Consider the following 57,124-nt stretch of genomic DNA (forward strand, 5'->3'; position numbering starts at 1 on the left):
GACCGAATCCAAGCTCTACACAGCGTCTGACGACCCGATGAAGGTCTACGAGGCGAAGAAGGGTCTGGGTTACTAATAAGACCCTCATCTTCGGAAGGAGCGGCATGTCATGCGTGCCGCTCCGTCACAGCTTCTTTCATGCAGGGCCTGCGCAATGTCCGAAACGGCACCACTTCTGGAAGCACGCGCCATCGGTAAATCCTTTCTCGGGATAACGGCGCTGGACGGAGTCGATTTTTCGCTCGGGCGCGGTGAAATTCACGCGCTTCTCGGCGAAAACGGCGCGGGGAAATCAACACTCATCAAGATACTGACCGGCGTTTACCACCGCGACAGCGGCTCCATCTTTCTGGAAGGTAGCGAGATATCGCCCACCAATGTCGGCGAAGCGCAGGCCCTCGGTATCGGCACCGTCTATCAGGAAGTAAACCTTCTCGAAAATCTGACCGTTGCCGAAAACCTCTTTCTCGGCCGCCAACCGCATCGCTTCGGGCTCATTGACAGAGCCTCGATGCAGAGACAATCGCAGGCGCTGCTGTCCCAATACGGGCTTTCGATCGACGTCAACGCCCTGCTTTCCAGCTATTCCGTGGCTATCCGCCAGATCATCGCCATTGCCCGCGCCGTCGATCTTTCCGGCAAGGTGCTGGTGCTGGACGAGCCGACCGCCAGCCTCGATGCCCATGAGGTCGAGATGCTGTTCGGTGTGCTGCGGAACTTGCGCGCGCGGGGTATCGGCATCGTCATCATCACCCACTTCCTAAACCAGGTCTACGATATCGCAGACCGTGTCACGGTTTTGCGCAACGGCCGCCTCGTTGGCACGCGCGACATCGGCAACCTGCCGAGGTCCGAACTCATCGCCATGATGCTGGGCCGCGAGCTTCAGCACATCACCCACGAGCATCAGGCCACTGACGACACGGTTGCCGAGGGCGAACCGCCGATCCGTTTCGAGGGGTACGGCAAACGCGGCAGCATCGCCCCCTTCGACCTCGGCATTCGTCCGGGAGAGATCGTCGGCGTCGCCGGTCTTTTGGGGTCGGGACGAACGGAAACGGCTTTCCTGCTGTTCGGCATCGACAAGCCCGATACCGGCAAGGCCACGATAGACGGAAAGACCATCGCTCTTTCTTCGCCTGAAGCCGCAATCACGGCCGGGTTCGGTTTCTGCCCGGAGGAGCGCAAGACTGACGGTATCATCGGCGACTTTTCCGTGACCGACAATATTGCTCTGGCTCTCCAGGCCCGCCAGGGGTGGGCGCGACCGCTTTCGCGCCGGCAGAAGGTGGAACTGGCCGAAAGCTTCATCAAATCGCTGGACATCCGCCCGGCCGATCCTGACCGGCCGATAAAATTCCTGTCCGGCGGCAACCAGCAGAAAGCCATTCTGGCGCGCTGGCTTGCAACCCATCCCCGGCTTCTTATCCTCGATGAGCCGACCCGTGGTATCGATATCGGCGCCCATGCGGAAATCCTCAAAATGATCGAAAAACTCTGCACCGAGGGCATGTCGCTCGTCGTCATCTCGTCCGAACTGGAAGAACTGACCGCCGTTGCCCACCGGGTCGTCGTTCTGTCCGACCGCCGGCATGTCAGCGAATTGAAGGGCGGCGAGGTGACGGCCGACAACATCATGCGGGCAATTGCGGATGCGGCCAGAACGGAGGCGGCATGATGGTGGCTGTGACAAGGCGCCTGAAAAGGCTTGCTCCCCAACTGATCGCCCTCATCGTCATTCTGGCAGCGATTACAATCGTTTCGCCGGGCTTCCTGCATGTTTCGTTCCAGAACGGCAGGCTTTACGGCAGTCTGATGGATATTCTCGTGCGTGCCGCACCCGTGGCGCTCCTGACCATTGGCATGACGCTGGTGATCGCTACCAAGGGCATCGATCTGTCGATCGGTGCTGTTATCGCCATTTGTGGCGCGGTGGCGGCAACACTCATCAGCAACGGCCATTCCATCCCAACCGTCATCGCCATCTCGCTTGCTGTCGGCATCGCCTGCGGCCTGTGGAACGGGGTGCTGGTCGCCCTTCTCGACATCCAGCCGATCATCGCCACGCTGATCCTGATGGTGGCGGGGCGCGGCATCGCCCAGCTCATCACCGAAGGTGTCATTCTCACCTTCAACGACGACAGCTTTTCGGCCATCGGCTCCGGCTCATTCGCAGGCATTCCCCTGCCCGTCATCATCTGGATGGCGGCGGCGCTGGTAATCGGCCTTCTGGTGCGCAAGAGCGCGCTCGGTTTTCTGATCGAGGCAACCGGCATCAATCGCCGCGCGGCGGCACTTGCCGGTGTGCGGGCACGGTTCCTCCTGTTTTTCGTCTACGCCGTTTCCGGTCTCTGCGCGGCCATCGCCGGCATGATCGTGACCGCCGACATTCGCGGCGCGGATGCCAACAATGCCGGGCTGTGGCTGGAACTGGACGCCATATTGGCGGTGGTGATCGGTGGTACATCGCTGAATGGCGGCCGCTTCTCCATCACCGCATCGCTGATCGGCGCGCTCATCATTCAGACCATCAATACCGGCATTCTGGTCTCCGGTTTCCCGCCGGAATTCAACCTCATCATCAAGGCTGGCATCATCATGGTGGTGCTCACGCTGCAATCGCCGGCAATCATGGCGGTTCTGGGCTTTGTCAAAACACCAAAGCCACACGCAAAACCGGCCACGCCTAACGGAATGACCAAGGAAGGTACCGCGCGATGATCCACAGCCGCAATCTTCCGTTCCTCACCACACTGACGATCTTCCTCATCGCCTATCTTCTGTGCGTGCTGCAATATCCGGCGATCCTGTCGACACGGGTGATCGGCAATCTATTGACCGACAATGCCTTTCTCGGCATCGCTGCCGTTGGCATGACTTTCGTGATCCTGTCGGGTGGCATCGATCTGTCCATCGGCTCCGTCATCGCCTTCACCAGCGTTTTCGTGGCTGTCATGGTCGGCACCTATAATATTCACCCGCTGCTGGCCTTCGCCATCGTGCTCGTGATCTCAACGCTGTTCGGCTGCCTGATGGGGGCGATGATACGCTTCCTGTCGATCCCGCCATTCGTGGTGACGTTGGCGGGTATGTTCCTGGCGCGTGGCGCGGCCTATCTGATCTCGACGCAATCCGTGCCGATCTCGCATCCCTTCATCGATGCGATACAGGGATTTTATTTCCGCTTTCCCGGCGGCGGCAGGCTGACAGCACTTGCTATTGTCATGCTTCTCGTCTTTGCCGCCGGCATGCTGATTGCCAGCCGCACCCGCTTCGGCGCGAATGTCTACGCACTTGGCGGTAACCCGCAATCGGCCGAACTGATGGGGGTGCCGATCGGTACAACGACAATCGGCATCTACGCACTTTCCGGGTTCCTGTCCGGCCTCGCCGGCATCGTCTACACGCTCTACACCTCATCGGGTTATTCGTTGGCGACGGTGGGCGTGGAGCTGGACGCTATTGCAGCTGTTGTCATTGGGGGAACGCTTCTGACGGGTGGAATGGGGCTGGTGGCGGGAACATTCGTCGGACTGCTGATCCAGGGGTTGATCCAGACCTACATCGTTTTTGACGGAACCCTGTCATCCTGGTGGACCAAAATCGTTATTGGCGTGCTGCTTTTTGTCTTCATCGTGTTGCAGCGCGCAATCATCTGGTATTCAAACAGGAGACTGGCCGGACCACATCCGGCATAACCAACACGGAGGCTTTATTGGGGCTGCTCGAAACGACGATAAGCGGGCGAAAACGCCGGAACAGCCACGCGCATGTGGTCTCCGAACTCGGCAGCGCCATCGTCTCGGGCAGGATTGCGGAAGGATCCCTGCTGCCTAACGATGCCGAACTGTCGCTCCGTTTCGGGGTCTCGCGCACTGTGTTGCGCGAGACGATGAAGACGCTGGCGGCCAAGCGGCTGGTCGAACCAAAGGCAAAGGTCGGCACCCGCGTTCTCGACCGTTCGAGCTGGAACTTCTTTGACCCGGATGTGCTGGGCTGGCGCTGCGAAGCCGGAATAGACCAGGAATTCGTGACACATCTGGCGGAAATCCGCCTCGCGCTCGAACCGGCGGCAGCGGCAGCTGCCGCGCTTCAGGCATCGAATGACGATATCGTTTCCCTTTATGTGATTGCCGCCAAGTTCGACAATCCGCAGCATACGCCGGAAACCATCGCCAAGGTCGATCTCGAATTCCACCTCGCCGTGGCGCACATGTCCGGCAATCCCTTCATGCGTTCGGCAAGCGGGCTGATCGAAGCCGCCCTTGCGATCTCATTCCAGCTTTCGTCCCCGGCCTCGTCGCCCGGAACCATCGCCGAGATCGCCACAAACCATCTGCGGATCGTGCACGCCATCGCCGCCCGTGATGCGGACGCCGCCGTGAAAGCCATGCGCCATGTAATCGAGGTCGGCAAGGACCGGACGCGAAAGGCAATCAAGACGCCTTGAAGGCGAAAAGCCTATCGACATCCCTTCTGTCACCCCGGGCCTGATGCCAGCATGACGGAGGCGGGGTTTGCTTTTCATCATAAATTCGGCCCCGCACGGATGCGGGCCCTTTTCCTTCCGGCAACTATCTTACCCCTGCGACGCTTCAATCTGCGGCACCACGCCACGGCGCGATGCCATGAGCGATGCGCCGAGGAGTGCTGCAATGCTGACGAAAACGAAGACCATGGTCGCACCCTGAAGGTCGATTAGCAGTCCGCCCAGAACAGCGCCGCTGGAAATGGCGATCTGGAAGGTGGTGAGCAGCAACGCGCCCGCACTTTCGGCCTCGTCTGAGGCGACGCGGGTGATGAAGCTCTGCACGCTGACAGGAAGCGCACCGAAGGCGAAACCCCAGGAGGCAATGGCAAAGCCAGCGACAACGGGAGATGCACCGGCAATCACCAGCACGGAAGCGGATGCGGCAATCAGGGTGGCAGCAAACGTCACGGCCCATGCCGTGTTCTTCTCGGCGAGGAAGCCGCCGAAGAGATTACCGAAAAAACCGCCCACGCCGTAAGCCAGAAGAACGAGCGAGATTGCTTCGACGCCAAGCTGCGGCACGTCTTCGAGGAAGGGGCGAACATAGGTGAAGCCGGCGAAGTGACCCGCGACGATGAATAGCGTCGTCAGAAGGCCGATCCTGACCTGCGGGCGCTGCAATAGCCGGAACATGGTGGACAGGCCGGGCGCACCGGCCGGCGGCAGCGAGGGAACGGTGAGCAACTGCACGACAAGTGCGATGACACCCAGCACGCCGGCGACGGCAAAGGCCGCACGCCAGCCAAGCGTCGCGCCGATCCACGCTCCGACAGGGGCTGCGCAAACGGTGGCAACCGAAACGCCGGTTAGGATGATGGCCATGGCGCGCGGCATCTTATCCAGCGGAACAAGCCTTAGCGCCAGCGCCGCCGACATGGCCCAAAAGCCGCCGAGGCCGATGCCGAGCAAAACGCGCGATGTAAACAGCATGAAAAGACCGTTGGCAAAAGCGGCCAATGTGCTGGAAATGATCAGCAACGTCGTGAGGCCAAGCAGGGTCCACCGGCGATCAATGCTGCGCGTGCCGATGACGACGCCGGGACCGGCAACCGCTGCGACCAGTGCCGTGACGGTGATGGATTGGCCGGCAATGCCGGAGCTGATGGAAAGATCGGTCGACAGTGGCGTCAGAAGGCTGACCGGCAGGAATTCCGCCGTTACCAGCCCGAAGACACCGAGCGAAAGCGAAACCACCGCCGCCCACTTCGCATCCGGCTCTTGTCTGTGTGGCGCATATTCAAGTTCGTTGATTGTTCGGTTATTCATGAAAATCTCCTGATGCGCATTCTGGGAACGAGCCCTGAAACGGAATGGCGAAACGATGAAGCCGGTGGGAGCCCGGTGCGTCGCCTCACAAATCGATGGTCGTAAGCTACGCGTGACAGCTCGGCGTTTCCATGCTAAAAAATCCGCATTCCTTAACCAAACGTCCGAATTTGTGAGTTGCCATGAATGATGCATTGACGGAAATGCTGCGTGGTCTGCGGCTTGACGGCGTGGAATATGGCCGCTGCCGCATGGCAACGCCCTGGGCGACGGCCTTTCCCGAGCAGGAGGCGGCGCGGTTTCATTTTATCGGCGTGGGCCAGGCAAAATTACGCAAACCTTCCGGAGAATGGCTGACGCTTACGTGCGGCGATGCAGTGCTTCTTCCCCGTGGCCACGCCCATGTGCTGGGCAGCGGCGAGGATGTGACACCCGCCCTCTTCGACCGGTTCGGTAAAAAGGAAGTATGTCAGGGCATTTTCGACATGGAATGTGCCGGTGCCGGCGGCGACACGGTAGCCTTTACCGCCTCGATGCGTTTCAACATGGATAATCTGCATCCGCTTTTGCAACTGATGCCGGATGTGATGCTGACCAGCGATCTCGCCAAAAGCGATCCGGCCATTCCGCATCTCCTGGAAGCCATGGCGCGCGAAGTGGAACTGAACCGTGTTGGTGCCGGTGGCATTCTGGCGCGGCTTGCCGATGTCTTGACGGCAACACTGATCCGCACATGGGTAGAATATGGTTGCGGCGATTCCAGCGGCTGGCTTGCCGCCGTGCGCAATCCCGAACTCGGACGGGTGCTTGCAGCGATCCACCTTACCCCCGAGAAAGACTGGAGCGTGGAAGAGCTTGCCTCCCTGATGGGTGCATCCCGCTCGAGTTTTGCAGAACGCTTCACCCGTGTGGTGGGTGAAAGCCCAGCCCGTTATGTCGTTCGCATACGCATGCATCAGGCGCGACTGTGGCTGCGCGAGGGTATGCGTGTCACGTTGGCGGCGGAAAAGCTCGGCTACGATTCCGAGGCATCCTTCAGCCGCGCCTTCAAACGCGTGATCGGCGCGCCGCCCAGCCAGTTCCGCAGGAAGGATACCTCTGGTCTGGAAGATGCGGCATAGAGCGCATCTTAGAGCACGTCCGGTTTAAACAGGAACTTTTGACGCGCTCTATCTCTTTGTTTTTACGCATTTTCTGGACGTAAAACCGCTACGCACTTTTACTGGAAATGCTCTAATGGAAATTGCGGGAAATGACCTTTATCCTCTCCATCTCATCTCCATCCTGGGTCGCAGGCGGTGGGCGTTTCCTGATGTTGCGATGATCGTCCGGCGGAATACCGTGGTGGAACTCGTCGCCGCGCCCATGCGGCAGAGGAAAGGGGTGGTTGCGCTCACCCACGCTTGCCAGCGCCTCTGACAGATCGGTCAGCCGGTGGGCGACCAGATGCACCACCTCGCCTTCCCGTTGGATCTTGCCGTAAATACCGACCATGCCGGCGGAAAGCACCACGCGCCGGTATTTTTCGAAGGTCTTGACCCACAGAACCGCATTGGCAATACCTGTCTCATCCTCCAGAGTCATGAAGATCACTCCCTTTGCCGAGCCTGGGCGCTGGCGCACCAGAACCAGCCCCGCCGTTTCCAGCCACGTGCCATCACGGACGCGCACCGCCTCCGCGCAGCTGACGATGCGCCGGCGGGAAAGATCGCGCCGCAGGAAGGACATGGGGTGTTCGCGCAGGGTCAGCCCCACATGGCCATAATCCTGCACCACCTCGCCGCCATCAGTCATGGGCCGCAGCGCGACGGAGGGTTCGGAAAGCTCATCCACCACAGCGTTTTCCCGACTGGCAGCGGCAGCAAAAAGCGGCAGCGGCTCATCCCGCAACGCCTTGATGGCCCACAGCGCCTCGCGTCTGGAAAGCGACAGCGACGGCAGAAAGGCATCGGCTTCGGCGAGACAGACTAGGGCAGCGGCGGGAACACCTGCCCTCCGCCAGAGATCGTCCACGGAAACTAAATCGCGATCCTGACGGCAGGCGACGATTTTTGCTGCATGATCGTTGGAAAGCCCCTTCACCATGCGCAGGCCAAGCCGCACGGCGTAGCGCTCTTTACCATTCGCATTCTTCTTGCCCGTGGGCTCCAGCGTGCAATCAAACCGGCTGTAGTTGACGCAAACCGGGCGCACCTCCACGCCATGGTCACGCGCATCACGCACAATCTGCGCCGGGGCGTAAAACCCCATGGGTTGCGAATTGAGAAGCGCCGTACAGAAAATATCGGGATGATGGCATTTCAGCCATGAGGAGGCATAGGCGATCAGCGCGAAGGAGGCCGCATGGCTTTCTGGAAAACCATAACTGCCGAACCCTTCCAGCTGCTTGAAGATGCGTTCGGCGAATTCTTGCTCATAACCACGATCCACCATGCCATCGATCATATCCTGGCGGAATTTGGAGATGGTGCCGACATTCTTGAAGGTCGCCATGGCGCGACGCAACTGATCCGCCTTACCAGGTGAAAAACCGGCGCATTCGATGGCGACGCGCATCGCCTGCTCCTGAAACAGCGGTACACCCAGCGTTTTGCCCAGCACGCCTCTCAGCTCCTCTTTGGGATAATGTTCTTCTTCTTTTTTGTCACGGCGACGAAGATAGGGGTGCACCATATCGCCCTGAATGGGACCGGGACGAACGATGGCGACCTGAATGACGAGATCGTAAAATATCTTTGGCTTCAACCGCGGCAGCATGGACATCTGCGCCCGGCTTTCAATCTGGAAGGTACCCAGCGTGTCGGCTTTCTGGATCATGGCATAGGTGGGGTTATCATCCTGTGGGACAGTGGCGAGATCGTATTTAACGCCCGTGCGCTCCTCCAACATGTTGAAACCGCGTCTCATGCAGGAGAGCATGCCGAGCGCCAGGCAATCCATCTTCATGAATTTGACGATATCTATGTCGTCTTTGTCCCATTCGATGATCTGCCGGTCGTCCATGGCGGCGGGTTCGATCGGCACCAACTCGTCCAGCCGGTCATGGGTCAGAACGAAGCCGCCCGGATGCTGGCTGTGATGGCGCGGCGTGCCGACAAGCTGGTTGGCCAGCTCGAAGGCGAGCTTCAGGCGGCGGTCCTCCATATTGAGGTTCAGTTCCTGCACCTGCTTTTCGCCCACCCCTTCGCTCCAGCGCCAGACCTGCGAGGACAGAAGTTTGGTCAAATCTTCCGGCAGGCCCAGAACCTTGCCGACATCGCGCAGCGCCCCGCGCCCGCGATAACGGGTGACGACCGAGCACAGCGCGGCCTTGTCGCGACCATAAGTGTTATAAACCCACTGGATGACCTCCTCGCGCCTTTGATGCTCAAAATCCACGTCGATATCAGGCGGCTCGCGCCGTTCTTCCGAAACGAAACGTTCGAACAGGAGATCAACCTTGAGAGGATCGATGGCGGTGATACCGAGCACATAACATACCACCGAATTGGCGGCTGAGCCGCGCCCCTGACAGAGAATATTTTCCCCCCGTGCAAATTGGACGATGGCATTTACCGTCAGAAAATAGGGTGCATATTCCAACCTGCCGATAAGCCCCAACTCATGATGCAGCGCCTTTTCGACCTTCTCCGGCAGACCATCCGGATAACGCCCCGGCGCCGCTTCCCAGACGAGCTTTTCCAACGCCTGTTGCGCCGTCAGCCCCGGCAGGCTGCGCTCTTCAGGATATTGATAGACCAGCTCCTTCAGCGAAAAGGTGCAACGCTTCGCGATTTCGAGGCTGCGGGCCAGTGCTTCCGGGTAGCGGGCAAACAGCCGGTGCATTTCCTGAGGCGGCTTCATATAGCGGTCGGCATGCCGCTCGCGCCGGAAACCCGCCTCGTCAATGGTGCAATTGTGCCGGATGCAGGTAACGACATCCTGCAGCATGCGACGCTCGGGCACATGAAACAGCACGTCATTGGTAACAACAGTCGGCACATCAGCGGCTGCAGCCATATTCGACAATTCGAAAAGCCGCATCTGGTCGTTGGGTCGTCTTCGCAGGCTCAGCGCCATATAGGCCCGGTCAGCAAAAGCGGCTTTCAACCGGCGCAGGCGAAGCGCGCAGAGATCGTCAGCCAGATCGGCGAGCAGCACCACGATAAGGCCTTCGCCATAAGCTACGAGATCGTCCCATGTGAGCCGACACTTACCCTTGCCACCCCTCTTCTTGCCGACGGAAAGCAGCCGACAAAGCCGGCCGTAAGCCGGGCGATCCATGGGATAGACAAGCACGGAAAGATCGTCATCCAGATCGAGCCGGCAGCCGATGACGAGCCGGATGCCATGATTATCGGCCGCTTCATAAGCGCGGGGAATGGCCGCAAGGCTATTGCGATCGACGATGCCGAGTGCCTCGATACCGAGATTTTTTGCCTGTTCGAACAGTTCATCACAGGAACTTGCACCGCGCAGGAAGGAGAAATGCGTGGTCACCTGAAGCTCGGCATAGCGCGGCGTGCTCATGCGAAGACCCCATGGATGAACCAGCCCTGCGAGCCCGTCTCGGTATGTTCGCCATCACCGGAGCGGAAAATCCAGAAGCGCTCGCCGCTTTCGTTTTCGACAGTGAAATAATCGCGCACGGCGGCCTTTTCGCGGTCGCGTTTCCACCATTCGCCAAACACCCGTTCCGGCCCATCAGCGCGCCGCACATTATGGCGCACGCCTTTCCAGATGAAATAACGCGGCGGATGATCCGGAAGCAGCGCCAGAGTTTCGATGGGTTCCGGCCTTGCAAAAAGCCTGACCGGGCGCGGCCAGTGGCAAGGCCAGCCGAGCGTATCCTCAGGTGCCAGCGCCGCAACGCTGGCAAGAGAACGTTCCGGCACGTCGCTTGCCACCGCCGCATAACGATAGACCCTGTGGCCGCGATTGAGGATGACATCGACCGTATCGGCGATTTCCGCACGCCCTTCCTCCAGAAGCGAGGACCGGGCCTGCGCGGCGACAAGCGGCTCGGCATGGGTGGCGGTCAGCACCATCATCTCAATGCCGAAACCGGGATCGATGGTATCGATACGGTCGGTCAGAAGCCGGACAAGCTGTTTGACATCACGCACCGGTCTGGAGGTGCCGGCCCGCACGGCCTGCAAGCCGCTATCCACCCGGTGCAGCACCAGATCGACGCGACGTGCGCCAAGGCCGCGCTTTTCCAGCGAGACGCAAAGCTCAGCAACCAGCTTTTGCACATAGCGGGCAATTGTCTCCGCCGCCGCGATCGGCTCGGGAAAGGCGAGGCGCACCTCCACCAGTTCGGCAATGCGCACCGGCTCGATAGGTTCGCCAGTCTCGCCGAAAGCCTGGGTAAGCCGCCTGACCACTTCCGGGCCGAAACGCAGGGTCAGCGGCGCCCGTGGAGCCTCGGCAAGTTCGCCTATGGTGCGAAAACCGAGCACCTTCAATCCGGAAACGATACGCTCCTCCAGCCTGAGCGCCGCCAGCGGCAGCCCGCTGATCGCCGCCCGCTGCCCTCCCGGCGATACGATGCTGATCTCCTTACGGCCAAACCGGGCAAGCGCATGGGCCGCCCCCCAGCTATCGGCAATGGCAGCGCGGGCGGCGAAGCCTGCGGCATGCAGGCGGTTCACCATGCCGCTCAACATCAGCGTCTCATTGCCGTGCAGATGGTCCGCACCTGCCGTATCCAGCACCAGCCCATCAGGCGGATCTGCGGCGACGATCGGGGCATAGATACGCAGGAAATGAAAAGCGAGTTGTTGCAGGGCGCGGGCATCCGCCGCCGCATCCAGATCTTCGACAACGAGACCCGGCACCAAAGCCTGCGCCTTGCTGACGGGTGTACCGGGCCGGATGCCCGCCGCCTTTGCTGCCTTGTTCAGCGCCAGCACCAGGCGGCGGCTGCCCTGACGGCCGATCATGACCAGCGGCTTTTCAACCGGCGGCGCGTTCTGCCCCGAAAGACGCCGGTAGCGATCCGTCGACCATGTCGGCAGGTAAAGCGAGACGACCCTTTGCATCACAGGCTTCCACTTCAAATGCAGCGCTTTCGCCGCCGCGACATCGCAAAAGTTCCAGAAACCAGCGTGGCCTGCCCACCCCCGGTACCGGCAGGGGCGAAGATGGCCGGACAGAGACACGCCAGCGGGTTACAGCGGCCGTCGGCTCGCCAAACAACGCCGCATCGGCCGGGCGCCGGAAGCGGCGAATGGCGATGCCAGTGACACCAGAGGTTTCCGCCGCCAGTTGCAACCGTCGCGAGGCATTCATCGGCAACTTCGCAAGCTCGCCCATCACGGCGCCAAAACCGTTGCAGCGCAAGCCTTCCTCGAAACAGTCGAGCACGCCTTTCTCATCGCGGCATTCGACGATGATGACGCGGTTCTGCGACAGGCCCGCCTGCGTCAATCCCGGCATGAACAGATCCCTGCGAGTAACACACCATAACACCTTGCCGGACAGCCTTGCTGCCACACCGGCCGCAAAAAGCGCCGCTGCCGCACCATCGGCGGCGCCATTGCCGCCGCCGCTCACCTCATGCAGGCAACCGAGCTTCAGCCCGCCTCCAGGCAAATGGTGATCGATGGCATCCACGCCGAAAGGCAAGGCCTCGTGCAGGCGGTGAGGACCGCCACCGATCCTTTCCAGCCTTTCACGCAGCTCTTCGACAACGAGCAACTGTTCCGCGCGCTTTTGCATGGCATGACAGGTTTCAATTCCGGTTTTTCAGTTTTATTGTTCCTGTTTTGTTCTTATTTCAGCAAAGAGTCAAGCAATGCTGTGCGGCTCTTCAACAGGTTTGCGCGGGAAGAGAGGGATTATGGCCTTGCGGCCATGTGTACCACCGTTAAAACGGATTATCCGGTCGGCCTCTCCCTTTTTGCGGATAATTGACGCGCCGGACATCAGGGTTTGGAGGAAACCGCCGATGATCGCCAGCATTCTGATTGCCGTGGTTGCGGCCATCCATGTTTACATCACCATTCTGGAAATGCTGCTGTGGGAAAAGCCGGCCGGCCGCAAGGCCTTCGGCCTCTCTGCGGATTTTGCGCGACAGACGAAGGCGCTTGCCGCCAATCAGGGGCTTTACAATGGTTTTCTGGCAGCCGGATTGATCTATGGGCTCACGCAGGGCGATGAAGGACTGAGTTTCAAGGTCTTCTTCCTCACCTGTGTCCTGATAGCCGGCATTTTCGGCGCCATTACCGCAAATATGAAAATCCTGTTCATTCAGGCTTTGCCGGCATTGTTTGCGCTCGGCTTCCTCTGGATCGGAGTATGAACCTATGACCGCATGGAACGACCTCCGCGCAAAAGACGCTCTCAACCGCATATTTATGGCGGCAGTGGCGAGTGCAGATCCCGCAAAGGTGCTGCAACATCATCTTCCTTCCCCGCCCAAGGGCAGGTGCGTGGTGGTAGGCGCGGGCAAGGCCTCGGCTGCCATGGCCGCAGCGCTTGATAAGGCCTGGGCGGATGTGAACCTCTCCGGTATCGTCGTAACTCGTTACGGTCATGCCGTTCCAGCCGGGTGCATCGAAATCATCGAGGCCTCCCATCCCGTGCCCGACGACATGAGTGCGGAAGCGGCAAGACGCATTCTTGCCGCCGTTGAAGGGCTGACCGCAGACGACATGGTGATCGCGCTAATTTCCGGCGGCGGTTCGGCGCTGATGGTCGCACCCGCCGAAGGCATGACGCTTGCGGACAAGATGGCCGTCAACCGCGCACTTCTTGCCAGCGGTGCGACGATTTCCGAGATGAATGCCGTGCGCAAGCACCTCTCCCGCATCAAGGGCGGACGACTGGCGCTGGCCGCCAAACCGGCCAGAGTGGTTTCGCTGTTGATTTCAGACGTACCGGGCGACGATCCCTCCGAAATCGCTTCCGGCCCCACGGTTGCCGATCCGAGCGATATCAACAATGTGCGGGAAATCGTCTCCCGTTATGCGCTCGATCTTCCCGAGAATGTGCGCAAAGTGCTGGAAAAGGGCGAGGAAACGCCGAAGGCAGGCGATATAGAAGAGGACATCAGGCTGATCGCGACACCCTCGCTCGCCCTACAGGCGGCGGCGGACGAGGCGGTGAAGCTTGGCCTTACGCCGCTCATCCTCGGGGATCTGCTGGAGGGCGAGTCAAAGGATGTCGGCGCGGTGATGGCGGGTATCGCCCTCTCCGCCAGCCGCAAGGGCCTGCCAGTCAAAGGCCCGGCCGTGCTGCTTTCCGGCGGAGAAACCACGGTGACGATCGGCAAAGGGCTGGCCGGCAAGGGTGGGCGCAACACGGAATTTCTGCTGAGCCTTGCGCTGACGCTGAAGGGTGCAGGCGGTATCTGGGCCATCGCCGGCGATAGCGACGGCATAGACGGCGTTGAGGATGCGGCAGGCGCACTGGTGACGCCCGATACGCTTGCGCGTATGCGCAACGCCGGTGCCGATCCGCGCCAGTCGCTGGTGGGACACGACAGCTACACCGCCTTCAAGGCGGTTGGCGACCTTGTCGTGACCGGTCCGACGCTGACGAATGTGAATGATATCAGGGCGATTTTGATCGGGTGAAAGCGGGAGAGCTCGAGCCTGTTATGGCCCTGCGGTGCGCATCGTTGAAGGTGGCTGTTTTGACTATACCGTCGGACAGGTATAATCTGGTGGCCTGTCTTTTGGAGCCTCAGCCATGCGTTTTGGAGTGCTCGTAATTGGTCTAGCCCTGGCCCTGATCCCCACCTTGGCGGATGCCCACAATTGCAAATGCCGAAATCGCGGTGTCATGTTCGAACTCGGCCAGACATCCTGCCTGAGGGTCGATGGCGGCTCCTATCTCGCGCGCTGCGAAATGAAACTCAACGTCTCGTCCTGGACGAAAATACAGGACGGTTGCCCCGTGACGGAAAGGGCGCTGCAGCAGATGACACACGTAAATTGATCACGTCTTCAGGTGTGTCGTGAGGGGAAAGCAGGCAGAGATACGCCGAGAGCTTGCCCCCTCATCCGGCCCTTCTCCCCCGCAGGGAGAAGAAATACGCCGCGACGCCATGTCGATCTTACAGCTTCACCCAGCCGCCATTCTTCTTGCCGGATTCGATGCAGGCGGTGACAAAAGCGACGCCTTTGACACCGTCATCGACGGTCGGATAGGTGACCGCCTTGTCTAGCTTCGAACCGGTGCGGCGGGCTTCGATGGCGTGGGCCGCTTCGGTATAGATGGTCGCGAAGGCTTCGAGATATCCTTCCGGATGGCCCGAGGGAATGCGCGTGACGCGTGCGGCCGCGGCACCGGCGCCAGCACCGCCGCGGGTGATGAGTTGTTTCGGCTCGCCAAGCTTCGTGAACCAGAGATAGTTCGGATCAGCCTGCGTCCACTCGATGCCTGCCTTGTCGCCGTAAACGCGGACCTTCAGCCCGTTTTCATGCCCGACAGCCACCTGGCTGCACCAAAGCAGGCCCTTGGCTGGTTGCTTGCCGTCCTTTGGCTTGAAGCGCAGCATCACATGCGCATTGTCGTCCAGACGGCGACCCTCCACGAAGGTATGTACATCCGCTGCCAGTTCATCGGCTTCCAGACCGGAAATGAAGCAGCCGAGATTATAGGCATGGGTGCCGATATCCCCTGTGGAGCCGCCGACACCGGATTGCGCCGGATCGGTGCGCCAGACGGCCTGTTTCGCACCGGTCTGCTCCAACGGCTCAGCCAGCCAATCCTGGGGATATTCCATCTGCACCAGACGGATGTTCCCGAGCGCACCGGTTTCCACCAGTTCACGCGCATGCCGCACCATAGGATAACCGGTGTAGTTATGGGTGAGGATGAACAGCGCGTCCGCCTTGTCCGCCACGTCCTTCAGCTTTTTGGCATCCTCCAGATTGGAGGTCAGCGGCTTGTCGCAGATGACATGGATGCCGCGTTCCAGAAACGCCTTCGCCGCAGGATAATGTACGTGGTTGGGCGTGACGATCGCTACCGCCTCGATACCATCCTCGCGAAGCGCTTCCTTCTCGGCCATTTCTTCGAATGACCCATAGCAACGCTCTGGAGCAAGCCCGAGTTCGCGGCCGGAGGCGAGGGATTTTTCCGGTGTCGAGGACAAGGCCCCGGCCACGAGATCGAAGCGGTTGTCGAGCCGCGCGGCCATGCGATGAACGCCGCCGATAAATGCACCCGAACCGCCACCCACCATGCCCAGGCGAATCCGCGTGTTCGCCTTGTCGGTTGTCTTTCCTTCAATAGCCATAATGTCTCCTCGGCATTTTCTAAGCGCATTCCCACACGGAAGACGGCTTCACACTTTTCCTGGAAATGCTTTTAAAGCCCAAGCATGCGCCGGTTGGCCGCATCATCGGTGCCGGCAGATGCGAAATCATCAAAGGCTTTTTCCGTGACGCGGATGATATGGTGCTTGACGAACTCGGCCCCTTCCCGGGCACCGTCTTCAGGATGTTTCAGCGCGCATTCCCATTCAACCACTGCCCATCCGTCGAAATCATTGGCAGCCATTTTCGAGAAGACCGCACCGAAATCCACCTGCCCGTCACCCAGCGAGCGGAAGCGGCCCGCACGGTTGACCCAACCCTGATAACCGCCATACACGCCTTGGCGGCCGGTCGGATTGAACTCAGCGTCCTTGACGTGGAACATCTTGATACGGTCTTTGTAGATGTCGATATTGTCAAGATAATCAAGGCATTGCAGCACATAATGCGACGGGTCGTAGAGCATGTTGGCGCGCTTGTGGTTCTTCACACGCTCCAGGAACATCTCGAAAGTCACGCCATCATGCAGATCTTCGCCGGGATGGATTTCGTAGCAGACATCCACGCCCTGCTCATCGGCGTAATCGAGGATCGGCGTCCAGCGTCTTGCCAGCTCGTCAAAGGCGGTTTCCACCAGACCGGCCGGGCGCTGCGGCCACGGATAGATGAAGGGCCAGGCAAGAGCACCCGAAAAGGTCGCATGTGCGTTGATGCCGAGATTTCTCGAAGCCTTCAGGGCAAGCTTCACCTGTTCCACCGCCCATTGCTGGCGAGCCTTCGGATTGCCGCGCACTTCAGGTGCTGCAAAACCATCGAAGGCCTCGTCATAGGCGGGGTGAACGGCAACCAGCTGGCCCTGCAAATGGGTGGAAAGCTCGGTTACCTCGACGCCGTTCTGGCGGGCGACACCCGCAAATTCATCGCAATAATCCTTGGATTCCGCAGCCTTTTTCAGATCGATCAACTGCCCGGCCCAGGTGGGAACCTGCACGCCGGCATAACCCTTTTCTGCCGCCCATTTGGTAATGCCGTCCCATGTATTGAAAGGCGCAGCATCACCGGCAAACTGACCGAGAAAAAGACCCGGTCCCTTGATCGTTTTCATAAAAATCTCCTCCTGTATCGATACAGTTCAGCGGTAAAACCGCTTTGGCTCCCAATTTGCCAAGCTAACCGCTCATAATTTTCAGACAAGCCCCAAATGCCGGGGAGCGAGAGAATTTCGTTATTCCACTAAAAAACGAAACACGTCTAAAGCGCCAGACCGCTTGCCCTGTCGAACACATGCACACGCTCGTGATGCACGGTGGCGGCAAAGGGGGTGTTGACCTTGACCAGTTGCTCGCCATCCACCACCGCCGTAACCTGATCGCCCGCCAGTTCGAAGACCACATGCGTCTGCGCGCCTGTCGGCTCGACCAACACCGTCCTGCCGGACAGCGAAATATCGCCGCCGACGGTCGAACCGATATGTTCCGGTCTCAACCCAATCGTCACCGACTGGCCGCGCTTGACATTTCTTGAGGCGGCAATGCGGATCGCCGTACCGTCCTTCAGCCGGGCGGCAGGTTGATCGCCCTCGCCGTCGACCACGCCTTCGATGAGGTTCATGGCCGGCGAGCCGATGAAGGCGGCAACGAAGAGATTAGCAGGTGTCTTGTAAAGTTCGAGCGGCGTGCCCTGCTGCTCGATACGGCCGTGATTGAGCACCACCACCCGGTCGGCCAGCGTCATTGCCTCGATCTGATCATGGGTGACGTAGATGGAGGTCGTACCTACTTTCTGATGCAGAGCCTTGATTTCGCTACGCATCTGCACGCGCAGCTTGGCATCCAGATTGGACAGCGGCTCATCGAACAGGAAGACGGCCGGGTTGCGCACCACGGCGCGGCCCATGGCGACGCGCTGGCGCTGGCCACCAGAAAGCTGCGAGGGCTTGCGGTCCAGAAGCTTGCCGAGATCGAGCATGCGTGCGGCTTCCGCCACGCGCTCATCGATGACGTTTTTCGGCTGCCCGGCAAGCTTCAGGTTGAAGCCCATGTTTTCGGCGACCGTCATATGCGGATAAAGCGCATAGGATTGGAATACCATGGCGATATTGCGCTCGCGCGGCGTCATGGAATTGACGACGGTGCCGCCAATGAGGATATCCCCATCGGTGATTTCCTCCAGCCCGGCGATCATGCGCAGCAGGGTAGATTTGCCGCAGCCCGAAGGCCCGACCAGCGCAATGAATTCGCCATCGGTTATATCGAGCGAGATGCCGTGAATGACATCGAGCGAGGCATAGGACTTGCGGATATCCCTAAGTTCGACGGAAGCCATGTTTTGCTCCTTTCAAGTCACGATTTGACGGCACCGGCCGTCAGGCCCGCGATGATGTGTTTCTGTGCGAGGAAGAAGACGATGACGGTCGGCAGGATCGTCAGCGTGATGAAGGCGAGCACGAGCTGCCATTCCGTGCCGAATTCGCCGCGATAGACCATGATGCCGAGTGGCCAGGGATATTTCGATTCCGAGTTCAGCATGATCAGCGGCAGAATGTAGCTGTTCCAGCTGCCGACGAAGGAAACGATCCCCACCGTCGCCACGATGGGTCGTGAGAGCGGCATCGAAATGTGCCAGAAGAAGCGCAGATAGCCGCAACCATCCACAAAAGCGGCCTGAAACAACTCTTCCGGCAGATTGCGGAAGTAATTGCGAAACAGAAGGATGCTCATGCCGAGCCCAAAAGCCACCTGCGGCAGAACCACGCCCCAATAGGTATCGAGCAGACCGAGATCGCGGATGCGGATGAACAGCGGCAGGATGGCGGTCGCCGCCGGGAACATCAGTCCCAGCAGGAAGTAATTCAGCAGGAAAGAAGAGCCGAAGAACTTCACATGCGCAAAGGTGAAGGCGGCCATGGCCGAGACGGTCAGCGTCAAAAAGACCGTCAACAGCGCAATCACCAGCGAATTGAATATCTGGAGCCAGTAGCGTTTGCCAAAGAGGATATCGCCGTAATTGGCCCATTGCCACTCGGCTGGCAGGCCGAACGGGTTGACGCGGAGATCCCCCAGCGTCTTGAAGCCGCCAAGCGCCGTCGTCAGAAGCGGGATGAGCACGATGGCCGCGATCAGGCTCAGCGATATATAAAGATAGAGCTTTGTTTGCAGCGGCATGCGGACGGAAGTGGATGGTTCAGTCATGGCGCATGAAAATCCTTTTGTAACCGAAGGCGAGCGTCACGCAGATAACGAAGAGAACGACACCCACCGCGCTGCCAAGCCCCACCTGCATGCGCATGACGCCGTAGGTGTAGAGAAAGGTGACCATGGTTTGCGTGGAGTTGGACGGACCGCCGCCGGTGAGCGGCATGATCATGTCGAACAGCTGTAGCGAGCCGATCACCGCAAAAAAGACGGACAGGCGCACCGTTGAGCCGAGCATTGGCAAGGTGACGTATCGAAACTTCTGCCAGCCGGAGGCGCCGTCGATTTCGGCAGCTTCCAGCACGTTCTTGTCGACGGATTGAAGGCCGGCGATGAACAACATCATGTGGAAACCGAAATACTTCCAGACGATGACGCCAAGCACGGCGTAGATCGCCACATCCTTGTCGGCCAGCACGTAAGGATTGGCGAACCCGAAGAAATTGGAGATGGCAGCGAAAAGGCCGTAATCGCCATCATAAACGAAGCGCCAGATCAGGCCGGCCGCGACATCCGCAAGGACATAGGGCAGGAAGAAAACTAGCCGAAAGGCAACGACGCCCGGAAGGCGGTGCGCCAGCATCATGGCAAGCCAGATCGCCAGCGGGATCTGGATCAGCACGGAAATCAGGATGATGAGGCCGTTATTGAGCAGAGCCTGCGAAAAGGCGGCATTGCCGAACAGGACCTGGAAATTCTTCAAGCCCACGAAATCGGTCGGCGTGCCGTAACCGTTCCAGCGGTAAAGGCTGTACCATGCCGCCTCGCCCATGGGCAGGATGACGAACAGGGTAAAGAGCAGCAATGCGGGCGGAAGGAAGACCAGCAGGGTCAGTGCTCGGTCATGCGCGACCGAGCTTTGCTTGCGCTTCGTCTTCGACGCGCCACGCGCCGGTATGGACGCAGAAGTCATGGAAATATCCGTCATCTCTATCCGCTTTCATTCAGGCAGATACTGCGGCGCCGCGTCCCGCGCGGCGCCGTCATGGAACCGAAATCAGCGAAGCTCGAAAGCATCCTGAATTTGCTTGGCACCCTCTTCGGCGCTCATCTGGCCGGAAACGATTTCGACGGAGACATCGTTGACCACGCGGCCAACGGCAGCGCCCAGTGTCTGGTCGAAGAAGTTCTGGTGCCAGGTAGAGCTTGCAAGCTGCTTGGCCGAATCCGCCAGCAGCGGGTTCTTGACCGCTCCATCCGCACCCGTCGCAACCGGCAGGATCATGCCCGCAGCCGCCATCTTCTCTTCACTTTCCTTGCTGGTCAGGAAGGCCGCGAAATCGATCGCTTCCATGGAAGCGTTTTTCGTGACTGCCCAACCATTCAGACCGCCCAGCGTGTCGGTGACTTTGCCAGCACCACCTTCGACGGCGGGAAAGGCGAAGCGACCGATATTGTCTGCCGCAAGGCCTTTGCCGTCACCGGCATTCTTGCGCTGGTTGGCTTCAGTATTGTCAAAGCCGAGGATCATCGCGGCCTTGCCATCACCGAAGACGCCGAGCGCCTGGGGCCAGGTGGAGCCGAGATAGCCGGGCTGGAAGGGTTCGAGCTTGCCGAACTCGGCCAGTTGCTCGCCCGCCTTGATGATGGAGGGATCCATGAAGCCTTCACCCTCGCCCTTGCGGGCGGCGTCGAACACGGTCTGCCCGCCATTGCGCATGACGAGATAGCTCCAGTAGAAATGGATCGGCCATTTTTCACCGCCACCACCGGCAATCGGAACGATACCGGCTGCCTTGATTTTCTTGACGGTGGCGCCGAGATCGTCCCAGGTCTTGATGTCTTCCGCCTTTACGCCCGCCTTGGCGAACAGCTCCTTGTTATAAAAGAAACTGACGAGGCTGACGCGGTAAGGCACGGCCCAGACCTTGCCGTCAAACGACAGACCATCGATTGCGGCCGCGCTATAGGCTTGGCGCAGCTTGCCACCATCGGCGTCGAAAACTTCCGTCAGGTCCTTCAGCGCACCGGTTTTGGACTGTTCTTCAAGAACACCGCCACCCCAGCTATAAAAGAAATCGGGAACGTCGTTGGACTGCAGCAGGGTAGGCAATTTTGCCTTGAACGCCTCGTTTTCCAGAAACTGCAGTTGCACGTCCACGTCAGGATGTTTGGCCTCATATTCCTTGGCAATCTCCTCCCAGACGGCCACGGATTTCGGGTCCAGCTCCACATGCATCCATTTAACGACCGTTGCGGCCGAGGCGCTTGCGGCGCCGAGCATGAGAGCAATGCTTGTCGTTGTGGCAAAGCCTATCAGCCTGCCGCCCAGGCTTGCGCCTGCGTGCCTAATCGTCATGATCGTGATCCTCCCTCGGGGATTTCCTCATTTATTCCCCAATGCGGATTAATTCACCTTAGCACTCGCTCATTGTCAAGGCGCCATGCCGATTTTTTGAGCGAACGACTTGACACACCCCTCCCTGACACCGTTATTTAATCCGCAATCCGACATAAATTGGTTTTCGAACCGGCATTGATCGCAGCAGGACCCCATGAAGACCGCAGACCCAGAACTGATGCGCGCGATCAACCGGCTAAGCGTGCTGGACAGCATCCGCCGCTACGGACCGATCTCCCGGGTGGAAATCAGCGAAAGAACGCAGCTTTCCACCACCACCGTATCGGCGATCACCGCATCGCTGCTCGATGACGGGCTTATCCTTACCCGCCATATCGGCGATATCCGCACGGAGGGCGCACGCGGCAGGCCGCGGGTGATGCTGGAGCTGAACCCGGATGCGGCCCGCGTGGTGGGCGCCAAGATTGCGGCAAGCCGCATGGTCTTCGTCGTCACCGATTTTTGCGGCAACGTGCTGTCCACTCTCGCCCTGCCGATCCGTGTAGACCGCCAACCGATCGGCGTCATTGCCGATCTGGTGGAAGACGGGGTGCGGCGTTGCGTGGTCGATGCCGGACTGTCGCTGGAAGATGTGGACATGGTCTGCCTTGGCCTGCCAGGCGTCATCGAACATCGCACCGGCAGGATCCGCAGCAGCCCTATCCTGCGGGAAGTAAACGTCGATTTTGCCGAGGAAATGACCTCACGACTGAATTCCCCCACCATCATCGAAAGCGACGCCCACGCCATCACGCTTGCCCATCACTGGTTCGGCCATGCGCGCGATCTGGAGGACATGGTGCTGATCTCGCTCGAGCAGACACTCGGGCTTGGCGTGATGCATCAGAACCAGCTGTTTCGTGGTGCAGGCGGCCTCAGCCACAATCTCGGCGACCTCGTGATCGGCCTTGCCAGTGAAGGAACCGTGCGGCTGGCGAGCCAGGCGGGCGAGAACGCCATTCTCGGTTCCCGCCCGGTGGACGGGCGTTTTGCAGAAGCTATCCGGCTTGGTCGCGGCATGCAGCATGCCCATGCACTGATTGCGGCGGAAGACAACGATCTTATTGCGGCAGCCTTGCGCGCCGGTGCAGCCCTTGGCCTGACGCTTGCCAATATCGTCACGCTGTTTGCGCCGCCACGGGTCATCATCACCGGCTCCAGTCTCGAGCTCGGCGAACCCTTCATTACCAGCATCCGCGACAGTTACAACGCCGCCGTGCCGCCATCGCTGGCAGGCGTCGCAGAGCTGGTTTTCGACGTTGCAAGCGACGAACTGTGGGCGCAGGGGGCGGCAGCTGTCGCACTTTACGAGCTTTACGAATCGCCATGGAACACCACAGGGCCGGCGCTCTAGCCGGCAAGGTTGAGAGTGGGCTTAGGCATTTCTGATTTACGGGAGGAAATCACATGAACAAGGTCGGCATCGGCATCATCGGCTGCGGCAACATCTCCAGCGCCTATCTCAAGGCGATGGCGTCGTTTCCCATTCTCGACATTCGCGGACTGGCGGATATGAACGAGGACGCAGCAAAAGCGCGGGCAGACGAGTTCGGCCTTCAGGCAAGAAGTATCGACGAACTTCTGTCTGACCCCTCCGTGGAAATCATCGTCAACCTGACGATTCCCAAGGCGCATGTGGAGGTGGGCCTGCGCGCACTTGAGGCGGGAAAACATGCCTATTCGGAAAAGCCGCTCGGCATCAATTTCGCGGAGGGTAAACGGCTTGCGGACGCGGCAAAGGCAAAGGGCCTGCGCATCGGTTCGGCACCGGACACTTTCCTCGGCGGCGGGCACCAGACCGCGCGCCGCCTGATAGACGAAGGCGTGCTCGGCCAGCCGGTTGGCGGAACGGCTACCTTCATGTGCCCCGGCCATGAGCGCTGGCATCCCAACCCCGCCTTTTATTACGAAGTCGGCGGCGGGCCGATGCTGGATATGGGACCCTATTACATCACCGATCTCGTCAACCTGTTCGGCCCGGTCGCCAAGGTGGCAGGTTTCGCCATCGCGCCGCGCAACGAACGCCTCATCACCAGCGAACCTAAGAATGGCGAGAAAATCCCAGTTCATGTCGCCACCCATGTTTCCGGCGTGCTGGCATTCAAGAACGGCGCGGTGGTGCAGGTGGGCATGAGCTTCGATGTGGCTGGCCACAAACATGTACCGCTGGAAATCTACGGAACGGAAGGCACATTGATCGTGCCCGACCCCAATCATTTCGGCGGTGAGGTGCAATTGCTGAAAAAGGGCGGCCAGTTCGAGCCGCAGGCACTGTCTTCGCCCTATGCTGACGGCAACTACCGCTCGATCGGCGTGGCCGACATGGCCCATGCGATACGCGAAAACCGCCCGCACCGCGCCAATGGCGATCTTGCCTTGCACGTGCTGGAGGTCATGGAGGCCTTCCAGACGGCATCGGACAGCGGCACCACCGTTTCCATCACCACCGAGGTGGAGCGCCCTGCTCCCCTTGAAACTTCGCTGGTCGACGGCCAGCTCGGCAAATAATCCCGAGGAGGAAATAAATGCGCGAAGCACTCATCGTCTGGGGCGGCTGGAGCGGCCACGAGCCGCAGGAATGCGCCACAATCGTCAAGGATATTCTGGAAGAGGATGGTTTCAAGGTATATGTCGAACACAGCACGGAGGCGTTCGCCGATCCGTCCGTGCATGATCTGAGCCTTGTCGTGCCGATCGTGACAATGTCGAAGATCGAGAAGGAAGAGATCAAGAATCTCACCGCTGCCGTCGAAAACGGCGTCGGCATTGCCGGCTTTCACGGTGGTGCAGGCGACAGTTTCCGCGACTGCGTCGAATACCAGTTCATGATCGGCGGCCAGTGGGTCGCCCATCCCGGCAATATCATCGACTATCACGTCAACATCACCCGCCCCGACGACCCGCTGATGGAGGGAATTTCCGATTTCCCCTACACATCGGAGCAATACTACATGCATGTCGATCCATCCAACGAGGTGCTGGCGACGACAAAATTCACCGGCGACCACGCCTGGTGGATCGACGGTGTAGTGATGCCGGTGGTCTGGAAACGCAAATACGGCAAGGGCCGCGTCTTCTATTCGGCGCTTGGCCATCAGGCCAAGGAGTTTTCCGTGCCGCAGATGAAGACCATGTTCCGCCGCGGCGCCAACTGGGCGGCACGTTAAAGCGTGCATTGAGAGGCGGCCAAACAAGGCCGCCTTTTCCCTATCATCAACCCCGGATAATTTCTTCTGCAGCCATCGCCACACCCAGAACGTGGTCGTCCGTGCCGTGCAGGCCTGATAGCAGCAGGCCAACGGGCATGCCCGCCTCGCCCGTGCCGCAGGGAATGGAAACGCCGCAGAGATCGAAGAAGTTGCCGATCTGGGTGTTGCGCAGGGTCTTGGCATTCATGGCAAAGAAGGTCTCATCATTCTCCACAAGCGGTGCGACCTTGGCCGCGACATGAGGCAATGTCGGCGATATCAGCAGCTCATTCTTGCCAGTCATGCCCGAAAAAGCCGCCGTCATGCGTTCGCGCGCCTCGATAATGGCGATGTAATCCGGCATGGAGATATTCGCGCCCAGTCTTGCTCGCGCAACCACGCGCGGGTCCATGCGAGCCGCATCAGCACCTTCCAGCCGCGCCTTGTGCAGGGCGAAGGCTTCCGCCGTTACCAGCGCACCCTTTTCCTTGATAAGATCGAATAATTGCGAAAAGACCGGAAATGCCTGCCGCCGTACAGAAGCGCCGGCCCGGGAAAGCCGTTCCACCGCCTGCTCAAAAGCGACCGCGACGCCCTCCTCGATGCCATCGAAAAACACTGTTTCCGGCACGACGAGCGACAAGCCGGACAGAGGTGCGCGCGCCGCATCAACAGCCGCCTTGCCACGCATGGCGGCATCTACCCACACGGCGTCCTGCACAGTGCGAGTGAGCGGGCCGAGCAGAATCGAGACTTTTAGCCAGCGGATAGACGCCGCGCATCGAGTAACGGCCGCGGCTCGCCTTGTACCCCACCACACCGTTGAAGGCGGCGGGAATGCGCACCGATCCGCCGGTATCCGTACCGATTGCCACCGGCACCAGGCCGGCCGCAACCGCGACACCCGCGCCGGAAGAAGAGCCGCCCGGCAGCCGGTGGACATCCTTGGAGGCGGGATTGCGCGGGGTTCCGTAATGCGGGTTGATGCCAAGGCCGGAAAACGCGAACTCGCTCATATTGGTACGGCCGATGCAGACCATCCCGGCGTCCTTCAGCGCGCTCACCACATCCGCGTCACGGGACGCAGGCGCATCATTCGAAAGCACCGTCGATCCAGCCGTGGTCACAGTGCCTTCGAGATCGAAAAGGTCCTTCCAGGCCACTGGAATGCCGTCGAGCACGCCGCAGGATCGACCCTCGCGAATGCGTTTCAAGGCGCCTTCCGCCTCCGCCATGGCCCGCTCCGCCGTCAAGCCGACAAAGATCGCCCGGTCTTCCGATTTCCCGATTGCATCAAGGGTCTCTTCCGCCAAGGCGCGCGGATCAAGATGGCCGCTCTGGATGAGAATGGAAAGCTGCGCGATGTTTTTGCCCTTGTGAGCCATGATATGTTCCCTGAAACCGGCATGTTACGCACAACATGCCGTTTATCGGCAGCTTGGCAAGGTCAATCGCGGTACCCTTGCAACCATAAAGCCCGGTTGATGAGCGCGAAAAGAGGCCCCTATGCATCGGCGTATTTGGCGTCGATGTCCCATCACAAGCCACCGAATATTTCAACCTGAGGTACATATTTTCGGCGCCTTATATAAGCGGCGACTATAAAAAGACGGATTAATTCTTAATCGCATCTAAACTTTGTTGAATTATTTAGCAGACACCATTGAAATACATGCCCTATAAAAATTCCATAAAACAATCATAACGCGACATCGCGGGGGAATATCGCGAATGGAAGAGACTGCCTATCGGGGGATAGATAGACAGACTGAAACCGGTGACACGCTTCGCTCAACGACGCAGCCGGTACCAGGCCGCTTTTCGAGGCGGCGTTCGCTCGCCAGCAAGATAACCCTGATATTTCTCGGCGGCGTGATCTTTTCCTACAGCATCGGGGCGCTCGTCGGCTGGTACATGTTCGTTGCCGCCGCCAGCGAGCAATGGCTCAACCAAGCCCGCGTCAATTCGCAGATTGCCAGCGCCACCCTGCGCAGCATCTATACCTATGTCAGCGTCACCGCCGACACGGACGGACAGGTGAACGGTATCTTGACCGACAAGCCGATTGGCGACGACGCATCCATTCTCGTTACCGGCTTCAACCCCAGCGACGTTCTCGCCCTCATCGGTGCGCAGACCAAGAATGCCGTCTGGCTTTTCCGCTACGATGAGGCCGATTCCGGATTCCGTCAAATCGCGGCGGCCTTCGACAACGCCACCGACGACGCCGAAAAACCGATTGCCACCGATCCCATCTTCTCCAGAGATGCGGTCGCCGCGCGTTTTGCCACCGGCTTTGCGACGATTGGCGATTCCAGCCATTATATCGGCCTGTTGCCGATCATCAGCACGGAAACGAAAAAGCCGATTGGCGCGGTCGCCGTCAGCATCGGCGGTTCGGACGCGCTTTATGGCGCGCAGCGCAAGCTCATCTACAATTCGCTCGTCGCCCTGATCGTTGTTCTGACCGTCACCGGCGTTCTCGTGACGCTGATTGCCAGGCATTTTCTGAAACCCGTTCCGGCGCTGGTGCAGGCGACACTCAGGATCGCCCGTGAGGAAACCGATGTCGTCACGCCGTTTCAGGATCGACGGGACGAGATCGGCGACATGGCCACCGCCATCGAAACCCTGCGGGAGGCCGTTCTGGAACGTGGACGGCTCAGGCAGATCCGCGACATGGCGCAGCAACTGGAACATATGGCCCATCACGATGCGCTGACGGGGCTTCCCAACCGCGTGCTCTTGATGAAGACGCTGGAGAACCGTCTCGAACATCTTTCCACGTCAGGCCAGCCGTTCAACGTCATGCTGCTCGATCTCGACCGCTTCAAGGCCGTCAACGATACGTTGGGACACGCGGCAGGCGACGCCCTGCTGGTGGCCGTGGCCTCGCGGATTTCCTCCGTGCTCGGTGAAAACGACATGGTGAGCAGGCTCGGCGGCGACGAATTTGCGATCATACAAGCGGTGACCGATAATTGTCGCGAGGATGCGGGCGCGCTGGCAAAGCGCGTGGTCCATGCGGTCTCGCGCAGCTTCAGCCTCGAAGGTAGCCATATAAGCGTCGATACCAGCATCGGCATCGCCTGCGCGCCCGATCACGGCAACTCCGCCACCCAGCTTCTGCAACATGCGGACCTTGGTCTCTACCGGGCGAAATCCATGGGATGCGGCTTTTTTGTCTTTTACGAGCCTGGCATGGACATGGCGGCGCAGCACAAGCACGCGCTCGAAATAGACATGAAATCCGCGCTCGAAAACCAGGAATTCGAGCTGTACTACCAGCCCGTGGTCAATCTGGAGAGCGGCCGCATTGTCGCCTACGAGGCCCTTGCCAGATGGCGGCACAGCAAGCTTGGCATCATCACGCCGGATCGCTTCATAACGCTTGCCGAAGAAAACAATTTCATCAAACCTCTGGGCGAATGGGTTTTGGCGCAGGCCTGCATGGACGCCATGACCTGGCCCAGGGATATCCGACTTGCCGTCAATCTTTCCGCCGTGCAGCTTTGCAATGACGATATTGTCCCGATCGTTGACAGCGCGCTGAAAGCCTCCGGCTTCCCGGCCGAGCGGCTCGAGCTTGAAGTGACGGAAACGGCAATGCTCGAGCGCGACAACAGCGCCAGGGCTTTAAAGCTGCTGAAGGAAATGGGCGTCCGCCTCGTGCTTGATGATTTCGGCACCGGTTATGCCGGGTTGAGCACGCTGACGCATGTTGCCTTCGACAAGATCAAGATCGACCGCGAATTCGTTTCCGGCCTGCCGGAAAATCCAATGTGCTCGGCCATCGTCAACACCATCATCGACATGGCAGAACAGATCGGCCTGAAAGTCACCGCCGAGGGCGTGGAAGACAAGAAACAGGTCGAGGCCCTCAAGCTTTCCGGATGCGACGAGGCACAGGGCTATTATTTTGCCGAGCCGGCGCCGCTTGCCCGGATACTCAAAAACCGTGCAGTCATCGCCCAAACCGGAAACGACGAATATAGCGACGGCGGGCGACCGATGCAGGAAACCTATTACCCGCCACAAAAAGCGATTTGAGAACGCGGCTGACAGCCAAAAGGACATAAAATGCGCATTTTAGTATTTTGCCTTTTCCTCACATGCTTTATCCCCACAACTCCGGTGCAGGCCGCCGGCGAAGGCGATACGCTTCGGCAGATTGCCAAGACCGCGAAAATCCGCATCGGTTATCGTGAGGCCGAACCGCCGTTTTCCTATCAGCTGCCGGACGGAGAAGTGACCGGCTTCTCGACTGATCTTTGCCGCGCGATCAGCGAGGACATCCGCACGCAGCTGAAGCTGGACAAACTCGACATAGAATATGTAAAGGCCACGCCCGCGACGCGGTTCATTCTCGTCCGTAGCGGAAAGATCGATATTGAATGCGCGGCGACGACCAACAACAGCGAACGCCGGAAAATGGTGGATTTCTCCTATCCGAATTTCATGACCGCGACGCAATTTCTCTCCCGTAAACAGGACAATCTGAAGAGCCTTGCCGATCTGGCCGGACGCTCCGTCACATCCGCCTCCGGCACGGTCAACATCGAGCAGCTGAATGCGGTGAACCGCGAAAAGAACCTCAATATCTCGGTGATGCCCACAAAAACCAATGAGGAAGCCTTCGAACTCGTCGTTGCCGGCAAGGCCTCTGCTTTCGTCATGGATGGCATATTGCTGGCGGCGCTGGCGGCAACATCGGAGAATCCAGACCTCTACGCGCTCTCGGACGAAACGCTGAGCGCACCCGAACCGTATGGCCTGGTGTTTCGGCGCAACGACCCGGCCTTCAAGGCGGCGGTCAACGAAAGCCTGCGGCAGATCTTCACCGGTCCCACCATTCACGGCCTTTACGAAAAATGGTTCACCAAACCCATTCCGCCCAATGGCATGAACCTGAACCTGCCGATGACCGCCTCCTTGAAACAAGCCTATGACCATCCGAGCGAATACCGGGACTGAGAGAGTAAAAAACCCACCTCTATTTTATGAAAATGTTTTGACAGATAATTTTGGCTGGAGATGCGCGATGCAGAGATCGACATTGTGGCTCATGCTTGGGGTTTTTAGTCTTTTACCCACCATTGCAGCCGCCGACGACACCCAACCGCCTACACTCGAAACCATTGCCAGAACCGGCACCATCCGACTCGGCTTTGCCGACAGAAATCTTCCCTTTTCCTATATGGGAATTGGTCCGGAGCCGATCGGTTACAGCATCGAACTTTGCCTGAAGGTGGCGGATTCCATCAAGAAGAAGTTGGGCCTGCCGGAATTGAAAATCGATTTCGTCAAGCGCACCCCCAGCAACCGCATCACGCTTCTCAATGACGGCACAATCGACATGGAATGCGTGGCGAGCACGAATACGGAGGAAAGACGCAAGGCAGTGTGGTTTTCCTACAGCCACTTCATCACCGGCACGCGTTATGTCGCCCTGAAATCAAGCAACATGACAAGCGTCAGCGATCTTGCCGGGCGAACCGTGGTGGTGACGACGGGAACGATCAATATCAGTCAGCTGAATGTGCTTAACCGCAAACTGGGACTGAACATCGCCGTCCTGCAAAATGACAGTACGGAAGGCAGTTTCGACATGGTGACGGAAGATCGAGCCTCGGCCTTCGTCATGGACGATATTCTTCTGAGGTCCTTCGTCGCTGAAACGGGCAAGCCAGAAGACTATTCCATCTCGAACGAATATCTCGCCCCACCACAACCCTATGGCCTGATGCTCCGACGGGGCGACACCGCCTTCAAGAACGCCGTCAACGAAGCCCTTGGGAAAATTTATGCAAGCGGCGAAATCAACGCGATCTACGACAAGTGGTTCAACGCGCCGATCCCGCCGAACGGCATAAACCTCAAGCGCCCGCTTCCCGACGATCTGGCCGAGGCATTTAGAATGCCGGTCGATACGACGGCCGAGTAAAGAAAAACGCCGCCCTGCAAGGGGCGGCGGTATTCGGACAAACCATCACGCGGCGCGCAGGTCGGCGCTCAACGGTATCTCGACATCGATCTCCAGTATGGAGACGTGCTCGTCACGATCCATCTTCACATGCACCCGATCGTTATCGATCTGCACATGCTTGGCGATGACGGCGAGAATTTCTTCCCGGAGGACGGCGACGAGATCGGTTCCCGACGACGCCCTTTCGTGGGCAAGCAGCACCTGCAGTCGCTCGCGCGCAAGCGGTGCCGACTTTTGTTTACGGAACAGGCCGAAAATGCTCATGCAGCCCTCCTAGCAAAGATCTTGGAGAAGATACCCCGCTTTTCGCCCGGAATGACCACCGGAATGTCCTCGCCTGACAGGCGGCGGGCAGCGTCGAAGTAAGCCATGGCAGGTGCACAACGGGCATCCGCGAGCGTAACCGGTGCACCGACGTTGGAAGCACGCAGCACATCCGTGCTTTCGGGAATGATACCGAGCAGCGGAATGGAGAGGATTTCCAGAACGTCGTCGACCTTCAGCATGTCGCCGCGCTCGGCACGGGCCGAATCGTAGCGCGTCAGAAGCAGGTGCTTTTCCATGCGCTCGCCGCGCTCGGCCTTCAGCGTCTTGGAATCGAGCAGGCCGATGATGCGGTCACTGTCACGCACCGAGGAGACTTCCGGATTGGTGACCACGACGGCCACATCCGCATGGCGCATGGCCAACGTCGCTCCGCGTTCGATACCGGCCGGGCTGTCGCAGATGACCCAGCCGAAATGTTTCTTCAACTCGGCGATGACCCATTCCACGCCTTCCGGCGTCAGATTGTCCTTGTCGCGTGTCTGTGAGGCGGGCAGCAGGAACAGCGTCTCGAGGCGCTTGTCGCGGATCAGCGCCTGCGTCAGCTTGGCATCGCCCTGGATGACGTTGACGAGATCGTAAACCACCCGGCGTTCAGCACCCATGACGAGATCGAGGTTACGCAGTCCGACGTCAAAATCGACAACCACGACCTTCTGCTTGTTCTGCGCCAATGCGGCGCCAAGCGCTGCGGTCGAGGTGGTCTTGCCAACCCCGCCCTTGCCGGAAGTAACAACGACTACCTTCCCCATACGGCTCTCCTGTTCCTGTGTTGTTTTCTCTATGTCGTCAGCCAAGTTTTTCGGCCTTTATCGTATCGTTTTCCAGCCACAGCTGAACGGGCTGGCCGCGCAGCTTGTCGTCAATGTCCTCGGCAACCTTGTAGACGCCGTCGATTGCCAGTAGCTCCGCTTCCAGCTTGCGGCAGAAGATGCGCGCCGAAACATTGCCAAGCGAACCGGCCATGGCGCGACCGCGCAACGCCCCGTAAATGTGCACCGACCCGCCCGCGATGATTTCCGCACCCGAGGCGACCGAACCGATGACGGTCACATCGCCTTCGGGGAACATGATCGACTGGCCGGAGCGCACCGGCTCGTTGATGACCAGCGACTGGACCACGGCCCGAACCTCGCCCGAAGCGCGCGGCTTTTCTTCCGGCAATTCGGCAGCGATGGCGACGGGCTCGACCTCGACATCTGAAGCGGGCTTTCCGCCCTTCAGCGACGGCGGCATGCCCGGCTCGATCATCGAGGGGCGAACACCTTCGATCCCCATGATGCCGACATTACGTTCCGTCAGCGCTGCCAGCAGAGCCTTCAGCCCTGCCTTGTCCAGCGACAGCTCAGACGCATCCAGAACCACCGGACGCGACAGGAAGAACCCGGCCGAACGTGCAGCAAGATCATCCAGCCGCTCCAGCCATTGATCGAGCGGAGCTTCAGGGGACAGAACGACCGCGAGGAAGGAGCGGCCTTTGATACGGATCGAACGCTGGTCTGTTAGCACTTTGGTCATCTTGGTAAACAAATCGTTGACAATTAGGTACCTCGAATATGGTTAACAAATGGTTAACAACACCCCTTAAACGACGGTTTCGTTAAGAGAATTCCGCTGCGAAAAATCTCATGCACAACATTCATAAGCTCCGTTTAGCTTTTGATTTTGCGAACTTTGACTGCTTTCGAAAACTCACAATAGCAGTTGATCCTTGCTGCAACCTGACGCCCGCATGACCGCATGCGGACGCCGCCTCCCCTGCCTGACCATGCCCCGAGTCGCAGTCCGTGCAAACTGTCCGATTCCGGCACGATGTTCGCCACTGGCGGATGGGTCGCCATTTGCTTGATGAGCGGAAAAACGATTCCGTTATGCCTGCCGATGCTATAGACACGGGGCCAACCCGACACATCCAACGGAAGAATGCGATGCACAGCAAAGTCCCGGCGACCGCCCAGATCTCCTCGCGCGAATATGGCGCCTTCCTGTTCGACATGGATGGAACGCTGCTGAATTCCATTGCGGTGGTGGAGCGGGTCTGGCGCGAATGGGCCGTAGACAACGGGATAGAGCCGGAGGCTTTCCTGCAGCGCATCCATGGCATGCGCGCATCCGAGGTTGTGCGTCGCGAGGCAGTTCCCGGCCTCGATATCCAGGAACAGGCGGATATGCTTTTGCAAAAGGAAATGGACGATGTTGACGGCATCCTCCAGATTCCGCAGGCAGCCGCATTTCTTGAGAAATTGCCGGCCGGAAAATGGGCTATCGTCACCTCCGCCGCCCGCGCCCTTGCCGAACTCCGGTTGGCTGCGGCAGGCCTCACCCCGCCTCCAGTGATGATCTGTGCCGAGGACGTTGTGAACGGCAAGCCTGACCCGGAGGGTTACAGAAAGGCTGCTGCGAAGCTCGGCGTCGCACCTGAAGACTGCGTCGTCTTCGAAGATGCGCCCGCCGGCATTCTGGCGGGGGAAAGCATGGGCGCAACTGTGGTGGTCATTAACGCCACTCATTCGCATCCCATCGAAACGCCGCACCTTTCGATCGGTGGGTACGGTGAGCTGGACGTCACTATCGGCGACGGCGGCGGCTTGAAGCTCACAAGTAACAAGGGCTGAAAAGCCAACCCAAACATGCGGTGTCATCCTCGGGTCTGTCCCGAGGATCAATCACGTTTCGTAAAATCCAATCCATTGCGCCGAGCCTGCCGCACCGGTCCCCAGTCTTTCGCCGTGTAGTTTTCCTCTAGTGGCCAATTGACAGCACCGCATAAATCCTACCTAATAAAATTGGTAAGACCATCTTACCGCTTGCGCGAAGGGGGGAGACTTTCGCGCTGGGAGGACATCATGTTTGTGGCTCTGGAGCCGCGCCGCCTCTACAGGCTGGTCGCGGAACAAATTCGCTTGCTTATCGAGAGCGGGGAACTGACGGACGGTCAGCGCCTGCCGGCGGAACGCGATCTGGCGGAACGTTTTGGCGTGTCCCGCCCGACGGTGCGGGAAGCACTGATCGTTCTGGAAGTGGAAGGCCATATCCATATCCGCATGGGTTCGGGCGTGTATGTGAACACGTCCCGCACGGCTAACAAGGCAAAGTCGCCCGTACAGGACGCGCACGGCCCATTCGAAATCCTGCAGGCGCGCTGCATCATTGAAAGCGCTATTGCCGAGGAGGCCGCGCGGCTTGCCACGTCTGAATGCATCGCCAGGCTGGACGACATCATCGAACGCATGGCCGGGGCGCTCGACAATTCGCCGCAGGCCCTCAACCTGGACCGCGCCTTCCACACCGCCATTGCCGACATCATCGGCAACTCGGCGCTGAACCGCTTTACCGGCCTGATCTATGACGAGCGCAGCCTTTCGCCCTATTTCGAAAAGCTCGCCAGCTATTTCGAGGGTCCTCACACATGGATTCTTGCGGTTCAGGAACACCGGGTGATCCGCGACGCGATCGCGGCGAACGATCCGGAAGGCGCACGCGAGGCGATGCGCCAGCATCTGACGCTGTCGCAAAAGAGATTTTCCGAGAGTTTCGGGGAGGAAACGATCGGAGAAGAGTGACCGCGCCGCAACCGGCGACGGGAAAAACAGAAATCTGGCTTTAATTCGGGAGGAGTTAAGAATGAAAATCAGATTGTCGACTTTGATGGGCGCAACCGCTGCCATTTTGCTTTCGGCTTTGGCGGCACAGGCGCAAACAACGCTGAAATGGGCGCATGTCTACGAGACCTCCGAACCGTTTCACACGGATTCGGTCTGGGCTGCGGAAGAAATCGCCAAGCGCACCGACGGCCGCTACAAGGTGGATGTATTCCCCGCCTCGCAGCTAGGCAAGGAAGCGGATATCAACCAGGGCCTGAAGATCGGCACGGTGGATATCATCATCTCCGGCTCCAGTTTTGCCGCACGTGACTTCAAGCCGATCGGCGTCACCTATTTTCCATATATCTTCCGCGACCCGAGCCATCTGATCGCCTATACCAAGAGTGATATCTTCAAGCGTCTTGCCAAGGGTTACGAGGACAAGACCGGCAACCACATCGCCGCCGTCAGCTATTACGGCACGCGCCACACCACGTCGAACAAGCCGATTGCCAACTGCGCCGACATGGCGGGGCTGAAGATGCGTGTTCCCGACGTTCCGGCCTATCTCGCCATGCCACGCGCCTGCGGCGCCAACACGACGCCGATCGCATTCGCAGAAGTCTATCTGGCGCTTCAGAACGGCACGGTCGATGCACAGGAAAACCCGCTGACCACCATTGAGGCAAAGAAGTTCTTCGAAGTGCAGAAGAACATCGTGCTGACCGGCCACATCGTCGACCACCTCAACACGGTGATCTCGAAGAACCTGTGGTCCAAGCTTTCCGATGAAGACAAGAAAATCTTCACGGACGTCATGCAGGAAGCCGCCGTGCGGACCACGAAGACCATAGAAGGACGCGAAAAAAGCCTCGTGGAAGAGTTCAAGAAGCGTGGCCTGAACGTCGCAGAGGTGGACAAGGCGGACTTTGAGAAGAACGTCATGGAGAAGGTGAAGTTCGAGGACTTCGGTTACGACAAGGCCGACTGGGAAGCCATTCGCGCCGTCAAGTGAGCCAAGATCCGGTGCGGCCTTCGTTGCCGCACCGCCCTTTCTCTCCAGACGGGATATCTCAATGTCGCAGGAAATTCATACTCAGGTCACGCCTGAAGAACTCGCCCACACGTTTGAGGAGGCGCCGCCCGAAGTCGACCTGAAGGTCTACGCCTTCGAGGACTGGGTTACGCTTGGCCTTTTCTGGCTGATGACAGGTTGCGTGTTCCTTCAATTCTTTACCCGTTACGTGCTTAACGACAGCTATGCCTGGACGGAAGAAATCGCCGTCAACTGCCTGATTGGCGTGGTGTTTCTAGGTTCGGTCATGTGCGTGCGCATGTCACGCCACATTCAGGTGGATGTGCTTTATCACTACGTTCCGCCGCAGGTTGCCCGCGTCATGTCGATCCTTGTCGACGTGCTGCGCATCGTGTTCTTCGCCTACACCTCGTGGCTGATGTGGCGGTATCTGGAAATCGTCGCGGACGAGGAAATGGTCACCGTCGCCCTGCCACGCAACATCGTTTTCTATACGGTTCTGGCCGCTTTCGTCCTGATGTTCTTCCGTTCGGTGCAGGTCTTCATCGCCAATATGCAGCGTGGCTATTCCGTTCTGGAACGGCCGGAAGAATTCCAGAGCGCGGGGGATTGAACATATGCTTATTCTTATCGGCTCGTTTCTTCTGTTGATGCTGATCGGCCTGCCGGTCGCCATTTCAATGGCCACGGCATCGCTTCTCTACATCGTCTCGTATAATGTCGCGCCAGATATCATCGCGGCGCAGCGTCTGATTGCGGGCGTGGAAAGCTTCCCGCTTCTCGCCGTTCCCTTCTTCATCCTTGCCGGCAATCTCATGAACACGGCGGGGGTGACGGGACGCATCTATTCCTTTGCCGTGGCGTTGGTCGGCTGGATGAAAGGTGGTCTGGCACAGGTCAACATCATCGGCTCGGTAATCTTTTCCGGCATGTCCGGCACGGCCCTCGCCGACGCCGCCGGCATCGGCACCATCGAAATCAAGGCCATGAAGGATCATGGTTATCCGGTCGAAGCGGCCGTCGGCGTCACCGCCGCCTCCGCAACGCTCGGGCCGATCTTTCCGCCATCGTTGCCCTTCGTCATCTATGGCATGATGGCAAACGTCTCGATCGGCGCACTGTTCATGGCCGGCATCGTTCCGGGCGTCGTTATGACGCTTTTGATGATGATCACCGTTGCCGTTTTCGCCTACGTCAAGGGTTGGGGTTCCGATACGCCGTTCAACCTCAGAACCATCTTCGGCGCTTCGCTTGAAGTGCTCGTCGTCATGATGGTACCGCTCGGCATCTATCTCCTGACGCTGTTTGGCCTGTCGCTCAACCTGTCGATCCTGATCGTGCTGGTGGTCTTGCTTGCCTGCGACTGGTATTTCGACTTCTCTGCCGTGATGGCCCTGATGACGCCGGTGATCCTGATCGGCGGCATGACGATGGGCTGGTTCACGCCGACGGAGGCGGCTGTCGCGGCCGTGTTGTGGTCTCTGTTCCTCGGGCTTGTCCGTTACCGGACGATGACGTTCAAGTCGCTGGCAAAATCGACCTTCGACACGATAGAGACCACGGCATCGGTTCTCTTCATCGTTGCGGCGGCATCAATCTTCGCATGGCTTCTGACGGTCAGCCAGGCAGCACAGCTGCTATCGGCGGCGATCCTGACGATCACCGACAGCAAGTGGATTTTCCTCCTGCTGGTCAACCTGCTGATGCTGTTCGTCGGCTGCTTCCTAGACACGATTGCGGCAATCACCATCCTCGTGCCGATCCTGCTGCCGCTGGTGCTGCAGTTCAATATCGATCCGGTGCATTTCGGCCTCATCATCACCCTCAACCTGATGATAGGGCTGCTGCACCCGCCGCTCGGCATGGTGTTGTTCGTGCTCTCACGCGTGGCGAAACTCTCCGTCGAGCGCACGACCGTCGCCATTCTGCCATGGCTGGTGCCGCTGTTCGTGGCGCTGCTGCTGATCACCTTCATCCCGGCAATCACCTTGTGGCTGCCGACCGAGATGGGCCTGATCCGCTAATCGACGCACTGCCCGCGCGGCTAGCCGCGCGGGTTTCATTCATCCAATACACATACGATGAGAGGCACGGTGATGCAGACACGCGTGGCACGTCTATACGGCCGTGAAGATATCCGCGTCGAAACGCAGGACATGCAGGCGCCCGACCCCGGTGAAGTGCTGCTGACCATGGCGGCGGGCGGCATTTGCGGTTCCGATCTACATTATTATCAGGACGGCGGCTTCGGGCCTGTGCGGGTGCGCGAGCCGATCATCTGCGGCCACGAGGCATCGGGGCGGGTGCAGGCGCTGGGCGAAGGCGTCAGCGGGCTCGCACTCGGCCAGCTCGTCGCCGTCAATCCCTCGCAGCCTTGCGGCCATTGCCATTTCTGCCTGAAGGGCCAACCGATCCATTGCCTCGATATGCGCTTCATGGGCAGCGCCATGCGCCTGCCGCACGAACAGGGCATGTTCCGCGATCGGCTCGTGGTTCCCGCAAAACAATGCGCGACATTTTCAGACACCACTTCGCCCGCCGAAGCCGCCTGCGCCGAACCGCTTGCGGTCTGCCTGCATGCCGTCGCACAAGCGGGTGATATGACCGGCGCCAAGGTGCTGGTAACGGGCGCCGGGCCGATCGGCCTCTTGACGATTGCCGCCGCCCGCCATGCCGGTGCCGGCATCATTCTCGCCACCGACCTGACCGATGTGGCGCTGGAGCGCGCGCCCGCCATGGGGGCGGACCGCACCATCAATGTCGCGAAAAACGCAGAAGCACTTTTACCCTATCAGGACAATAAGGGCTATTTTGACGTCGTTTTCGATTGCTCCGCCGCGGCACCTGCGCTTCGCGCCGCCTTCGCCTGTGTACGTGCGCGCGGTACTGTCGTGCAGGTGGGCGTCACCGGTGACATAACCATTCCGCTCAATGCGCTGGTGGGCAAGGAAATCCTCTGGCGCGGCTCGCAGCGTTTCCACGATGAATTCGCCATTGCCGCCCGCCTGATCTCCACGCGCGGGATCGATGTGAGGCCGATCATTTCCCACAGCTTCCCGCTTGAAGAGGCGAAATCCGCATTCGAGCAGGCCGGAGACCGCTCCGCCGCCTGCAAGGTGCAGCTGACATTTTCCGAAGAATGATGTTTGAGGATAAAAAATGAGACATACATGGCGCTGGTTCGGCCCGGTGGACAAGGTCTCGGTTCAGGATGCGGCTCAGGCAGGGGCGGAAGGCATCGTAAGCGCGCTGCACCACATCGCCACCGGCGATGTCTGGCCGGTGGACGAGATCGCCAAACGGCATGAGGCGATCAAGGCCGGTGGGCTGTATTGGGACGTGGTGGAGAGCGTGCCGGTCTCCGAGGAGATCAAAACCCAGACGGGCGACTGGAAAAACCATATCGCCAACTGGCAGGAGACGCTGCGCCGCCTCTCCGCCACGGGCATTCGCACTGTCTGCTACAATTTCATGCCGGTGCTGGACTGGACCCGCACCGATCTGCGCTGGGAAACGAAGCACGGCGCAAAAGCCATGCGTTTTGACCTTTCCGATTTCGCCGCCTTCGACATTCACATTCTCAAACGCCCTGACGCAAAGGCCGATTATCCGGAGTGGCTGATCGAGGAAGCGGCAAAACGTTTCGCCGACATGCCGGATACGAAGATCGCCGCACTCGGACGTAATATCGGCGCGGGCCTGCCGGGTTCGGCGGATGGTTACACGCTCAGCCAACTTCTCGAAAAGCTGCGCTCATATCACGGCATAAACCGCGAAAAACTGCAGCGGAACCTGATCGATTTTCTGTCAGAAGTGACGCCGGTCGCGGAAGAGATCGGCATCAACATCTGCGCCCACGGCGACGATCCCCCATGGCCGCTGCTCGGCCTGCCGCGTATTCTTTCAACGGAGTCCGACTACGCCCATATGCTCTCGCAAGTCGACAGCCGGGCCAATGGCGTTACGCTCTGCACCGGCTCGCTCGGCGCGCGGGCGGATAACGACCTGCCCTTCATCGCCAGCCGTTTTGCAGACCGCATCCATTTCGTGCATCTGCGCAACGTCACGCGCGACACGGACACCGTGCCCTGCTCCTTCTTCGAGGACGAGCATCTGGAAGGTGGAACGGATATGGTCGCCGTTATCGCAGCACTTCTGTCGGAAGAATCCCGCCGTCGTGCGGAGGGCCGTGCAGACCACACCATTCCGATGCGGCCCGACCATGGCCAGGAAATCCTTGATGACCTGACGCGAGGGGCGCAGCCGGGTTATCCCGCCATCGGCCGATTGAAGGGGCTGGCAGAGCTTCGCGGCATCGAGCGCACGCTGTCGCATGGCCGTTTCGGATTGGCGAAGCAGGCGAATTAAGCCGACACGATTGGCCGCCGGCAGCCTCTTAGCTTGCGGTCAATCGCGTCCTGAATTGAAGATACGAAAAGGCGGCAAGCCCACCGGCAATGGCGCCAATGGCTTTCACAACTGCATCTGTCATATGCGGATGCCGTGTGGGCGACAGAAATTGCAGCGCCTCGATGCCGAAAGCCGCCACGACACCCGCGACAATGATGGCAAGCCAGTAACGCGGATAGGCCAGCACGAAGGCAGCCGAACAGAAGGCAAAGGCGGCGGCGCGGTCGATGCCGACGGTCGTCAGCGTATGGGGCCGAAGCCCGATCGGGCAAACTGTAACGATCACGATCAGCAGCAGAACCGACCAGGCGATGTATTTCGGAAGTCTATTTGTCATCATGGCGTCACAATAGAGCGCTGCGCGCATAAACGGAAGATCGTCTTTTTCTTCCACCGCCCAATAAATCACACTTTTTGGACAGATACTGCACAAACCGGCTTTCGCTGAAGCCTTACTCGGGCTAAGGCAGAGAGCAACCGGACAAGGATCGCGGCTGATGGCCTTTCAGGCTGTCGCCCTTCGGTCCGGTTTTACGGTATCGGGTGGATTTTCCACACAGGATCAGATTTTCAGGGAAGAGCACAATGAGTTTCAAGCCGCACGGCAAACATCTGGTTGCAGGAGAATGGGTCGCCACGGAAGCGAAATTCCGCAGCGAGCCTGCACATGGCGAAGCTTTCGATTTTTCGGTCGGCACCGTCGATCTGGTGAATGCGGCCGCAGAAGCAGCCGAAGAGGCTTTCTGGAGCTACGGATACACGACCCGCGAAGAGCGCGCCGCATTCCTCGACACCATCGCCGATGAGATCGAGGCCCGCGCCGACGACATCACTGAAATCGGCACGTCCGAGACCGGCCTGCCCGCAGGACGCCTGCAGGGTGAACGCGGCCGCACCACCGGACAGCTTCGCCTTTTCGCATCGCATATCCGCAAGGGCGACTATCTCGACCGCCGCCACGACGAAGCGCTTCCGGACCGCCAGCCGCTGCCGCGCCCGGATATCCGTCTGATGCAGCGTCCGATCGGCCCCGTTGCGGTCTTCGGTGCTTCCAACTTCCCGCTCGCCTTCTCGACCGCCGGTGGTGATACCGCCGCCGCTCTCGCAGCCGGCTGCCCGGTTGTGGTCAAGGGCCATTCCGCCCATCCCGGCACCGGTGAAATTATTGCCGAGGCCGTTCTCGCCGCCGTCAAGAAGCACAATCTGCATCCCGGCGTCTTCTCGCTGATCCAGGGCGGCCGCCGCGATGTCGGTTCCGCGCTCGTCCAGCATCCGCGCATCAAGGCAGTCGGTTTCACCGGCTCGCTCGCCGGTGGCCGCGCACTGTTCGATCTCTGCGCCCAGCGTCCGGAACCGATCCCGTTCTTCGGCGAACTCGGTTCCGTCAACCCGATGTTCCTGCTGCCGGAAGCCGTTTCCGCGCGCGGTGAAGCCATCGCCAAGGGCTGGGCAGGTTCGCTCACCATGGGTGCTGGACAGTTCTGCACCAATCCCGGCATTGCCGTGGTGCTTGCCTCGCAGGCGGATGCTGTGTCGGAAACCGCACGGGCGGCCCTTTCCGAAGTCGGCCCGCAGGTCATGCTGACCGACGGTATCGCCGCTGCCTATCGTGACGGTCGCGACCGCATCGCAGCCGGTAACGGCGTGCGCGACGTTTTGACCACCACCTGCGATCTACGTAACGCAACGCCTTACCTGTTCCGCGTTTCGGGCAAGGACTGGGTTGCCAACCACGCGCTCGCCGAAGAAGTCTTCGGACCGCTCGGCCTGATCGTGACGGTCGACAGCGCTGAAGAAATGATCGAAGTGGCAAAGAGCTTCGAAGGTCAGCTGACAGCGACCATGCATCTTGACGCAGGTGACGCCGAACTCGGCCGCAAGCTGCTGCCGATCCTCGAGCGCAAGGCCGGCCGCGTTCTCGCCAACGGCTTCCCGACCGGCGTTGAAGTCTCCGAAGCCATGGTTCACGGCGGCCCCTACCCGGCTTCCACGAACTTCGGCGCGACCTCGGTCGGTACCATGTCGATCCGCCGCTTCACGCGCCCTGTTTCCTACCAGAATATTCCTTCGGACGTTCTGCCGCAGGATATCCGCTGATCAAAAAAAATGGGGAGGGCGCTCCTGCGCCCTCCCCATTCACAATAGTGCTTCGGTATCAGGCCGACTGGATCGCCTGTATTTTCTCGATACCGCCGACAGTGCCGGCAAAATCCTGCCAGACGCCCTGCGCCCCCTTGCGCCACTCATCCAATGCTTCCGGCTGCAACACCTTGCCGCCCTTCGAAATCGCAAGCTCCACAGATTTCGCCTCGTCCTCAACGATCAGCTGGTTGAAATAGAGCGCGCCTTCGCTTGATGCTTCGGTGAGGGCCTTCTTCTCTTCGTCATCGAGCTGGTTCCAGAAAGCCGCACCATAATAAACCACGCCCGATGCCCAGATATGGCCGGTCTCGGTCATGTAGGGCACAACCTCGTAAAGCTTGAACCCGGCATAGGCGGACTTCGTCAGATCCATGGCGTCGGCTACGCCGGTTGACAGTGCATTATAGGTCTCGGTGATGGGAATGCCGACCGGCGTGGTGCCGAAGGCGCTCCACAGCTTGGTGTGCAGCGGGCTCTGGATGACGCGGATCTTCTTGCCGTTGAGCTGCTCTGGCCGGGTTACCGGCTCCTTGGTCAGGAGATGGCGCGCACCGTAATTGATGAAGTCTACGGCCACGAATTGCTGCGCGCCGAGCTTGGTCTTCAGCTCGCTGCCGGTCTCGCCCGTCACCACCTTGCGCACATGGTCTGCATCGCGGAACAGGAAGGGCAGATCGAGGATTTGCAGTTCCGGCACCCAGCCGGAGAGCGAAGAGACCGTGGAAAGGCTCGCCTGAACCGATCCGAGACGGATATTTTCCGCCACTTCCTTTTCGCCGCCCAGCGCACCGCTCTTGACGATGTTGAAGCGGAAACGGCCGGGCAGCTTTGCCTCCACCAGCTCGCTGATCTTCACCCAGATTTTCGTCTCCGGCTTGTCGTCCGCGAACAGGGAGGCGACCGTAATGTTGCGGGTCCTGGCATTTGCGTTGCGCACGAAGGCGGGCGTGGCAAGTGCTGCCGCACCCGCAGCGGAGAGTTTCAGGAGATTGCGACGATCGATAATAGTCATGAATAAAACCCCGGATTTAGAAGACAATGGCCCAGGCGCACAGAATGGCGAGGGAAACGAGAAGGGATAGGAGATAGGGAACGACGGCCTGGAATAGCGCTGTCGCCGGAATGCGGGTGACACCGCTGACGACGAAGATCAGCATGCCGAGCGGTGGTGTGAGGCCATGGATCATCAGGTTGACCACGAGAATGACGCCGAAATGGATGGGATCGATGCCGGCCGCAACGGCCGCGGGCAACAGGATCGGTCCAAACAGCAGGATGGCCGCACCGATATCCAGCACCAGCCCCACCACGAGCAGGATGAGGTTGGAAAGCAGAAGCACCGCGATCTTGCTGCCGCCAAGCAATGTCACGAAATCCGTGACGAGGCCGGAGACGTTATCGACCGCCAGAAGAAAGGCGAAGGGGCCTGCCGTGCCGATAAGGAGACCGATGGCCGCCGCCTCACCGGCTGATTGCCGGAAAGTTGCGAAGATCTGCCCCGCGCCCAGCCGGTACCCGAAGCCGAGAAGCAGCGTGTAGAGTGCGGCAAGTGCGGCCGCCTCCGTGGTGGTGACGACGCCGATGCGGATGCCGACTACCACGATAACGCCGAGACCGAAGGCGGGTATGGCGGCGATAGCCGAGCGCCAGCGTTCCGTGCCCGTGGCGCGCGGCAGGGTATCGACGCTGCGCACGCTCCAATGGATAGCCACCGCAAGGCAGATCGCCATCAGCCCGCCGGCGAAAAAGCCGCCGACCAGCAACGAGCCCACCGACAGGTTGGTAGCCGTTGCGAGGATGAGAAAGGCAATGGAGGGCGGGATGACATTGTCGAGCACCGACGTTGCAGCAATGATCGCGCCCGCCTGCGCCGGCGGATAGCCGTGTTTGACCAGTTCCGGCTGGAACGTTGAAGCGCCGAAGGCGGCGTTGGCGACAGAGGAACCGGATGCGCCGGAAAACAGCACGCTGGTCAACAGCGTCGTCTGCGCCAGCCCTGCCCGGCGGTGTCCAACCATGGAGGCGGCGAACCGAACCAGCTGGTTGGCAACCCCCGATTCCGTCAGCAGGCTTCCGGCCAGCAGAAAGAAGGGGATGGCGAGCAGCAGGAATTTCGACATGCCTGTTACCGTTGAGGAAACGATGGCCGGCTCCGGCAAGGTACTGCCGAAGGCGATCGCCACATAGGCTGCTGCGAGAAAGGCATGGGCGAGCGGTGCTGCCAGCACCAGCCCCACCGCCGCCGTAAGTGCCAGAAACAGGCTGGGCGGCAGGCTCGTATCAACGAAGACTTCCGGCAGGCCGACATAGGCCGCAATTGCAATGGTGAGAGACGCTAGAAAGGCAAATGTCTTGCCCTCACTGACACGCTGAAGCGCCAGGTAAAGAAGGATCAATGCGCCGCCTGCACCCAGAAAGCCAAAACGCACCCATTCCGGCAGACCGAGCGTCGGAGACGTACCGCCCAGCATCGCCGCGATTTCAACCCCACCGAAGGCGAGGATCAGTGCTGCGATGAAGGAGAAGGCATCCGCCAGAACTTCGGTGGCGGCATGGAACCGCTCAGGCAAAAACCGCACGAAAACATCGAGCCGCATGGCAAGCGCGCTTTTGAGACTGAGCGGCGCGCCGACCGCGATCATCGCCACATGCAGCCAGATGCCGAGATCTTCCGCACCGATGAAGCCGGTGTGAAACAGATAACGCAGGGTGACATTGACCAGCACCACCACGAGAAGAGTCGCAAGGATTGCGGCGGCGACCGCGCCAAGCGCCTTGTCCAGAACGGCAAGCGCCCGCTCCGCCGCACGCTGAGGGCCGATGCGCCATTGTGCAATCGTTGTTGCCGGACCAGCCGTCATGTCTTTTTTCTCCACTCCCGGAAGGCCATGTTTACGATGCCTTTGCCGAGAGGTCGCGGTCGAACAAAGTCGACCAGGTGAATTGTTTGGCTGACGAGACTTCCCGCGATACATCAAGACGCGGAAGAACCTTTTCCCCGAAACGGAAGGCCTCTTCCAGCAATGGCATGCCGGACAGAATAAAGGTATTCACGCCCGCCTTTTTATAGGCCTCCAGCGTGCGGATCACCGTATCGGGCGAGCCGACAATTGCGGTGCCCGGTCCCGGCCGGACAAGACCGATGCCGGCCCAGAGATTGGGGGCAATTTCGAGATCACGCAGGTTCTCAGGCTTCTGTCCACCATGCATCGCCGTCATGCGCTGCTGGCCGACGGAATCGGTCTTTCCGACGAAACGCTGGTTGGCTGCAATGGCACGCTCGTCCATGCGCCCGTAAAGATCGGCGGCGGCGGCCCATGCCTCTTCATCCGTATCGCGGACAATCACGTACAGACGAATGCCGTATTCCAGCTCACGGCCGAGTTTCTCCGCCCGCGCCTTGACGAGATCGACCTTCGCGCCGATCTGGTCGGGCGTTTCGCCCCAGGAAAGATAGGTCTCGACATGTTTGGCGGCAACCTCGATCGCCTTGTCCGAAGAGCCGCCGAACCATAGCGGTGGTGGCTCTATGCCTTGCCCCACCGGCAGTGCCAACTTTGCGCCTTCGGTCTGGAAATGGCGGCCCTTGAAATCGACCGTCTCACCGGCAAAAAGACGATGCCAGATCTGCAAATATTCATCCGCCATATCGTAGCGTTCGTCATGCGGCATGGTCATGCCATATGCACCGAGCATCTTGGCATCGCCCGAGACGACGTTGATCAGCAGGCGTCCGCGCGAAAATTCCTGAAGCGTCGCCGCCATCTTGGCGAGCAGCGTTGGCGCGACAAGACCGGGATGAATCGCGACCAGAAACTTCAGCCGCTCGGTATAGGAAAGCAGCGCGCCAGCCAGAACCCACACATCATGCGCGCCGGTGGCAAACAGGGCGCCTGTGTAACCAAGCTGATCATAAGCAAGCGCAAGCTGCTTGTAATAGCCGAGATCGACCTTGCGGGATCCTTCCGGTTGCCAGGGATAGGCGCCATCGGGCGCGCACATGTACCAGAAAACGTTCATCTGTCGCCTCCCGCGCTGGCTGATTGTGGGGCCGGTCTCTGCCCGGTCAGAACCGGTAGAGAGAAATGGCCGTGCCTGTAAAGCGTATCGGCCTCCTCCTGCTGTTCGGCAAGGATATTTTCGGCGGCGGGCACCACCGAAAGATCGCGCGAGCGCAGCACCTTTGCCCAGGACTGCGCATCGCCTTCGCTGCCCGGCTCGGCGGCAAGAAGGGCCGCGGCTCTGTCTATATCCGCCATGACGGCGCGGCCAACGCGGTCAAGTTCGGCGGCAATCGCCTCGCGTTGTTCCAGCGCCACAGTGTGACGCGCAAGCGTCCAGAACAGCGAACGGTTGGGAATGGTGGAGCCGCAACGGACCAGAAGACTGATCCCGTCATGGGTCAGGGCTTTTTCGAGCCGTGGTGACATCGTCACCCAGGCATCGACGCGGCCTTCCACGAGATCGCGCAGGCTATCGCTGTCACCGCTCTCGATGCGTATCACATCCGCAAGGCCAAGCCCCGCCCCTTCCAGGCTACGCGCAAGAAGAAAGGTATGAAAAGACCCGTCAATCAGCGATATGCGTTTTCCCGAAAGGTCGGCCGCAGAGCGGATGGGGCTGTCGCGCCGCACGAGGATCGCGCCGTTTGCGGGGCGTGGTGCCGAGGCAGCGATATAAGCTGCGGAAAGCCCCCGCGCATCCGCCTCGATTGGCGGCGTCGAGCCCGTGCCGCCGAAATGAATTTCGCCTTTTTCCAAAAGCGCTGCGGTATCGCGCCCCTCACGGTAGGGCACGAATTCCGGATCGAATTCATCAAACGCGCCGGGCCAGAGCCGGGCGAGCCGCAAATGCAGATTGTTGGGATGGACCCCGATTTTCATGTCGACACCTCATTTCTCAATCAATCTACTTTTTTATAGAATGTTTTCGAGGAACGTTTTGGCGATCCTCTGCGGGAAAGCGAAAGAGAAATCTATCAATCCTGTAGATTTTAAAAAATTCGATGACGCGGTCAAACTCGGCCTAATCAAACCATTGAAATTTATCGCAATACAATTTACTTTTTTATATTTTGAAAAAATGGACCTGTAGTCGTGACGAAACCGGTTTCCAATCTCATCTGCCGCAGCGTGGTGGAGGCGAGCGAGCTCTTAAAGCTTGTCGCCAACGCCAATCGCCTGGCCATCGTCTGCTATCTCATGGAAACGGAGGCTTCCGTTTCCGCACTGGAATATGAACTCGGCATTCAGCAACCGACACTTTCACAGCAGCTTGCCGAATTGCGCGATGCCGGTGTGATAGAGGGCTCGCGGGAAGGCAAACAGGTGATTTATCGCGTCACCGACCCGCGCATCATCCAGCTCGTTGCGACATTGCGCGGTCTTTATACTGATCTTTCTGATGTGACCGGCAAGAAAGGCAGGCGAGCTTTGCCACTAGATGAGGCGATGTTCGATTAGCATGATCGACCTCTACACCTGGATCACCCCGAACGGCCTGAAAATCTCGATTGCGCTGGAGGAACTCGGCCTGCCCTATATCAGCCACGCCATCGACATTGAAAAAGGCGAACAATTCTCAGCCGACTATACCCGCGTCAATCCCGGCTCGAAAATACCGGCAGTCATTGACCGCGATGACGGCACAGTTCTAGCGGAATCGAACGCGATTCTGATCTATCTCGCCGAAAAGGCCGGGCGTCTTCTGCCTGCCTCCCCTGCTGCGCGGCTGGCAGTCACCGAATGGCTGATGTGGCAGGCCGCCAATTTTGGCCCGACACTCGGTTATGCCCATTATTTCCTGACCTACAATACCGGACAGGCACCCTTTGCCGAGGCGCGTTTCGCCTCGGATACGGAGCGCCTCTACCGCACACTGAACCAGCGCCTGACGGGCCGGGAATTCATCGCCGGTGATTTTTCCATAGCCGATATCGCCATCTGGCCATGGGTCTCGCGTTTCGCGCGCCATAAAATTGACCTCGACGATTTTCCGGCGGTACAGCAATGGTATCGCCAGCTCGGACAGCGCGAAACCTTCCGGCGCGGTTACCGCGTGCCTTTCGCGACATCAGACGTACCTGGTCTTTAACCCGCTTTAGCGGGCGACAAGGTGACCGGGCGAGACCTCACGGTATTCACGCGGTTTCACCACGTAATCGATCGCGCGGATCGGGCTTTTCAGCTCGTCATTCGCGGCATTTCGCCGGGTGTTTCTGCGGTCCGGGTCCGGCACCGGCACGGCGGCCATCAGCTTGCGGGTGTAATCATGCTGCGGATTGTCAAACACCGCCGCACGTGGGCCGATTTCAACGATCTCGCCGAGATACATTACCGCTACCCGGTGGCTGACGCGCTCCACCACCGCCATGTCATGGCTGATGAACAGGAAGGCGAGATCGAGGCTTTGCTGCAGATCCAGCATCAGGTTGATGACCTGCGCCTTTATCGAAACGTCCAGCGCCGAAACGCTCTCATCGGCGACAATCACCTTCGGCTGGAGCGCAAGCGCGCGGGCGATACAGATACGCTGACGCTGGCCGCCGGAAAATTCATGAGGGTAGCGCGCCGCCATATCGGGCGAAAGGCCGACCTTCGCCAGCATATCGGCCACAACATCCTTTGCCTCGCGGGCGTTTCCCATGCGGTGCTCCAGAAACGGTTCGGCAATCGCCGCACCCACCGTCATGCGCGGGTTGAGCGAGGCATAGGGGTCCTGAAAGATCATCTGCACCGTTTTGCGCATCTCGCGCATGCCTGATTTGTCGAGGGCGAGAATATTCTCGCCATTAACCATCACTGAGCCGGCATCCGGCTCGATCAGCCGCATGATGGCGCGCCCGGTGGTCGATTTGCCGCAACCGCTTTCGCCGACCAACGACAATGTCTCGCCGGCCCTGAGATCAAAGGACACATTCTCCACCGCATGCACGCGGCCGCTGAGCCGCCCCAAAAGGCCGGAGTGAATATCGAAGCGCTTGGTCAGCCCTTCTACCTTGAGCACCGGCTGGGCACTCGCGTCAACGGTATCGCCCTGCCGCGCCGGCTGCTGCGTTTCGCCTGTGGTGGTGTTGACGATGGGAAACCTCAGCGGTCTTTCCTCACCCGTCATGGAACCCAGAACCGGAACGGCGGACAAAAGCGCGCGGGTATAGGGATGCTTGCCGCGATGAAAGATATCAGCGGTCGCGCCAACTTCCACCTGCTCGCCGCGATACATGACAACGGTACGATCGGCGATTTCCGCTACCACGCCCATATCATGGGTGATGAACAGAACCGACGTGCCTTCCTCCTCCTGAAGCGTCTTGATGAGGTCAAGGATCTGGCCCTGAATGGTCACGTCGAGTGCGGTCGTCGGCTCATCGGCGATCAGCAGCTTCGGCCGGGATGCAAGCGCCATGGCGATCATCACGCGCTGGCGCATGCCGCCGGAAAAGCGATGCGGATATTCATCGAAACGCGATGCGGCTGAAGGAATACGGACCTTTTCGAGCAGCCGAACCGTCTCCGCCCTCGCGTCGGTTTTCGACATCGGCTGGTGGCATAACAAGGCCTCGGAAATCTGGTCGCCGATGGTGAACAGCGGATTGAGGCTGGTCATCGGCTCCTGAAAGATCATGGCGACCTCGTTTCCCCTCACCTGCCGCATGGCATCTTCGGAGAGGGACAGCAGGTTGCGCCCTCCAAGCAGGATTTCACCCTCCACCCTGCTGCTTTCACGATCCAGCAGCCGCATGATGGAGAGGGAGGTAACGCTTTTACCCGAACCGCTTTCACCGACGATCGCGACCGTTTCACCCGGCCCGACATCAAAGGAAATATCACGAACCACGGGTTTCCAGCCGCCATCCACGTGAAAGGACGTGGTGAGATTGCGGACGGAAAGCACGGCATCTTCGGCACCAACGGGTGCGGCCTGCGGCATGGTCATGATCGTTCCCTTCTTGTCGTTAGGTTTTGGCGGCGCAAGCGGTCAAGCCTAGTCCGGCCAGCGCAGCATGCCGTCGAAGCGGTGTCGGCTCCGGTCTTCGAAAGGTGTTGCAATCACCTCGTTGGAGGCACGCGCCTTGTCCAGTTCCTCGGCCAGACGAGACGCCACGATGGTTTCCTGTCCGGGATGCAGATTGCATGGGTCGAGATAGAAATAGCGATGCTCTACCTCGTGGTCGCGGGTGATGATGGGAGGATTGCCCCTGGCCAACGCTGTCGTCAGGTCCCAGGCAGTGATATGCGCTTCTTCGGCATCGATGATCACGCGCAGCCTGTCGAGCGGGTTATTGGTCGGATCCGGCTCGATGAGCGCGGTCACGCCCGGGCGGCCATCCAGCGTTTCCTTCCAGAGATTGAGATATCCGGTCTCGCGCTCACGGATGCCGGCATGGTCGCGCTTTTCCCAGGCTTCCAGTGCCGCCATAACGCCATAGATGCTTTCCTTGCCGACCTTCATGCCGCGGCCAATGCCCATATTTTGCAGGAAGGCGTTGCGCACCAGTTCCTTACTTCCGGCCACGATGCCGGAGGTGGGGCCACCGAGGAACTTGTGGCCGGAATAGAGGACAATATCTGCGCCGGTGGCCAGAAACAGCTCCAGATCATATTCGGACGCCGCATCCACGATAACCGGAACACCCTTGACATGGGCGATCTCTACGAATTCGGAAAGATGCAGCAGGCCGTAACTCACGACATGGTGCGAGATGACATAGACCGCCGCCGCCGTCTTTTCGGTGATGGCGTTTTCCATGTGGAAGCGATGGGTCGATGTGGCCTGCCCGACCAGCACCACCTTGCCGCCGCCAAGCCGGATCGCCTGATCCACCGGCGCGCCGTAGCTCACCACATGCCCCATCTGCACCAGCACTTCGTTCTTTTCCGGTGCGATATCAGGCAGCTTTTCGATGGCCAGGAGATTGTTGCCGGTGATGGCGCCGGCAACAGCAAGGCTGATGCCGGAAGAGCAGGAAGCAGTGACGAAACCAGCCTCGCCGCCCGTCAGTCTCGCGATGATCGCGCTTGCCTTGCGCTGCAGATCGTTGATCTCTACGAATTGCGGCAGGATTGCCGCCATCGCCTCAACCGCCTCTGGAACGACGATGGAAGCACCGAGCGACGTCATGGTGCCCGAGACGTTGATGACCGGGCGAAGGCCGATCCTGCTTCTGATATCCTCGGTCATGTCTTTCTCCTGTCTTTGCGATGCGATAGGCATCGACATATATGCCATAATAATGTAATAGCTTCTAAAAATTCATGAGGAGCCCGAAATTGGACGCCCATAAACTGGACGAATTGTCTTCACACGCCTTGTCCGCGACCGAGGAAAACCCGGACGCGAAGGTGGCCAAGCGCTCGCGTGTCAGCGGCATTGATCGCGCTCTTCAGGTGATTGATTACCTTTACGAAACCGGATCGCCAGCTGGCGCTTACGCCATTGCCAAGGCGATCAAGGCGCCACTTTCCACCGTCTATGTGATCGTTGACGATCTGGTCGAAAAGAACATGCTGGCGCGCAACGCCGAAGGTAACATATGGCTCGGCGCACGGCTTTATCACTACGGCCTTGCCTATGCCCGCTCGCTGGATTTCATGGGTGTCGCCACCCACGAAATGCATGATCTGTGCCGCCATGCGGGTGAGACGGTGCAGCTTTGCGGTCGCGACGGTGACCATATGCTGGTGCTCGCCATGGCGGATGGCCCCAGCCATTTCCAGGTTGCCTCGCGCGTCGGCACCCGTGTTCCATTGAACTGGACGGCATCCGGCCGCCTGCTCGTTGGCCATCTGCCGGAAGAGGAGCGCGTCGAGCTTTTCAAACGCTGCGCCCGCACATCGCCCACCGGCCGTGCGGAAATCAACCCGGAAGCGCTTTCTCAATCGGCAGGCACGGCGTTCCGTGACCGGCTGTCGATACAGGTTGCGGAATCCGACTACGCTGTTGCCTGCATCGCCTCGCCGATCTGCGACACCAATGGAGAATGCGTGGCGACGATCTCCATCGTGCTGCCGGAACAGAAGGTGCTGGCGGACGAAAACCACTATACCGAACAGGTCAGGGTTTCGGCCGAAAGGATCGAGAAGCTGATGGGCTGGCGCAACCATTGAACGGCCTCAATCCCTCAGCGCGATGATCGCTTCTATCTCGACGGTGATGTTGCCCGGCAGCGAACCGAACCCCACGGCGGAGCGGGCGTGCTGCCCCGCATCGCCGAACACATCGATGAAGAGATCCGAACAACCGTTGATGACGCTTGGATGATCGCGGAAATCGCTGACGGCATTGACCATGCCCAGCAGCTTGACCACCTTCTTCACCCGCGACAGATCCCCAAGCGCCTCATGCATGACGGCAAGAAGATTGATGCCGGTTAAACGCGCATGCTGGTACGCCTCGTCCAGCCCGATCTCGGCTCCGACCTTGCCGGCGTATAGGTGTCCGTTCTCCTCCCTCGGGCCCTGCCCCGAAAGATAGAGCATGTTGCCTTCCACCACATGCGTGACGAAATTGGCGATCGGCGGCGGTGGCGGCGGCAGCGAGATGCCGAGCGCGGCAAGCCGGTCGTAGGGCGAATGACGCCCATCTGCCTCAAACGAAGACTGTTTCACGCGAATTCCTCATAATACCGGGACGGGTATCCCTATTCTTTGCGGAAGACGGAGAGCATCCCTCCCCGCCGCTCCAGTCGGTTCAGCGCCAGGAATAGCCATGGCTGTGGCGCACGAGCTTGCGCGCTCTCGGGACATAGCGGCTGGCGGCAATGGCCTCCGCACCGATGACCGCATAGCGCGGCTCGAACAGCCGCTTGAGACGCGAAACATCGCCATTGGAATCGGTCGCCTCCAGATCGGCATCGACAAGATCGAAAACCGTGAAATCCGCGCGCTGGCCAACATCGAGGCGGTTTTCCATGTCGAGGCGGATGATAGAGGCCGGATTGCGGGTGACGGCCTCGACGACATTTTCGAAGGGCATATCGACCGAAAGCAGCTTCGACATGGTCGTCGCCAGATCCCAGACGGGGAAATTCATCGAATGGCCATGCAAATCCGTGGAGATCGAGAAGGGCAAAAGGCCGCGCGCGATCGCCGCTTCCGCCACCTTGAAGGAGAAGGATGCACCGCCGTGGCCGATATCCAGCCGGATGCCTTCCCCCGCGCAGCGCTCCGCGAGGCTGAACAGGTCCTCGTCTTCCATGATGCTGGAGCCGGACTTGCCGTTGAAGCAATGGGTCACGACATCGCCGGGACCGAGAATTTCCAGCACTTCATCGTAGAGCGCAGGCGGTTCACCCACATGCACCATCATCGGCACTTTCAGGATCTTGGCGATCTTCTTGCCGAGTTTGACCGGCGTAACACCCCAGGAACCCGTAATGACATGGCTCGCCCGCACCTTGAGGCCAACGATATGCTCGCTGTTCTCGGCATAACATTCAAGGATGCGGTCGAGGTCGATATCCTTGATATCGCGCAGTTCCGGCACCCGGTTGCAGGCGACAAGCCCGATGGAGCCGAGATTGAGGAAGGCCTTGATGCGTTCCTTCGATGGTTCGATGATATATTCGCGAAAACCGTGGAAATTTGCTTCCCCCGCCGAACCGGCATCCACCAGCGTCGTCACGCCGCGCTCGGCCCCGCATTCTGAGGGGCGGATGGAGATATCGGTGCCGCCATGCCAGATATGCACGTGCAGATCCACCCAGCCGGGCGAGACGAATGCGCCCTTTGCGTCGATGCGCTGCGCATCCGCCGGCGCCTGAAGGGCAGGCCCAACCGCCACGACCTTGCCATCGCCGCCGATCAGGATATCGGTCTGGGCCTGTGGCGCCCCCTTTTCGAAGCCGACGGGCTTTGCATTGGAGAGAAGAATGGGAGCTTGAAAAGGCGTTTTTGCCTGTTCACCGGACGTCATATTACAAATCCCTTCGCAGTCTTGGGTCGAGCATGTCCCGCAGCCCGTCGCCGACCATTTGCAGCGAGAGCACGGAAAGAATGATGGCAAAGCCGGGGAAATAGGTCATCCAGTCCGCCTGGCCGATATATTGGCGGCCAGCGGAGATCATGGTTCCCCAGGTCGGAATTTCGGGGCTGACACCCAGCCCCAGAAATGAAAGGCCGGCCTCGGCCAACATGGCGCTGGCGAAAAGGAAGGTGCACTGCACGAGGATCGGCGAGATCAGATTGCGCAGCACATGCCGCGTCATGATGTGGAAGGTGGAGATGCCGAGCGCCTTGGCCGCCTCCACATAGGGCAATTCCCGGATCACCAGCGTCGAGGCGCGCACGATGCGGGCAAGGCGCGGCGAATAAACGACGGCAAGCGCAATGATTACCGTCGTCAGCGACGGCCCGAGTGCGGCCACTAGCGCGATGGCCAGCAAAATATCCGGAAACGCCATCATGGCATCGATCAGTCGCGCGATCGGCGTATCCAGTTTCTGGAAGAAACCGGCAAGCAGGCCGAGCGTGATGCCGATCAACGCCGAGAGCGCCACCACGGCGGCCCCGACCAGAAGCGACAGCCTTCCCGCAAAGATGGTACGGGAAAAAACGTCACGGCCGAACTCGTCGGTGCCGAACCAGTAGAGTTCGCTCGGCGGTTTCAGACGGTTGACGATCGAGAGTTTCGACGGCGAATAAGGCGCGATCATCGGCGCGAAAACGGCGAGCAGCACGAAGACGAGCAGCACGATCAAACCGGCTGCGACCGTCTTGCGCTTCAACAGACGCCGAATGAACAGGATGGTCGGGTTGCGCGCCGGCTGGGCGGTGGAGGTGATATCGGCCATCAGTAACGAACCCTCGGATCGACCAGCAGATACAGCATGTCGATGGCAAAATTGATGAGCACGTAAAGCCCGGCGATGACGAGAAGCGCGCCCTGAATGACCGGATAATCGCGCCTCAAGACGGCTGACACGACGAGATTGCCGACGCCCGGCAGGCCAAACACGGTTTCCGTAACGACCGCGCCGGAAATCAGCACGGCGGCGGTGAGACCAAGCACGGTGAGGATGGGGATAAGTGCGTTCTTCAGCGCGTGTTTCATCACCACCCGGCGTTCCTTGACGCCCTTGGCTCTGGCGGTGCGGACATAGTCGTCGCCGAGAACATCCAGCATCGAGGCGCGGGTAAAGCGCAGAATGAGGGCGGAAGAAACGAGGCCGAGTGCGATGGCCGGCAAGGTCAGGTGATACATGCGCTCGAGGAAGCTTGCGCCTGGACCGCCATATCCCGACACCGGGAACATATCGAGCCGGACGGCGAAGAACTGCATGAGGATCAGGCCAAGCCAGAAGCTCGGAATGCTCGCCGCCAGCATCGCAATGGTTGTCGCTGCCTGATCCACGAAGGAACCGCGCCGGTAAGCGGCATAGATGCCGATGGGAAGCGCGATGGCACTGGCGATCAACAGCGAAAAGATCGTCAGGAAGAAGGTCGGTTCCGCCCGATCCAGAAGCGCCGATCCAACCGGCATGTTGAGGAAGATCGACTGACCGAGATCACCGCGCAGCAATTGCCCGATATAGTAGACATATTGCACGCCAAGCGACTGATCTAGGCCAAGTCTGGTGCGCAACTCCGCGATGTCCTGTGCCGAGGCGTCCGGCCCGAGCATCACCGCCGCCGGATCGCCGGGCGTGACGCGCAGGATGATGAAAACGATGGTGACGACGAGAAACATCACCACGATCATTCCGGCAAGTCTCTGGAAAATATACCGTATCACGTATGAATGCTCCGAAGCGCGTGATGGGCCGCTCTCAGGCGACGGTTGAACAGAGTTGTCGACGAGTGCCGGTAAACCCGGCGCTCATGGCTGGAAGACTCCCGCTGATCCGGCATCCAGCCACCGCGCGTCTGCGTGGTGAAGGCGTCCTCTTGCGGTCAAAGACTTGATCGCGCTGGACCCCGGATTCAGTCCGGGGTCACGGAGTGCGGAGCGGTCTTACTTCGTAACCGAAGCATTCCAGAAATAGGGCCAGGGAGCCGGATCGACGCCATCAAGCTTGTTGGACTTCGCCGCCACGGCGTTGAAGTCGCCGATCTTGATGAGCGGCAGCTCGTCATAGATCGTCTTCTGCACCTTGGCCCAGAGAGCAATGCGCTTCTCCGGATCAGCCTCCGAGGTGAAAGCGTCCACCGCCGCCTTGCGCGTCGGCGTGTCCCACCAGCCCGGCGAACCTGTGGAAAGCGCGCCAATCAGCGCCGGCTCCGGCAGGAAGGGGCTGTGGCTGATGTAGATATCCCAGAGCTTCGGGTCGGCACGGCGCTGCGTCAGCGTCGCCCAGTCCACCACCTGCATATCCACCTTGAAACCGGCAAGCTTCAGATACTCCGCTGCCACCTGCGCCATTTTGTAGTGGAACTCATACTGACGGCTGGTGAGGATGCGCAACGGCTCGCCATTATATCCGGCGGCCTTCAGCTTTTCGGCTGCGGCCTCCGGGTTGCCGACATTATAATTGCCTTCGACGCCCTCTTCCGAATGCCAGGAGAAATTGGACGGATAGTAGGCGCCATCAAGCGCATAGAAATCCGTGCTGCCGAACGCCGCCGCCAGCATGTCCTCCATGTTCAACGCTTCTGTCACCGCCTTGCGGACCTCAAGCTTGGAAGACAAACCTTCCTTGGTATTGAATACAAAGACCGGATAACCGAAGGGCTTCAGCATCAACGGCTGCGAGGCCGAGGAGGACTTCACCTTGGCGAAGGATTCCACCGGAATGGAATCGACGTAGTCATACTGGCCGGAAACAGCGGCCTCGACACGGGTATTCGGATCGGGAACCGGAACGAAACGGATTTCATCGAGATACTGATGGCGCGCACCGCCATATCCGTCACTTTCACCGTCACGAGACTTGTAG

The 57,124-nt window shown here is 59.6% G+C and carries 52 protein-coding genes and 1 pseudogene (2 of these 53 running past the window's edge); 26 read left to right on the top strand and 27 right to left on the bottom strand.

Annotated elements, in window-relative coordinates:
* The 5 genes from ytfQ to RBH71_RS05275 all read left to right on the top strand — a co-directional run.
* On the top strand, positions 1 to 76 hold the 3' end of the coding sequence (gene ytfQ / locus RBH71_RS05255; protein ID WP_003510698.1) for a galactofuranose ABC transporter, galactofuranose-binding protein YtfQ. It extends 884 nt beyond the left edge of the window; only the last 76 of its 960 coding nucleotides appear in the window; the start codon falls outside the window, past its left edge; it ends in the stop codon at positions 74 to 76.
* Positions 77 to 154: 78 nt separating this feature from the next.
* Complete coding sequence (locus RBH71_RS05260) at positions 155 to 1,678, top strand: sugar ABC transporter ATP-binding protein (protein WP_035251439.1); 1,524 nt, start codon at positions 155 to 157, stop codon at positions 1,676 to 1,678.
* The gene (locus tag RBH71_RS05265) at positions 1,678 to 2,721 is read left to right on the top strand and encodes an ABC transporter permease (RefSeq protein ID WP_162632348.1); all 1,044 of its coding nucleotides are present in this window, start codon (positions 1,678 to 1,680) and stop codon (positions 2,719 to 2,721) included. The genes RBH71_RS05260 and RBH71_RS05265 overlap by 1 nt, the downstream gene beginning before the upstream one ends.
* Complete coding sequence (gene yjfF / locus RBH71_RS05270) at positions 2,718 to 3,698, top strand: galactofuranose ABC transporter, permease protein YjfF (protein WP_003510704.1); 981 nt, start codon at positions 2,718 to 2,720, stop codon at positions 3,696 to 3,698. Before RBH71_RS05265 ends, yjfF begins: the two co-directional genes overlap by 4 nt.
* A 17-nt stretch (positions 3,699 to 3,715) precedes the next feature.
* The gene (locus RBH71_RS05275) at positions 3,716 to 4,450 is read left to right on the top strand and encodes a FadR/GntR family transcriptional regulator (RefSeq protein WP_323687191.1); all 735 of its coding nucleotides are present in this window, start codon (positions 3,716 to 3,718) and stop codon (positions 4,448 to 4,450) included.
* 129 nt (positions 4,451 to 4,579) lie between these two features.
* Here RBH71_RS05275 and RBH71_RS05280 read toward each other — a convergent pair whose 3' ends face one another.
* Positions 4,580 to 5,797, bottom strand: coding sequence for an MFS transporter (locus RBH71_RS05280; RefSeq protein ID WP_003510707.1), 1,218 nt, complete (start codon positions 5,795 to 5,797; stop codon positions 4,580 to 4,582).
* Positions 5,798 to 5,979: 182 nt separating this feature from the next.
* Between RBH71_RS05280 and RBH71_RS05285 the strand changes: the two genes are divergently transcribed.
* Entirely contained in the window at positions 5,980 to 6,918 is a 939-nt protein-coding gene (locus tag RBH71_RS05285) for an AraC family transcriptional regulator (RefSeq protein ID WP_013761499.1), read from the top strand.
* Between the two features lie 112 nt (positions 6,919 to 7,030).
* Here RBH71_RS05285 and RBH71_RS05290 read toward each other — a convergent pair whose 3' ends face one another.
* From RBH71_RS05290 to RBH71_RS05305, 4 genes are all read right to left on the bottom strand, one after another.
* Entirely contained in the window at positions 7,031 to 10,306 is a 3,276-nt protein-coding gene (locus RBH71_RS05290; protein ID WP_111802569.1) for an error-prone DNA polymerase, read from the bottom strand.
* On the bottom strand, positions 10,303 to 11,820 hold the full coding sequence (locus RBH71_RS05295; RefSeq protein WP_323687192.1) for a DNA polymerase Y family protein: 1,518 nt from the start codon (positions 11,818 to 11,820) through the stop codon (positions 10,303 to 10,305). Before RBH71_RS05295 ends, RBH71_RS05290 begins: the two co-directional genes overlap by 4 nt.
* Entirely contained in the window at positions 11,735 to 12,499 is a 765-nt protein-coding gene (locus RBH71_RS05300; protein ID WP_025595750.1) for an ImuA family protein, read from the bottom strand. Before RBH71_RS05300 ends, RBH71_RS05295 begins: the two co-directional genes overlap by 86 nt.
* A gap of 69 nt (positions 12,500 to 12,568) precedes the next feature.
* Entirely contained in the window at positions 12,569 to 12,742 is a 174-nt protein-coding gene (locus RBH71_RS05305) for a hypothetical protein (RefSeq protein WP_003510714.1), read from the bottom strand.
* Here RBH71_RS05305 and RBH71_RS05310 point away from each other — a divergent pair.
* The 3 genes from RBH71_RS05310 (at position 12,729) to RBH71_RS05320 (ending at position 14,722) form a co-directional block, all read left to right on the top strand.
* Entirely contained in the window at positions 12,729 to 13,082 is a 354-nt protein-coding gene (locus RBH71_RS05310; protein ID WP_111801426.1) for a DUF1304 domain-containing protein, read from the top strand. The genes RBH71_RS05305 and RBH71_RS05310 overlap by 14 nt on opposite strands.
* A gap of 4 nt (positions 13,083 to 13,086) precedes the next feature.
* Positions 13,087 to 14,358, top strand: coding sequence for a glycerate kinase (locus RBH71_RS05315; RefSeq protein ID WP_323687193.1), 1,272 nt, complete (start codon positions 13,087 to 13,089; stop codon positions 14,356 to 14,358).
* Positions 14,359 to 14,473: 115 nt separating this feature from the next.
* Positions 14,474 to 14,722 (top strand): hypothetical protein, encoded by a 249-nt coding sequence (locus tag RBH71_RS05320; protein ID WP_111802572.1) that lies wholly within the window; start codon positions 14,474 to 14,476, stop codon positions 14,720 to 14,722.
* A 118-nt stretch (positions 14,723 to 14,840) separates the two neighbouring features.
* Here the strand turns inward: RBH71_RS05320 and RBH71_RS05325 are convergent, their stop codons facing one another.
* The 6 genes from RBH71_RS05325 to RBH71_RS05350 all read right to left on the bottom strand — a co-directional run bounded on the left by RBH71_RS05325 (position 14,841) and on the right by RBH71_RS05350 (position 21,540).
* Entirely contained in the window at positions 14,841 to 16,028 is a 1,188-nt protein-coding gene (locus RBH71_RS05325; RefSeq protein WP_111802573.1) for a Gfo/Idh/MocA family protein, read from the bottom strand.
* Between the two features lie 71 nt (positions 16,029 to 16,099).
* Positions 16,100 to 17,152, bottom strand: coding sequence for a sugar phosphate isomerase/epimerase family protein (locus RBH71_RS05330; RefSeq protein ID WP_003510723.1), 1,053 nt, complete (start codon positions 17,150 to 17,152; stop codon positions 16,100 to 16,102).
* 146 nt (positions 17,153 to 17,298) lie between these two features.
* On the bottom strand, positions 17,299 to 18,372 hold the full coding sequence (locus RBH71_RS05335) for an ABC transporter ATP-binding protein (protein ID WP_003510725.1): 1,074 nt from the start codon (positions 18,370 to 18,372) through the stop codon (positions 17,299 to 17,301).
* 17 nt (positions 18,373 to 18,389) lie between these two features.
* Positions 18,390 to 19,238: a carbohydrate ABC transporter permease gene (locus RBH71_RS05340; protein ID WP_003510727.1), complete on the bottom strand. Its 849-nt coding sequence runs from the start codon at positions 19,236 to 19,238 to the stop codon at positions 18,390 to 18,392.
* Complete coding sequence (locus RBH71_RS05345) at positions 19,231 to 20,169, bottom strand: carbohydrate ABC transporter permease (protein ID WP_003510729.1); 939 nt, start codon at positions 20,167 to 20,169, stop codon at positions 19,231 to 19,233. Before RBH71_RS05345 ends, RBH71_RS05340 begins: the two co-directional genes overlap by 8 nt.
* Before the next feature lie 69 nt (positions 20,170 to 20,238).
* Entirely contained in the window at positions 20,239 to 21,540 is a 1,302-nt protein-coding gene (locus RBH71_RS05350; RefSeq protein WP_111802574.1) for an ABC transporter substrate-binding protein, read from the bottom strand.
* Between the two features lie 196 nt (positions 21,541 to 21,736).
* Between RBH71_RS05350 and RBH71_RS05355 the strand changes: the two genes are divergently transcribed.
* From RBH71_RS05355 to RBH71_RS05365, 3 genes are read left to right on the top strand one after another with little or no spacing between them, the layout of a single operon-like run.
* On the top strand, positions 21,737 to 22,936 hold the full coding sequence (locus RBH71_RS05355) for an ROK family transcriptional regulator (protein WP_111789815.1): 1,200 nt from the start codon (positions 21,737 to 21,739) through the stop codon (positions 22,934 to 22,936).
* Positions 22,937 to 22,989: 53 nt separating this feature from the next.
* The gene (locus RBH71_RS05360) at positions 22,990 to 24,090 is read left to right on the top strand and encodes a Gfo/Idh/MocA family protein (RefSeq protein WP_111810007.1); all 1,101 of its coding nucleotides are present in this window, start codon (positions 22,990 to 22,992) and stop codon (positions 24,088 to 24,090) included.
* A gap of 17 nt (positions 24,091 to 24,107) precedes the next feature.
* Positions 24,108 to 24,749 (top strand): ThuA domain-containing protein, encoded by a 642-nt coding sequence (locus RBH71_RS05365; RefSeq protein ID WP_003510737.1) that lies wholly within the window; start codon positions 24,108 to 24,110, stop codon positions 24,747 to 24,749.
* A gap of 46 nt (positions 24,750 to 24,795) precedes the next feature.
* Here RBH71_RS05365 and RBH71_RS05370 read toward each other — a convergent pair.
* Positions 24,796 to 26,155, bottom strand: a pseudogene (locus tag RBH71_RS05370) (amidase).
* 346 nt (positions 26,156 to 26,501) lie between these two features.
* On the opposite strand from RBH71_RS05370, the gene RBH71_RS05375 reads away from it, so the two are divergent.
* The 3 genes from RBH71_RS05375 (at position 26,502) to RBH71_RS05385 (ending at position 30,714) form a co-directional block, all read left to right on the top strand.
* Positions 26,502 to 28,820 (top strand): EAL domain-containing protein, encoded by a 2,319-nt coding sequence (locus tag RBH71_RS05375; protein WP_111802577.1) that lies wholly within the window; start codon positions 26,502 to 26,504, stop codon positions 28,818 to 28,820.
* 30 nt (positions 28,821 to 28,850) lie between these two features.
* A complete protein-coding gene (locus tag RBH71_RS05380; protein ID WP_035199407.1) occupies positions 28,851 to 29,744 on the top strand; it encodes an amino acid ABC transporter substrate-binding protein in 894 nt (297 codons plus the stop codon).
* A gap of 67 nt (positions 29,745 to 29,811) precedes the next feature.
* A complete protein-coding gene (locus RBH71_RS05385; protein WP_097100189.1) occupies positions 29,812 to 30,714 on the top strand; it encodes an amino acid ABC transporter substrate-binding protein in 903 nt (300 codons plus the stop codon).
* Positions 30,715 to 30,759: 45 nt separating this feature from the next.
* Here the strand turns inward: RBH71_RS05385 and minE are convergent, their stop codons facing one another.
* The 3 genes from minE to minC are packed head-to-tail and all read right to left on the bottom strand — an operon-like array spanning position 30,760 to position 32,598.
* Positions 30,760 to 31,020: a cell division topological specificity factor MinE gene (gene minE / locus RBH71_RS05390; protein ID WP_003510750.1), complete on the bottom strand. Its 261-nt coding sequence runs from the start codon at positions 31,018 to 31,020 to the stop codon at positions 30,760 to 30,762.
* Positions 31,017 to 31,832 carry a septum site-determining protein MinD gene (minD, locus tag RBH71_RS05395; RefSeq protein WP_323687194.1) on the bottom strand — a complete coding sequence of 272 codons (816 nt, stop codon included), beginning with the start codon at positions 31,830 to 31,832 and terminating at the stop codon, positions 31,017 to 31,019. Before minD ends, minE begins: the two co-directional genes overlap by 4 nt.
* 37 nt (positions 31,833 to 31,869) lie before the next feature.
* A complete protein-coding gene (minC, locus tag RBH71_RS05400; protein ID WP_003510754.1) occupies positions 31,870 to 32,598 on the bottom strand; it encodes a septum site-determining protein MinC in 729 nt (242 codons plus the stop codon).
* Positions 32,599 to 33,008: 410 nt separating this feature from the next.
* Between minC and RBH71_RS05405 the strand changes: the two genes are divergently transcribed.
* From RBH71_RS05405 to uxuA, 7 genes are all read left to right on the top strand, one after another.
* On the top strand, positions 33,009 to 33,695 hold the full coding sequence (locus RBH71_RS05405; protein WP_076845894.1) for an HAD family hydrolase: 687 nt from the start codon (positions 33,009 to 33,011) through the stop codon (positions 33,693 to 33,695).
* Positions 33,696 to 33,926: 231 nt separating this feature from the next.
* A complete protein-coding gene (locus RBH71_RS05410) occupies positions 33,927 to 34,643 on the top strand; it encodes a FadR/GntR family transcriptional regulator (RefSeq protein WP_038493956.1) in 717 nt (238 codons plus the stop codon).
* A gap of 61 nt (positions 34,644 to 34,704) precedes the next feature.
* On the top strand, positions 34,705 to 35,679 hold the full coding sequence (locus RBH71_RS05415; RefSeq protein WP_013761518.1) for a sialic acid TRAP transporter substrate-binding protein SiaP: 975 nt from the start codon (positions 34,705 to 34,707) through the stop codon (positions 35,677 to 35,679).
* 61 nt (positions 35,680 to 35,740) lie between these two features.
* Positions 35,741 to 36,313 carry a TRAP transporter small permease gene (locus RBH71_RS05420; protein WP_111802578.1) on the top strand — a complete coding sequence of 191 codons (573 nt, stop codon included), beginning with the start codon at positions 35,741 to 35,743 and terminating at the stop codon, positions 36,311 to 36,313.
* Between the two features lie 4 nt (positions 36,314 to 36,317).
* Positions 36,318 to 37,724: a TRAP transporter large permease gene (locus tag RBH71_RS05425; RefSeq protein WP_003510762.1), complete on the top strand. Its 1,407-nt coding sequence runs from the start codon at positions 36,318 to 36,320 to the stop codon at positions 37,722 to 37,724.
* A 72-nt stretch (positions 37,725 to 37,796) separates the two neighbouring features.
* Positions 37,797 to 38,843, top strand: a complete 1,047-nt coding sequence (locus RBH71_RS05430) for an L-idonate 5-dehydrogenase (RefSeq protein WP_111802579.1) — start codon at positions 37,797 to 37,799, stop codon at positions 38,841 to 38,843.
* A gap of 16 nt (positions 38,844 to 38,859) precedes the next feature.
* Complete coding sequence (gene uxuA / locus RBH71_RS05435) at positions 38,860 to 40,068, top strand: mannonate dehydratase (RefSeq protein ID WP_111802580.1); 1,209 nt, start codon at positions 38,860 to 38,862, stop codon at positions 40,066 to 40,068.
* A 28-nt stretch (positions 40,069 to 40,096) separates the two neighbouring features.
* On the opposite strand, the gene RBH71_RS05440 is transcribed toward uxuA, so the two are convergent.
* On the bottom strand, positions 40,097 to 40,450 hold the full coding sequence (locus tag RBH71_RS05440; protein WP_013761522.1) for an antibiotic resistance protein VanZ: 354 nt from the start codon (positions 40,448 to 40,450) through the stop codon (positions 40,097 to 40,099).
* Between the two features lie 245 nt (positions 40,451 to 40,695).
* On the opposite strand from RBH71_RS05440, the gene RBH71_RS05445 reads away from it, so the two are divergent.
* Complete coding sequence (locus RBH71_RS05445) at positions 40,696 to 42,207, top strand: aldehyde dehydrogenase (NADP(+)) (RefSeq protein ID WP_003510766.1); 1,512 nt, start codon at positions 40,696 to 40,698, stop codon at positions 42,205 to 42,207.
* Positions 42,208 to 42,265: 58 nt separating this feature from the next.
* Here the strand turns inward: RBH71_RS05445 and RBH71_RS05450 are convergent, their stop codons facing one another.
* The 4 genes from RBH71_RS05450 to RBH71_RS05465 are packed head-to-tail and all read right to left on the bottom strand — an operon-like array spanning position 42,266 to position 47,135.
* A complete protein-coding gene (locus tag RBH71_RS05450; protein ID WP_003510767.1) occupies positions 42,266 to 43,264 on the bottom strand; it encodes a TRAP transporter substrate-binding protein in 999 nt (332 codons plus the stop codon).
* A gap of 16 nt (positions 43,265 to 43,280) precedes the next feature.
* On the bottom strand, positions 43,281 to 45,113 hold the full coding sequence (locus RBH71_RS05455; protein ID WP_323687195.1) for a TRAP transporter large permease subunit: 1,833 nt from the start codon (positions 45,111 to 45,113) through the stop codon (positions 43,281 to 43,283).
* Between the two features lie 31 nt (positions 45,114 to 45,144).
* The gene (locus RBH71_RS05460) at positions 45,145 to 46,272 is read right to left on the bottom strand and encodes an LLM class flavin-dependent oxidoreductase (protein ID WP_025595728.1); all 1,128 of its coding nucleotides are present in this window, start codon (positions 46,270 to 46,272) and stop codon (positions 45,145 to 45,147) included.
* Entirely contained in the window at positions 46,269 to 47,135 is an 867-nt protein-coding gene (locus RBH71_RS05465; RefSeq protein WP_111802582.1) for an ABC transporter substrate-binding protein, read from the bottom strand. Before RBH71_RS05465 ends, RBH71_RS05460 begins: the two co-directional genes overlap by 4 nt.
* Positions 47,136 to 47,348: 213 nt before the next feature.
* Here RBH71_RS05465 and RBH71_RS05470 point away from each other — a divergent pair, with 213 nt between their 5' ends.
* Together RBH71_RS05470 and RBH71_RS05475 are read left to right on the top strand one after the other, a co-directional pair.
* Positions 47,349 to 47,714: an ArsR/SmtB family transcription factor gene (locus RBH71_RS05470; protein WP_003510774.1), complete on the top strand. Its 366-nt coding sequence runs from the start codon at positions 47,349 to 47,351 to the stop codon at positions 47,712 to 47,714.
* Position 47,715: 1 nt separating this feature from the next.
* Positions 47,716 to 48,345: a glutathione S-transferase family protein gene (locus RBH71_RS05475; RefSeq protein ID WP_111802584.1), complete on the top strand. Its 630-nt coding sequence runs from the start codon at positions 47,716 to 47,718 to the stop codon at positions 48,343 to 48,345.
* A gap of 6 nt (positions 48,346 to 48,351) precedes the next feature.
* Here the strand turns inward: RBH71_RS05475 and RBH71_RS05480 are convergent, their stop codons facing one another.
* Entirely contained in the window at positions 48,352 to 50,187 is a 1,836-nt protein-coding gene (locus RBH71_RS05480) for an ABC transporter ATP-binding protein (RefSeq protein ID WP_111802585.1), read from the bottom strand.
* A gap of 48 nt (positions 50,188 to 50,235) precedes the next feature.
* Complete coding sequence (locus RBH71_RS05485; RefSeq protein ID WP_111802586.1) at positions 50,236 to 51,432, bottom strand: aminotransferase class V-fold PLP-dependent enzyme; 1,197 nt, start codon at positions 51,430 to 51,432, stop codon at positions 50,236 to 50,238.
* 89 nt (positions 51,433 to 51,521) lie between these two features.
* Here RBH71_RS05485 and RBH71_RS05490 point away from each other — a divergent pair, with 89 nt between their 5' ends.
* Positions 51,522 to 52,358 carry an IclR family transcriptional regulator gene (locus tag RBH71_RS05490; protein ID WP_003510788.1) on the top strand — a complete coding sequence of 279 codons (837 nt, stop codon included), beginning with the start codon at positions 51,522 to 51,524 and terminating at the stop codon, positions 52,356 to 52,358.
* A gap of 6 nt (positions 52,359 to 52,364) precedes the next feature.
* On the opposite strand, the gene RBH71_RS05495 is transcribed toward RBH71_RS05490, so the two are convergent.
* From RBH71_RS05495 to RBH71_RS05515, 5 genes are all read right to left on the bottom strand, one after another.
* Positions 52,365 to 52,859 (bottom strand): RidA family protein, encoded by a 495-nt coding sequence (locus RBH71_RS05495; RefSeq protein ID WP_111802588.1) that lies wholly within the window; start codon positions 52,857 to 52,859, stop codon positions 52,365 to 52,367.
* Between the two features lie 82 nt (positions 52,860 to 52,941).
* Positions 52,942 to 54,165, bottom strand: a complete 1,224-nt coding sequence (locus RBH71_RS05500) for an amidohydrolase/deacetylase family metallohydrolase (RefSeq protein WP_111802589.1) — start codon at positions 54,163 to 54,165, stop codon at positions 52,942 to 52,944.
* A gap of 1 nt (position 54,166) precedes the next feature.
* Positions 54,167 to 55,042 carry an ABC transporter permease gene (locus RBH71_RS05505; protein ID WP_019564634.1) on the bottom strand — a complete coding sequence of 292 codons (876 nt, stop codon included), beginning with the start codon at positions 55,040 to 55,042 and terminating at the stop codon, positions 54,167 to 54,169.
* On the bottom strand, positions 55,042 to 55,983 hold the full coding sequence (locus RBH71_RS05510) for an ABC transporter permease (protein ID WP_003510794.1): 942 nt from the start codon (positions 55,981 to 55,983) through the stop codon (positions 55,042 to 55,044). The genes RBH71_RS05505 and RBH71_RS05510 overlap by 1 nt, the downstream gene beginning before the upstream one ends.
* Before the next feature lie 219 nt (positions 55,984 to 56,202).
* Positions 56,203 to 57,124, bottom strand: partial view of an ABC transporter substrate-binding protein gene (locus tag RBH71_RS05515; protein ID WP_111802590.1) — the 3' portion only. 605 nt of this gene lie beyond the right edge of the window; only the last 922 of its 1,527 coding nucleotides appear in the window; its start codon lies off the right edge, out of view — the gene reads right to left on this strand; the stop codon is at positions 56,203 to 56,205.

The organism is Rhizobium sp. AN68 (assembly GCF_030758035.1).
GTDB lineage: Bacteria > Pseudomonadota > Alphaproteobacteria > Rhizobiales > Rhizobiaceae > Agrobacterium > Agrobacterium tumefaciens.

What these genes read in the sequence shown, in the direction of transcription:
- RBH71_RS05315 (WP_323687193.1), top strand. Translation starts at nt 13,087, where the DNA reads ATGACCGCATGGAACGACCTCCGCGCAAAAGACGCTCTCAACCGCATA.
- RBH71_RS05425 (WP_003510762.1), top strand. Translation starts at nt 36,318, where the DNA reads ATGCTTATTCTTATCGGCTCGTTTCTTCTGTTGATGCTGATCGGCCTG.
- RBH71_RS05335 (WP_003510725.1), bottom strand. Translation starts at nt 18,372, where the DNA reads ATGGCTTCCGTCGAACTTAGGGATATCCGCAAGTCCTATGCCTCGCTC.
- RBH71_RS05305 (WP_003510714.1), bottom strand. Translation starts at nt 12,742, where the DNA reads ATGCTGGCGATCATCGGCGGTTTCCTCCAAACCCTGATGTCCGGCGCG.
- RBH71_RS05410 (WP_038493956.1), top strand. Translation starts at nt 33,927, where the DNA reads ATGTTTGTGGCTCTGGAGCCGCGCCGCCTCTACAGGCTGGTCGCGGAA.
- RBH71_RS05330 (WP_003510723.1), bottom strand. Translation starts at nt 17,152, where the DNA reads ATGAAAACGATCAAGGGACCGGGTCTTTTTCTCGGTCAGTTTGCCGGT.
- RBH71_RS05455 (WP_323687195.1), bottom strand. Translation starts at nt 45,113, where the DNA reads ATGACGGCTGGTCCGGCAACAACGATTGCACAATGGCGCATCGGCCCT.
- RBH71_RS05445 (WP_003510766.1), top strand. Translation starts at nt 40,696, where the DNA reads ATGAGTTTCAAGCCGCACGGCAAACATCTGGTTGCAGGAGAATGGGTC.
- RBH71_RS05300 (WP_025595750.1), bottom strand. Translation starts at nt 12,499, where the DNA reads ATGCAAAAGCGCGCGGAACAGTTGCTCGTTGTCGAAGAGCTGCGTGAA.
- minE (WP_003510750.1), bottom strand. Translation starts at nt 31,020, where the DNA reads ATGAGCATTTTCGGCCTGTTCCGTAAACAAAAGTCGGCACCGCTTGCG.
- RBH71_RS05475 (WP_111802584.1), top strand. Translation starts at nt 47,716, where the DNA reads ATGATCGACCTCTACACCTGGATCACCCCGAACGGCCTGAAAATCTCG.
- RBH71_RS05480 (WP_111802585.1), bottom strand. Translation starts at nt 50,187, where the DNA reads ATGACCATGCCGCAGGCCGCACCCGTTGGTGCCGAAGATGCCGTGCTT.
- RBH71_RS05385 (WP_097100189.1), top strand. Translation starts at nt 29,812, where the DNA reads ATGCAGAGATCGACATTGTGGCTCATGCTTGGGGTTTTTAGTCTTTTA.
- RBH71_RS05450 (WP_003510767.1), bottom strand. Translation starts at nt 43,264, where the DNA reads ATGACTATTATCGATCGTCGCAATCTCCTGAAACTCTCCGCTGCGGGT.
- RBH71_RS05285 (WP_013761499.1), top strand. Translation starts at nt 5,980, where the DNA reads ATGAATGATGCATTGACGGAAATGCTGCGTGGTCTGCGGCTTGACGGC.
- RBH71_RS05420 (WP_111802578.1), top strand. Translation starts at nt 35,741, where the DNA reads ATGTCGCAGGAAATTCATACTCAGGTCACGCCTGAAGAACTCGCCCAC.
- RBH71_RS05440 (WP_013761522.1), bottom strand. Translation starts at nt 40,450, where the DNA reads ATGATGACAAATAGACTTCCGAAATACATCGCCTGGTCGGTTCTGCTG.
- RBH71_RS05430 (WP_111802579.1), top strand. Translation starts at nt 37,797, where the DNA reads ATGCAGACACGCGTGGCACGTCTATACGGCCGTGAAGATATCCGCGTC.
- RBH71_RS05460 (WP_025595728.1), bottom strand. Translation starts at nt 46,272, where the DNA reads ATGAACGTTTTCTGGTACATGTGCGCGCCCGATGGCGCCTATCCCTGG.
- RBH71_RS05325 (WP_111802573.1), bottom strand. Translation starts at nt 16,028, where the DNA reads ATGGCTATTGAAGGAAAGACAACCGACAAGGCGAACACGCGGATTCGC.
- RBH71_RS05260 (WP_035251439.1), top strand. Translation starts at nt 155, where the DNA reads ATGTCCGAAACGGCACCACTTCTGGAAGCACGCGCCATCGGTAAATCC.
- RBH71_RS05485 (WP_111802586.1), bottom strand. Translation starts at nt 51,432, where the DNA reads ATGACCGAGGATATCAGAAGCAGGATCGGCCTTCGCCCGGTCATCAAC.
- RBH71_RS05500 (WP_111802589.1), bottom strand. Translation starts at nt 54,165, where the DNA reads ATGACGTCCGGTGAACAGGCAAAAACGCCTTTTCAAGCTCCCATTCTT.
- RBH71_RS05345 (WP_003510729.1), bottom strand. Translation starts at nt 20,169, where the DNA reads ATGACGGATATTTCCATGACTTCTGCGTCCATACCGGCGCGTGGCGCG.
- RBH71_RS05405 (WP_076845894.1), top strand. Translation starts at nt 33,009, where the DNA reads ATGCACAGCAAAGTCCCGGCGACCGCCCAGATCTCCTCGCGCGAATAT.
- RBH71_RS05505 (WP_019564634.1), bottom strand. Translation starts at nt 55,042, where the DNA reads ATGGCCGATATCACCTCCACCGCCCAGCCGGCGCGCAACCCGACCATC.
- RBH71_RS05280 (WP_003510707.1), bottom strand. Translation starts at nt 5,797, where the DNA reads ATGAATAACCGAACAATCAACGAACTTGAATATGCGCCACACAGACAA.
- RBH71_RS05355 (WP_111789815.1), top strand. Translation starts at nt 21,737, where the DNA reads ATGAAGACCGCAGACCCAGAACTGATGCGCGCGATCAACCGGCTAAGC.
- minC (WP_003510754.1), bottom strand. Translation starts at nt 32,598, where the DNA reads ATGACCAAAGTGCTAACAGACCAGCGTTCGATCCGTATCAAAGGCCGC.
- RBH71_RS05380 (WP_035199407.1), top strand. Translation starts at nt 28,851, where the DNA reads ATGCGCATTTTAGTATTTTGCCTTTTCCTCACATGCTTTATCCCCACA.
- yjfF (WP_003510704.1), top strand. Translation starts at nt 2,718, where the DNA reads ATGATCCACAGCCGCAATCTTCCGTTCCTCACCACACTGACGATCTTC.
- RBH71_RS05350 (WP_111802574.1), bottom strand. Translation starts at nt 21,540, where the DNA reads ATGACGATTAGGCACGCAGGCGCAAGCCTGGGCGGCAGGCTGATAGGC.
- RBH71_RS05340 (WP_003510727.1), bottom strand. Translation starts at nt 19,238, where the DNA reads ATGACTGAACCATCCACTTCCGTCCGCATGCCGCTGCAAACAAAGCTC.
- RBH71_RS05465 (WP_111802582.1), bottom strand. Translation starts at nt 47,135, where the DNA reads ATGAAAATCGGGGTCCATCCCAACAATCTGCATTTGCGGCTCGCCCGG.
- RBH71_RS05320 (WP_111802572.1), top strand. Translation starts at nt 14,474, where the DNA reads ATGCGTTTTGGAGTGCTCGTAATTGGTCTAGCCCTGGCCCTGATCCCC.
- RBH71_RS05295 (WP_323687192.1), bottom strand. Translation starts at nt 11,820, where the DNA reads ATGCAAAGGGTCGTCTCGCTTTACCTGCCGACATGGTCGACGGATCGC.
- uxuA (WP_111802580.1), top strand. Translation starts at nt 38,860, where the DNA reads ATGAGACATACATGGCGCTGGTTCGGCCCGGTGGACAAGGTCTCGGTT.
- RBH71_RS05365 (WP_003510737.1), top strand. Translation starts at nt 24,108, where the DNA reads ATGCGCGAAGCACTCATCGTCTGGGGCGGCTGGAGCGGCCACGAGCCG.
- RBH71_RS05310 (WP_111801426.1), top strand. Translation starts at nt 12,729, where the DNA reads ATGATCGCCAGCATTCTGATTGCCGTGGTTGCGGCCATCCATGTTTAC.
- RBH71_RS05265 (WP_162632348.1), top strand. Translation starts at nt 1,678, where the DNA reads ATGGTGGCTGTGACAAGGCGCCTGAAAAGGCTTGCTCCCCAACTGATC.
- RBH71_RS05415 (WP_013761518.1), top strand. Translation starts at nt 34,705, where the DNA reads ATGAAAATCAGATTGTCGACTTTGATGGGCGCAACCGCTGCCATTTTG.
- RBH71_RS05360 (WP_111810007.1), top strand. Translation starts at nt 22,990, where the DNA reads ATGAACAAGGTCGGCATCGGCATCATCGGCTGCGGCAACATCTCCAGC.
- RBH71_RS05375 (WP_111802577.1), top strand. Translation starts at nt 26,502, where the DNA reads ATGGAAGAGACTGCCTATCGGGGGATAGATAGACAGACTGAAACCGGT.
- minD (WP_323687194.1), bottom strand. Translation starts at nt 31,832, where the DNA reads ATGGGGAAGGTAGTCGTTGTTACTTCCGGCAAGGGCGGGGTTGGCAAG.
- RBH71_RS05290 (WP_111802569.1), bottom strand. Translation starts at nt 10,306, where the DNA reads ATGAGCACGCCGCGCTATGCCGAGCTTCAGGTGACCACGCATTTCTCC.